A 57,671-nucleotide genomic window follows, 5' to 3' on the forward strand; every position below is an offset into this window, starting at 1 on the left:
CCACTTACAGGCGATTCATCTCCCACTTTACACTTCGTAGGAAGTGGAAGTCTTCTCGCCTAAAACGATAAAGAAGGGTACCTTCTGAATTGTATACTTTAACAATCAGAAGGTATCCTTTTTGTGGAACAAGAAAATTGGAGAAACAGAAATTGGGGACAGACGTTCTACTCCGATAAAGTCTAAGGGGTCACTTTACATGAAGTGAGTGTTTTTCCCCAGCTTTTCTAGATTATTTAGCAGTTGTTTTAATCGTAACGTCAATATTGCCGCGTGTGGCTTTTGAATAAGGGCATACTTGATGCGCTTCTTTTGTTAATGCTTCCGCTTCTTCCTGTGAAACACCTTTCACCACGACATCTAACTCCACCTGAATTTTGAAACCACCGTCACTTTCATCCTTTAACAAAGAAACAGCGCCTATTACTTCAGAATCAATGTCTTTCTTTTGTTTTTTTGCAGTCAAATTGAGCGCCCCATCATAGCACGCAGCATATCCAGCAGCAAATAATTGTTCAGGATTAGACCCTTTTTTAGAAGAGCCTGAACCAGGCATCACTAAGTCAAGATCAATGATGCCGTCGTCTGATTTGACATGTCCTTCTCTTCCGCCCTTTGCAGTTGCGTAAGAAGTAAATAATGGCTTCACGAAAACACCTCATCTTTTAGAAAGTTCATTCTCTTTATCTATTCTCTTTTATGTCTCTCCTTAAACATACATAATCCTATCTGTTTTTTTTTGGGGCTGATCACTTGCATACTTATCAAATTCGTCATAAAATTAAATATTATAAAATTTGAGAGCCAGTATGGAAAAGGAGTCTTCATCTATGGAAGAAAATTATCAGAACTACCGCCCATCTGCTGACTTGCTCATAAATGCCTTGGATATGACTGACTCAGGAGTTGCCATCATTGATCCTGAGGGAGAGGACAGACCCATTATTTATGTAAATGATGGATTTCTTAAAATGACAGGTTATCATAAAAAAGAAATTATCGGAAAAAACAGTCGACTATTGCACGGGATGGACACTCCTGCCCAAGCAATTTCAGAAATTGATCAAGCAATAGCAAATAAACAATCTATTTCTTTAGAAATCATTAATTACAAAAAAAACGGGGATAAGTTTTGGAGTGACCTCCGTTTAAACCCGGTATATGTAGAATCCGAAAACAGATATTATTATGTTGCCTTCCAAAGAGATATCACCGATCAAAAGTATAAAGATGAAAAATTAAAGGCAATTGACGTTGAGCTTCAGCTTCTGTCCACCCCTATCGTTCCTATCGTCGACCATGTTTTTGCACTTCCTATCGTAGGGATTGTAAATGAAGAGCGCCTACAGCACATTTTTGACGACGTAACAGAAGCAGTATATTCATCTAACATTGAAACGTTAATTCTCGATTTATCTGGTCTCCACAATTTAAGTGAAGAAATTATTAAAGGCTTATTTACTCTTCATGAGCTGTTAGAATTATTAGGATCAGAGCTGATTATAACTGGCATTTCAGAAGAATTGGCCGATAAAACAAAAATGATCGACCTCGACTTAAATGACTTTCAAACATTTGCAACCATAAAAGAAGCCATCACATATAAACAAAGCACCGAAAAAATTGAATAAAGTTGGAAAAAGCCCATACAATAAAAACAAGGTAGGAGCTGTATCAAAAGCAGGTATAAATTTACTTTAGGTGTCTTGCAGTTGAAAAACATGAAGACTCCTGCGGGAAAAGCAACAGCTGAAGATCCCGCAGTGAGCGGGTTTTGCTCATGAGGAAGCTGAAGCGTTGCCCGTGGAAAGCGGAATGTTTTTCAACTGAGTAACACCTTTTGATACAGCCCCTCAAAAAAAACACATTTATATTCAAAAAAATTTTAAAGACCTTGCATTCTTTTTGGGCACATGATATGATGAAATTGCTATTTTGTCACCTGCAAACATTCAATGTTAGCAGCGTTTAGCAAGATAAGTAATTATTACGTGCCAGCAAGGCACACAGGAGGATCACATGGAACAAGGAACAGTTAAATGGTTTAATGCAGAAAAAGGTTTTGGTTTTATTGAGCGCGAAGGAGCAGACGATGTATTTGTTCACTTCTCCGCTATCCAGGAAGAAGGATTCAAAACATTAGAAGAAGGCCAGCAGGTTAACTTTGAAATCGTTGAAGGCGACCGCGGTCCACAAGCTGCTAACGTAACTAAACAGTAATATCAGACACCAAAAAAATAAAACCCAAAGAACTCTCCAGTCGGAGAGTTCTTTTTAATATAAGCGGCCAATTTCCTAACTGGTTGGAGTTTGCTCATCCATGCTCCGTGTACTTATCCTTTCTTCATTTCATGTTCGCTTTGTTTATACGATTGAAGAGTTTTTAAAAACTCTTCGCCGTACGCTTCCATTTTCTTTGCCCCCACCCCTTTGATTTGCATCATCTCCTCTTCTTTCTGAGGAAGAAAAGCACACATGTCTAGCAATGTTTGATCAGAGAAAATTATATAGGGAGGCACCTGGTTCTTCTTTGCCGTTTCTCTTCTGACGCTTTTTAGCTCTTCAAATAAGGGATGTTCTCTCGTCACATCTTTCGCATGCATCCATTCTTTTCTCTTTACTTCTCTCTGACCTCGGAGTACTTCGGCAGATTTATGGGTAAGCTTCAACACCGGATATGCACCGTCCGGCAAATACAAATATTCATGAGCTAGCAGAAAATCTATAAACTGATATACCTCTTTTTGAGACTTTTCTTTCATTACTCCAAAAGTAGAAAGAGTATGCAGACCTAGCTTTCTTAGTTTTTCGCTAGAGGATCCGGTAAGTACTTGAGCAACTAATGTTTTTCCGTAACGTTCTCTCATTCTCTTTACACACGAAAGTACTTTCTGTGCTTCAATGGTCACATCCGTTTCTTGTCTATCATCTGTACAGGATAAACACATACCGCATGGCTCCGTACTATTCTCCCCAAAGTATGTCAGGATGTAGCGTTGCAGGCAGTCCTCTGTATGGCAATAATTGATCATCTGCCGAAGCTTGTTATATTCTTTTTCTTTGCGTATATGCTCAAGCTGTGATTGTTCAATCAAAAACTGATGGGTTTGAACGTCACCTGGAGAAAAAAGTAAGATACATTCACTTTTTGCTCCATCCCTTCCCGCTCTTCCCGCCTCTTGGTAATATGCTTCGATGTTTCTCGGCATTTGTGCGTGCAGGACAAATCTTACATTTGATTTATTGATGCCCATTCCGAATGCATTCGTTGCAATCATAATATCTGAATCATCGTGCACGAAACGCTCTTGCCCTGCCTCTTTCTCTTCTGTTTCCATTCCCCCATGATATTTTTCAACACGAAGGTTTTCATGTCTCATTTGCTCGTACAGACGTTCCACTTCTTTTCGTGTTGTTGCGTACACGATCCCAGATTGTCCTTTGTGTTTCTTTAAGTAATCAATCAAATATGTATCTTTATGCTGACCTTTTACTACTGAAAAACATAAATTGGTTCGTTTGAATCCTGTTTTTACTTGGTCTTCCCCTTTGATAGTTAATGCCGCACGGATATCATCCGCTACTTGAGGAGTAGCTGTAGCAGTGAGTGCCAACACGCCAACCTTTTCTCCGATAAAACGTAAAAAATCTGGGATATGTAGATAACTGGGACGAAAATCATGTCCCCATTGAGAAATACAATGCGCTTCATCAATCGCTATTAAAGATACCGGTACATCTCTCATTTGATAGCGAAAAAAGGTATTCTCCAGTCGTTCAGGTGCTAAGTATAATAAAGTATATTTACCGTCTTGCAGGTGCTTAAGACGCTGTTGGACTTCATTATTAGATAAGGAGCTGTTTATATAAGTCGCTTGGACTCCTGCTTCTCTTACTTCGTCAACTTGATCTTTCATTAGTGAAATCAACGGTGAAATGACGACGGTTACCCCATCCAGCAGCATCGAAGGAATTTGATAGCACAACGATTTCCCACCACCTGTGGGCATAATACCTAACACTCGTTTTCCCGCCAGTACCTTCTCTATCACTTCTTGCTGGCCTTTCCGAAAGCTAGGATATCCGAAGAGTTCATTTAAAAGTTTTTCTGCCTTTTCAATCAACATGTAGTCCCCCAAAAAACGCAGTACTAATCACTATTATACTCTCCTTCACGAACAACAGGAAGGTTATTCACTTAAAATATAAAAGCGCATATATCCTACTAGTTTCTTTAATTATGAAATGAAATCAGCTCCTTCCAACGTCTTTTTCTCTCTAGAAATAACTAAAACTAAGCAAATAAACCTCTGCCGACGTGTCCTGTCTGCTCAGAGGCTTATTCGCTATGGTGTTTTGATAGCAGAAGTGATGTCACATTCTTTCATTAACCATCAAATTCCACTCCACTATTTAAAATACTTTTTTCGTATTTTGATCCTCTTTTATGATTTCAACTGCTTCTCTGAAGCGTTGAGAATGAACTACTTCACGTTCTCTTAAAAACTTAAGACTATCATTAATCCATGGGTCATCAGACATATTTATGATCCACTGATAGGTGGCACGTGCTTTTTCTTCCGCAGCAATATCTTCATACAAATCCGCAATTGGGTCTCCTTTCGCCTGAACATATGCCGCTGTCCAAGGAGTTCTGTCCGTATTTTCATAAAAGAGACCATTATCATGATCAGTATAACGGCCACCCAAACCAGCCTCTCTCATTTGTTCTCCTGTTAAGTCTTTTGTCAATTTGTATATCATTGTTGCTATCATTTCCAGATGTGCAAATTCCTCTGTTCCAATATCTGTTAATAAGCCTACTACCTTATCTGGTATGGAATAGCGCTGATTCAAATACCGAAGAGCTGCTGACAGCTCCCCATCCGCACCGCCATATTGTTCGATTAGAAATTTTGCAAGCATTGGATTACATTCTTTCACTCGAACCGGATATTGAAGTTTTTTCTCATAAAACCACATTTGCTATGTGCCTCCTCCCCTATATTTGCCATGGCCAAGGTGAGTCGTTCCAGTTCCACGGAGTAGCGCTATAACTGTTACCATATTGCTGTAACGGCCCATAGTACTCTTCTACTCTGAGCTTTAGTTGATGACGGTAATGTGCGAACTCATTAAATTGTTGTATCGCTGCCTGATCATGCGGGTGGGTATCTAAATATAACGTTAATTCAACAAGCACAAAGTCAGTCGCCTGCAATTCTTCTAAAAGCGGATAAAACTCCTCTGGCAGTTGTTTTTGTGTCATTGGTCATCCCCCCGCTCATATGGATTGCTGTAAGGCGAAAATAGAGCCGGCCAAAGCGTTCCATGGTACAATGCTTCTCGCGGCGTGAATTGAGGAAGATGGTAAGGTTGAAATCCAAGGTATAAGTTTGGAGGCGTCTCGTAAGATTTGACTCGAATAGGAGGACAAGGATCAAACGGGCTAATGTAAGGGGTATAATACTTTCTTTGAGTAAATTCTTTCATGCTGATACCTGCCTTTTTCATATTCTCCTTTCTATGTGTATGTCATCATCCCGCCTTTAGAATTTAAGATTCAAATAAACATTTAAAAATCCACTCTCATATGTGTAAAGGGCTCAGTAGCCAGGAGTAGTATGAATTTTACCCTGTATTACTTTCTTTTCCACTTATCTCTTACTTGTTTGACAAGCGATGAACGCAGCAATACATCAAGAGCGATACTAAAAAACAGTCCATAAAGAATGACCCCCAAGATACTTAGACAGACTAGAATAAATTGGGCGATCATCGTATTTGGGTCAAAGTTTGTTTTGCCAAAAAACACCATAGATAAAAGGGCACTATATATTGCTTCCTGGTAACTGCCGATGTCCGGCTCGATGTAATATAAAGGTATAATGGTGATGAAAAGAAAGAAAAAAGATATGGTTACTACCACCACTAGATTCTGTTCTTTTAGGAAGCGAATAAAAGGCATGGTATAATACTTAGTAATCGTTTTTAAGCGTAGAAGATGAAGGATACGAGCCAAACGAGCAAATTGGAAGACTGCATCCAATGGGATGATAGCAACTAATAGAAAAGGGTTCATTTTGATGAATTGCCACTTATTCCCGCTTTTTATAAATCGATATAAAAAATCCATTGTGAATATAGCCCACGTTCCCCATATAAGATAATGATCCATTCCTGTGTCAAACCAAATCGTCCCGACAGATAACGCGGTTAGGAATACCATTATCATTTCATATGTAATATCAGTTTTTCTTCTATTTTTCCCCACGGCTCTGCACTTCTTTCCTAGAAATAATGCTACATGTTCCTATTTTAGCATGTAATCCCATGATGTTAGCCCTTTACAAATTCTTCGAACCCATGTATTATTTTTGTTGTCAAAACTTAAGATATTGCGGTTGTGGCGGAACTGGCAGACGCGCACGGTTCAGGTCCGTGTGGGCTTCATTGCCCTTGGAGGTTCGAATCCTCTCAGCCGCACCATCATGCTTATATAGAATAAGCTGGGCGGGAGACTTTTCTTTACACCCAGTTTTTTTATGTATTATTAACGCTCCAGATGAGTACACTGCCTTTTGTGTTACACATATATAACTCAGGAATGAAAAGAGTTATTGTTACTCTTCCTTCTCACATTGAAGGTTGCAAAGAAATTATAAAAAACCTCCGAACGCCCAGTTCGGAGGTTTTTCGTAATATATTATTTAATTATTCGACGCTGCTACTCGTTTGCGTTTTGGCAAGACATTACTAGCAACGTAATAATGGAAAAAGTATTCTCCGACTGCAATGATAAGAGCGGCAATGAATGAGGCCGTCGCAAGTGTTCCAACGTTTCCCGTCCAAATCATTCCCATTAAGAAAATGATTAGGAACGTTAAAACAAAGTCAGATGCTGTGGCTATCATATTTCTCTTTTTTGGTAAAATCGAAAGGTCTCCTGCAAAATAAGAAACAGCACCGAGAACAACAGTAATGAGAAAGACGGTTCCGAAAGATAGTAAATCAAACCCTACACTTAATATTAACCACAGGACGGCCAATGTCATAATACCTTTTATGGCTAATGCTTTTAGATGTGCCATTTTTGAACCTCCTCATTTTGTTGATATTTTATTCTTCACTTGGCTTCACCGGATGTTCTTCACGTAAGATATTATTCTTCAGATAGTTGTGAAAGAAATACTCTCCCACCGTAATAACACCTGCCGAAATAAAAGCAGCGCCGCCAAGAAATCTCGTTGCTTCCACCCAAATCCATCCTAACAAAAACAAAGCCACGAATAAGAACGCAAAATCTGCCATTGTGACAATTGAATTTTTTGTTTTGGGAAGGAGAGCAAGATCTCCAACAGCATAGGAGATGGCCCCTAAAATAATAGTTATTAAGAGTACTTGACCGAAATTCAATAAGCCAAAAATCCCGCTAAAAACAACCCAGAGTACTAGTAGAGTCATTATTCCTTTCATCGCAAGAGCCTTAAGGTGTTCCATACGGAAACCTCCTTTCTTGGAAGTAATTCTAGTGTTGAATTTCAGTTCCTCATCATTTCTAGTTCCCGGTTGTAGTTATTGCGATTCCCTGTGTGCTTTCTATCGTAAACCTCTTTTCACTTTCAATCTTATTACGCTCCTTTGGTGTTTCCCTATGCTAAAGATACTGTTTTATTCCAAAAAAAGGCCATATGTGATTCTGTTGTCAAAAGCCCCCAGAGTCAATACTCCTTGAAACTATTTTCAAAAAAGGTAACATACAAGGAACAGAACGTAATGAAACGAAGAAAATTTCCATCATTAACGAAAAAGGATTATTAGGACTTTCAAAGAATTCATTTGTTGGAGCAGGTATTGCAGCATAAATAAGCCACAAAAGAAAGAAACGCTGAAAAAAGAAGGAAAAGGAGCAAATACATGAATGAACAAATACTGGCAGACTGGCTCAAAAACTCCCAATATACTGTCATAATGAGTGGTGCCGGAATGTCAACAGAAAGCGGCTTGCCTGATTTTCGTTCGCAAAACGGCCTCTGGAAAGAGAAAGACCCTTCCCGTCTAGCTAGTATTGAAGCAATGAAATATCATCACGACGATTTTCTATCCTTTTATCGCTACCGTCTACAAGAGTTGGAAAAGGTAAAGCCAAACGCCGGACATAGGTTGTTAGCTGAATGGGAAAACCAAGGAATCATCAAAAGTGTCATTACGCAAAACGTAGATGGCCTCCATCAAAAAGCAGGAAGTAAAAATATTGCTGAATTACACGGCGCTATCCATAAAATAAAGTGTCATCAATGCAGCACGTTCCATGAAAAAGAGAGATTTTTTGAAGGGACCGCCCTATGCCCCAATTGCGGCGGTTTCTTGCGTCCGAATGTCATCCTGTTTGGTGAAATGCTTCCTCAACAGGCACTTCTCTTTTCAGAAAAGGAAGCCACTCATGCGGAACTATTCATTGTGCTAGGTTCTAGTCTATCGGTAACTCCTGCGGCTACTTTACCTTTATTGGCTAAACAAAATAATGCCAAGTTAGTGATTATCAATCGAACAGAAACAGAGCTCGATGGGATTGCCGATCTTCTCATTCACGAGAAAACAATAGGTGAGGTTCTGAGCGAGACTGCCATTTACCTTAATAATTAAATGAGATGGACAGTCACAGAGAGAGCCTGCATACAGTGTACCGTTGACCCGGCCCTTTCGTTAAATTATATTAACAGTAGTATGATCATCCTACTGAGGAGTGTTAGCGATGACTGAACCCCTTGACTCGTTAGATTATGCAAAAAATCTAGATAAAAAAGACACGCTTAGACATTTCCGGAGTGAGTTTTATATCCCGTCAAACACCATTTATTTAGATGGGAATTCACTAGGCCTATTATCGAAACGAGCTGAACATTCATTACAAGAAGTATTACATTCATGGAAGACACTTGGCATTGATGGCTGGACGCAGGGAGAGCACCCGTGGTACTATCTGTCGGAAACGTTAGGTGAGATGAGCGCCTCTCTCGTTGGCGCAGAACCCAATGAAGTCATTGTCACTGGTTCCACTACCACGAACCTGCACCAAATCCTATCTACCTTTTATCAACCTGAAGGCCATAAGAATAAAATATTAGCAGATGAACTAAACTTTCCTTCTGACATCTACGCACTAAAAAGTCAACTACAGCTACATGGCCTCCAACCTGAAACACATTTAGTGCAGGTAAAAAGCCGTGATGGTCATACGTTGCATGAAGATGATATTGTATCTGCCATGACAGAAGATATTGCATTCATTGTCCTTCCAAGCGTCTTATACAGAAGCGGTCAAATTCTTGATATGGAATACTTAACGAGAGAAGCGCACAAGCGCGATATTTTAATTGCTTTCGATTTATGCCACTCCATAGGAGCTGTTCCCCACTGCCTTAGCAAATGGAATGTTGATTTTGCATTTTGGTGCAATTATAAGCATTTAAATGGAGGGCCGGGCTCGGTTGCATCTTTATATGTAAATCAAAAACATTTCAATACTTCTCCTGGTCTTGCCGGTTGGTTCGGATCAGACAAGAACAAACAGTTTGATATGGAGCACACTATGTTTCCTGCTTCTGACGCAGGTGCTTATCAAATAGGAACCCCTCATCTGCTGAGCGCCGCTCCTTTATATGGCTCATTAAGTATGTTTAATGAGGCGGGGATCGAGAATATTCGAGCAAAGTCACTAAAAATGACCGAATATTTCATGGAACTTATCGACAAACAGTTACATTTTTATGATTTTCAAATAGCGAATCCTCAAGTGAATGAGAAACGAGGAGCTCACATCTATCTAGAACACCCTGAAGCCGCCCGTATCTGTAAAGCTTTAAAAGCAAACCATGTCATCCCAGATTTCAGGTCGCCCCATGGAATTCGATTAGCACCGGTTCCTTTATATAACACCTATGAAGAAATTTGGAAAACCGTCCAGTTATTGAAACGTATCATGGATGAAAAATTATACAAGAAGTTTTCTAACAAACGTGATGTTATCGCATGAGAAAAAAATGTCCCTACTCTGATAGGAGGAGAAGTCCTATGTCAAAGCCAATATCTGAGCTCTTAAAAGCTTTAGAAAGGGAAAAAGGGATTCATACGGATTTTAAAGAAAATATGACATATGGTGATTACTTAAATTTAGATGATATTTTATCCAGCCAACAACGTCTCTCCAATCATCATGATGAAATGCTTTTTATTATTATTCATCAAGTGAGTGAACTGTGGATGAAGCTTATCCTTCACGAACTAACAGCTTCTATTAAATCAATTGAGGATGGAGATCTACAGCCAGCTTTTAAAATGTTAGCCCGTGTAAGTAAAATACAATCACAAATCATTCAAGCATGGGATGTGTTATCAACATTAACTCCTGCTGAGTATTTAGAATTTCGAGATAAGCTCGGCCAAGCTTCCGGTTTTCAATCTTATCAATATCGATTAATTGAATTTGCTTTAGGTTACAAATCGAGTCATATCTTAAAAATATATAAAAATAATGAAGACGTATATCGCATGTTAAAAGCCGCTTACCAGGCGCCCAGTATTTATGATGTGTCGATCAAGGCTTTATCCCGTGCCGGCCTTTCGATAAACCCGCGTTTAATTAATAGGGATTACTCTAAAACATATAGTGGTGATCCATCGGTTGCACAGGCGTGGAAGGAAGTATATTTACAGGTCGACAAATATTGGGAGTTATATCAATTAGCAGAGAAACTAGTCGATATTGAAGATTGGCTGCAACAATGGCGCTTTCGTCATATGAAAACAGTTGAACGTATTATTGGTTTTAAGACAGGTACTGGTGGTTCCTCTGGAGTTAATTATTTAAGACAAGTCCTCGACCATCGATTTTTCCCAGAGTTATGGGACTTGCGCACGCAGTTGTGAACGCATAACGGGAAGAGAACATACGTAAGACTAGCGTCTGTTATGTTACCTTCCTTCGTTACATAAATGTTCGGAAATTAAAGAAACAGTGGGGTGATTTACACATGAATGAGTCTAGAGAACAATGGTCCTCCAAACTTGGTTTCATCTTAGCATCAGCTGGTGCAGCTGTGGGACTAGGAGCTATTTGGAAATTCCCGTACGTCACTGGAATGAGTGGCGGTGGTGCCTTTTTCCTGATCTTTATTCTATTCACTCTTTTAATTGGGTTGCCGTTACTCATTGCTGAATTTATCATTGGCAGAGGTTCTGGTGAAGAAGCCATTTCGGCTTACAAAAAACTTGCCCCTAACAGTTTATGGGTGTGGGTGGGCAGATTCGGAGTGATTGGCTGCTTCCTATTGCTTTCTTTTTATAGTGTAGTCGGAGGATGGGTATTAATATACAGTGGTATATCAGTCACGGGACAAGTTATAAGCCATAACGCTGACTATGAAACTATTTTTGAAACGATAACAGGTACGCCCCTTATTACGATAATTGGTTTGGCAGCTTTCACACTCATTAACATACTTGTTGTGTCTGCCGGTGTCCAAAATGGTATCGAGAAAGCAAACAAGTATATGATGCCGCTTTTATTTTTGTTTTTTCTAATCATCGTGATCCGTTCACTAACTCTCGAAGGAGCTATGGAAGGAGTCACATTTTTTCTTGCTCCTGATTTTTCTAAAATCACAGGGGAATCTTTATTATACGCTTTAGGACAATCGTTTTTTTCACTAGCTGTTGGTTTTTCATGCCTGGTCACTTACAGTTCCTACCTGAAGAAAAACGTCAATATCGTATCTTCGGCGGGATCTGTTGTGAGTATGAATATTTTTATCTCTTTGTTAGCAGGTCTGGCAATTTTTCCTGTTGTGTTTGCATTTGGCTATGAACCTACAGAAGGGCCGGGTTTGCTGTTTATGGTCTTACCATCGGTGTTTTCTGAAATCCCGCTCGGGGAAGTATTTCTTAGTCTATTCCTATTTCTGTTCTTGTTTGCCACATTAACTTCTTCCTTTAGCTTGTATGAAATCATTGTAGCCGCTTTTACAAAGAACAGTCAAAAGTCTCGGAAAACGGTAACCTGGATCGCTGGCATCGTTATCTTCGTTGCAGCTATTCCATCAGCATTATCTTCTAGTACTCTTTCAGAGTTCTCCATTTTTGGAAAAAGTGTTTTTGACGCCACAGATTTTCTCGTTAGTAATATTATGTTACCAGTTGGAAGCCTGCTTATCTCTCTTTTTATCGTACATAAGATGAACAGGGTTATTGTTAAAGAAGAATTTCAATTAACTCATTCCTCTCCAGCGACGTATAACGTGTGGAGACTACTGATGACCTGGTTCGTTCCACTAACTATAATAGTCGTCTTTCTGAATACGATTGGACTATTTTAAGGAGGTATTATGAAGAACTCTAGTTGGATCGACATATCTCAACCTCTGACAAACAGCATGGGGCACTGGCCACAAGATACCCCTTTTTCGTATCGATTGACTTATACAAAAGAACAAACAGGTTCCGTAAACATTGGGCGTATTACAACAAGCCTTCATACAGGTACACACGCTGACGCTCCTTTTCATTTTGACGATGATGGGGAGCGTATTCATGAGTTGGACATTAATGTGTATATCGGCGAAGCGCGTGTGATCGATGTATCGCAGTATAGTAGCATTGGAAAAAAAGAACTTGAGGAAATAGACGTAAGAGGAGTGCAAAGACTCCTTCTACGTACAACCACATCGACAAATCCAGAAGTTTTTCCTGATGAAATAACTTTTTTGCGAAAAGATTTAGGTCCATTTTTAAAAGAGAAAAATATTTTCCTTGTTGGCGTCGATGTTCCTTCAGTTGATCCATTAACGAGTAAAACGGTGGAAGCTCACCATTCTCTCCATAAAAATGGCGTCCATATTTTAGAAAACCTAGTACTATCAGATATAGAACCAGGGAACTATGAGTTAATTGCTTTGCCCCTTCCCATCCAACAAGCTGATGGGAGTCCTGTACGGGCTGTCATACGTCCTCTTCAAAAGAGTAATAGATAACAAATATGCAAAAACGGTTCTCTGTCAATTAAGATTTTTGATCGATTGAAGAAGAAAATATGATGGGTACAAGAGGTAAGAATGGCTCAAATTTAACCATAAAGCAGAGAAAAATGCGAGACTCCTGCGGAAAAACGGGCGTTCGAGACCCCGCAACGGTCTTTGTGATGAGGCTCGGGCGTTCGTCCGCGGAAAGCGAGTATTTTTCTCTGCGTCTTATGTATATCCTATTGTTAATGAAGAGCCTTTTGAAAAGGAGAAGGCATCGTGAAATCACACCAGGCCATAAGACATACGTTTTGTGACCTTAACATCTACGTGCTTGTCTTTATACCCGATAGCTCTGTGATAAAATGATCTTGTACTCTTTTCCTTTCCTTTAACCTTTTAGCTCGCAAGTTTAGGCTCTCAAAAGAGAGGGGAATGAGCGTATTTTTTTGGCTTCTTTAGAAGCCTTGTTAGAATGGAAAGCACTACCACATTTAGTATAGAGCCAAAAAACCTGCGGTCCTGACCGCAGGTTTTCTCTTATAAACTGTCTAACAGAATGAGTCATTTTGTTTAGGCACAGAGAGTCCAAATATAGGACGTAAAAACAACGCCAAAAATGTCCCTGCCATCGCAAGAATGCCCCAAATGTAACCATGGAGGCTAAAGGAGGCAATTCCTCCAAAATAGGCGCCAATGTTGCAGCCAAAAGCAAGTCTAGCTCCATAGCCCATTAAAAGACCACCGATTACTGAGGCCGCTGCGTTTCTTGCTGTGATTTTTCTCATTCGGAACAAGCCCCCAGCGGCAGACGCAAGGAATGCTCCTATAATGACCCCAATATTTAAAACACTTGTAGTATCAGCAAATATAGAAGCTTGTAATGCTTCTTGGTTCTCTTGCCAATATCCCCAGCTTGAAGCATCAATACCTATGAATTCAGCGGCTTTAGAACCCCAGAGTGCGAATGCTGAAGTAATTCCCCACGGAGTTCCACGCGTCATTAACGTGATGGCATTTAATAGAGCAAGTACTATACCTGCTGTGATTAATGGCCACGAGCCTCTAAATATTCTCTTCCAGCCTTTCTCTGTTGGAAGACTTGCCAGTTTAGGTGGGTTCTTTTTCTTTTCGACTCGCAGGGTATACAAAATAATAAGACCAAAAAATAAAATAGAAACAGCCCAAGCACCAAAATAACCTAACCCTGTTGATGTAGCTAATGAAATAGCGCCAAACGAAGGCATGTCGTTTGTCCAAAAGTCAAGATGATATGCGCCTACTGTTGCCCCGATTATAAAGAAAATCAAGGTAATAAACATGACAGCACGCCCTTCACCAATCGCGTAAAGTGTTCCGGACGCACAGCCATTACCGAGTTGCATACCGATACCGAATAAAAATGCGCCAACAACGAGACTAACCCCTACAGGTGAAACATATCCAGCGGCTTCTCCGCCAAAGAAAGTAAACCCAGTTGCAAGTATGGGAGCGAAAAGAGTAACAGCTACTGCAAGCATGATCATATGAGCGCGTAAAGCTTGTCCATTTCCAACCGCAGCAAAGCGGCGAAACGCCGAAGTAAACCCAAAACGAGCATGGAATAATGTGTAACCTAAAGCAACTCCGATGACGAGCAAAATAGGTTGAACAATCACCTGAGTCGCTATCAAATATATTAGTAAGACCACAGATATCAGAATACCTCCATAAATGAGAGGCAGTTGTGGTTTATTTAATTCTAATGCTTTCTTTTCTTCTGCAGGTTGTTCCAATGTAGATTGTACGTGTGCTTCCATCTATATTCACCTCAAACCTACCATCTTAGTTGGTTTTCTTGTTAGTGAATATATAATACTACCTATGCCTATTTTGGTCAATCTAATTTTTTGATGGATTTACGTGACTTCGATACAAATGGGTTATCCTTTTCCCAGAAACGCCACGGATAATCTTTTGCTTCTCCTGAATTATCAATACCTATTCGAGGCCCGCTAAGTATTTCATCAACTTTTTCTCCTTTGGCGATATAAAGCGGCTTCTCAAAAAGAGGCCTGCCATAATCCGACTTATTAATCCCGAGCGCTTTCGTTAATTTACCAGGTCCGCTAGTTAGTTCAGTCTTCTTTTTATTTCCTCGCCTTTCATACATTAAGTCGATACCTACCACTGGTTCTACTGCCCGAATTAAGACTGCTTGCGGAAGCCCTTCTTGTTCACAAACGACATTAACGAGTGCATGAGTATGCATCTCATAAATATATGCATATCCTGGTTTTCCAAACATAATTTCGGTTCGTTTCGTTCTTCTATACCCAAAACTATGAGCAGCTTGGTCATCAGGACCTTGATAGGCTTCCGTTTCAACAATTCTTCCTGCGGCTATTCCTTCCTCAGTCTCTTTTACCAAAATTTGGCCAAGCAGGCGTTTTGCCATGTCCAACGTACGCTTTTGAAAAAAGGATGGAGGTACAGGTCTCATTTTTATCACCACTCCTCTCTCCTATATTTTACATTGTTTTTTCTTTATTAATCACTTCACTGTAATTGAACCTAATCACTTCATCATATAATGAGTAGATGACATGAATTTAAAGGCAGGTTGATAATATGGCAATGAAGCCTCCTCTACTTGAGGCGGGAGATACTGTTGGAATTGTTACTCTAGGCAGTCCTATTAACCCTTCTGTAGCAAATGCAAGGATTGAAACACTACAGAGTATGGGGTTACATGTAGTATTAGGGGATTCCGTCTATGGTCATGACGGCTTCCTAGCTGGGTCTAACGAGGAGAGAGCTCGTGATTTCATGCGTATGATTATTGACGATGACATTGACATGATTCTTCCTTCACGTGGTGGCGTAGGTGTTGCAGGCATCTTGCCATATCTTGACTACCCAACAATCCAAGACAATCCTAAAGTTATAACTGGTTATAGTGATATCACAGTATTACTAAATGCGCTGTATCAATTCAGTAATCTTGTAACTTTCCAGAGCCTCATGCTGATCGACTTTCGTTTTTCTACTCCTGCTTTTAATTTTGATCAGTTTTTTAAGAATGTCTCTACCTTAGAAGCACCTCGTCTAATAGAAAATCCTCCCGGCATTCCCCTTGTTGGTCAAGTACCTGGAAATGTGACCGCTCCTATAGTTGGAGGTAATTTGACTTCCTTTATTGGCACTCTCGGCACTCCGTTCGAGATAGATACAAGGGGGAAAATTCTTCTTTTAGAGGAAACAAATGAGCCTGTCAATACGGTATATCGCTACTTAAATCAGTTGCACATGGCGGGAAAATTTGATGATTGTGCAGGTATTGTTATGGGAGAATGTAGTGGTTGTTCGATGGCTTACGGCGTCTCCTATGAAGAGCTCATTGATGATTTCTTAGTCCCCCTTGGAAAACCTTTAATAACAGGTCTTTCTACAGCCCATGGACTTTTCAAAACAACGGTACCTATTGGATCTCAAGTCCAATTGAATGCTTCCGAAGCACAGCTGGTTATTCTCGAACCAACAGTTATGTATTAATATAGGAATCTTATCCTATCCGACCTTTCTCTAAACTTTTTTTAAGAAGTTTATGATTCCTTGAAATTGGTTAAGATGCTAGTGAGAGAAAGGAGGAATGCAAATTTATGAAAATTCAAATTCCATCTATTATTTTGGCATTCTTTGTATCTATGACGCTAGCAGGGTGTGGAGCTGGCGATGAGGAAAAAGAAACTGCAGACCCACCACAAGAAGAAAATGTAGCAGACATACCTGACGATAGTGAAGTTGATGAATCAGATCAAGAGAACATACAAGAAGGTGAGAGTCCAGACACCGTCGACAATGACAATACGTCAGGTGAGGAAAATTCAAATGGAGACAACATGGTAACAGTCTCTATGATGAATGGAGATGAAGAAGAAATTGGCATGGCTGAAGTTTCCGAAACGGAGGAAGGAGTCACCATCCAATTAGAAGCTTCCAATTTACCAGAAGATAGTGAGCACGGTTTTCACATTCATGAGACAGGTGCGTGTGAAGCTCCTGATTTCAAATCTGCCGGAGGTCATTTTAATCCAGAAGACACCGAGCATGGGACAGAAAGTGACGGAGGACCTCATGCTGGAGACTTACCAAACATCACCACTGATGAGAACGGGGAAGTGTCAGAAGAAATCGTAAATGATAAGGTTACTTTAATGGAAGGGGAGGACAACTCCCTACTGAAGGAAGATGGTACAGCCTTAGTCATCCATGCGGGAGCTGATGATCATCAATCCCAGCCTTCTGGTGACGCAGGTGACCGTATCGCTTGCGGGGTTATTGAAAAGTAATTATTTACGAGTCAGCGGGGATATTCCGCTGACTTTTTTATTAGCTAAGTATCATTGGAGAAATGTCCATCTTCAGGCGCCATCGGCTCGAGGTCGCTTCAACCCACCCTTCCGCGGCAAATCCGCCTCAGCCCCACACGACGTGGGTCAGTTCGACGTTGTCACAGGACGTGACGTTCTTAGTCGAACATCTTCTCCAGCGCTTGTCGCCGATAAGCGGGCGCCTTACGCTTTTCTTTATAAATCGTCAAAAAAGACATCAATCGGCTCCCCGGTTTTGGGATTGGATAGAACATAAACATTCACTTGACGCTCTTCATCATTTTTTTCAATGGACATGGTGTAATTGAATTGCTCTCTACTATCAGTTATAGAATGTTTGCCTACATAGGAAAATCCAACAAGATGATAGTCCGGGAATTCCTCCTTCGTTTGCTTTGCCGCTAACTCTCCCCACTCTGCTTGTTCAGACTTCGCATCTCCATCATATGTTGGAACTCCAAGTGAGATCCATAAGAGGAACAATATCCTCACTACAGAACGGGTCCGCTTCACAAATATCTCTCCTTCCTGCTTTTCGTTTATCTTTTTACATGACGAGATCATTTATTCATTCGTATAAGAAGCATTAGGTAGAAAATACTAATAGACAAAAAGGAGAGCGGGACTGAGATAGTACAGGAATTATTGCTCATCACTGGCCGTATTATAACTATATTACCCCTGTTTTTGTTCATTACCATACTAATGGGGAAACGGGCGATAGGAGAGCTCCCTGTTTTTGATGTGTTAACCGTCATTACACTAGGGTCTGTGGTCGGTGCAGACATAGCAGATCCAAACGTCGAACATCTTCACACAGTATACGCTATTATTCTCATTGGTGTTTTTACGCGGCTTGTAGCAAAAGTAAAATTAAACAATCGAAACATAGGAAAATGGATTACATTCGACCCCACTGTTGTCATCCAGGATGGACGGATTATTTATAAAAACGTAAAGCAGATTCACTTTACTATCGATAATATCCTCTCTATGCTGCGTGAAAAAGACATTTTTGATATAAGCGACGTCCAAACCGCTGTGATCGAGGGAAACGGAACGCTTAGTGTACTTAAAAAACCTCAAAAAAGCACGGTTACTTTAGAAGACTTGAATATCCATCAGTCCGTTGCCGCTATTTCTTTCCCTGTCATTGTGGAAGGCCATGTTTACCAAAGCGTTTTACACGAATTAGGGACAGACGGCGCTTGGCTTCATGAAGAATTGAAAAAGCAAGGCGTATCTTCAGTTGATGAAGTGTTTCTAGGAACGTTAGATATTCAAAAGAATCTGCAAGTTTCTTTAAAAGAAGATTCTTCTATTCAAATACCTCCTTTATACAATTAATTTTAGTGAACCATTCAGAGTGTTCGTGAATAGGCTATCCATACAAAATACTTCCTTAAAAGAAATGGTTGTGATTCGTATGGAACGTTACCGCCTGCCTGTTCCCATCCAAACCTATTCCATGAAAGCGTCTAAAATCTCTATTTATTACCCTCAAGTTTTGCTTCCGAACCCCATCTTCCAACATTCTATAAACGCTGCTATTCTTCATAAGGTCTTTGCCATGTTTGCAGGAGTAGATGAACTGGGATACTACGAGCCTGGAGTTACTGAGTTGATCGGAAATTATGAAATGAAGAACAATCAAAGAGGGATTATCAGCTTTACCTTTACACTTTTTGCAAATATGCCTTCATTAGCACATCCTGTGGATATGATGGATTCGTTGACTGCCGATGTCCAGACAGGGAAAATTTACCCACTACAAGATCTATTTGTACCTGCCAGCAATTATAAAGACAAGATTAATGCGTGTATAAAAAAACAAATCAAAGAGAGGAATATACCACTTTTAGGCGAATTTCCAGGGATTTCTGATGATCAAACATACTATTTAGCAGATAAAACACTAATTATTTATTTTGATGAATATGAAATTACACCTGGTTACGTTGGGTTCCCTATGTTTCCTATCCCTTCATATATTCTAGAAGATGATATAGCAAGTGAGAGTCCGCTTCAAATCCTTATGTCTAACTAGACTTTTTGGAAAAAACAGTTGAACATGCTATAATAACGGAAAATTAACATTAACGTGATCATACTGGAGGATTTATGCTGACATTTGAAGAAAAACTACAGATTATGGAGTCCTTTCCTGAATTAGAAAAAAAGGAAGTGTCTATGGGGCGTGTCAATTTCCATTATAACGACACTGTTACGGATAAAAAGAATGTTGTTTATCATTTACATCCAAATGGAAATGGTTTCGTTTACGCAGAGAGAATTGGCGGTTATGACACGGATTCAAAAGGGATGGTAAACATACGCAACTTCACCGAAGAAGAACTTCATCAAATCGTACGTGCGTCTATTGCATCCTTATCTACCTCAGAAGAGGAGGATGATCCATTTTACGAGGAATGGGTTAATCATGATGATCAGCTGCTTGTTCTCATGGAGGAAGATGACGCGTGGAATATATATGCGGGAATTGATCTTGACGGAACATTTAACTCATATCCCGAAGCTGCTAATTATCTCAATCAGGAAGGATTTAAGCGTTCTTAAAAGAGGCCAGGTGTTGAATTTTATTCTCCACCTGGCTTTTCTTCTCTCTTTTATTTAAATTGAGTTACAATTTCTTCTGGTACTTCATCTTCTGTTAATACACCATAAAATTCTTCTCGACTGTCCGTAATGAAACGACAAAAATAGGTTCCATCCCCATGTTCACTGTAATTATTTAAAATATTCTCCACCGCTTGACTGTCTTTTACTTCTATAATCGGATTGTTATCCGTACTTCTCATAAACACTTGATCAGGAAAATACTGTTGGTGGGCAGCGTCAGGAACATTTACCACTTCAAGGGATTGAATGTCTTTCGGCGTAACTCTAGCTTTTTCTAAATATCCATGCGCTTGTAACCAGCTTTCGAACTCGTCAAATGTCTTTTTCCACATCATAACGGGACGTTCCTGACGGTAGGCATACGGCTGACTTTTTGCATTTTCGATATTTTCTTCTGTATTCAGGATAATATGTCCCCAATTCTTTCCATTCTCTAACATGTCATCAATGGTTAATCGTGAAATTTCATATTTTAATAATTGTCTTATCTCTTCAATTTCTTTTGGGTTAGAGATGGTAACATTATCCCGCGTAGGGACATGAGGGGCAATCACAATTGATTCCATTGGTTTATCTAATTCCGATAATTGAAACCTGCTTCGTTTATACGTCTCCGACTCCATAACTGCTGCCAAACTATCTATCTTCTCATTATTAGAAACAGAATATTCCCGTACGAGCTGTTCACCATTGTCCAATTTATATGACACGATATAACGTCTGCTTTGTCTTGGTTTCGTCTGCTGTTTTTTATCTATCATTTCATCGTGAAATGCTCTTACATTCTGAATATAGCGTTGATCATTGGCGTAGATCTCTTTATTTTCGTCTTCGTTCATCAGTTGTTGCAGGTTTTCGCCAAAATAAACTCCTTCAATTTCATTTTTACTAGGAATCGCTTTTTCATAACCCATCACATCCGTATTTATTCCAATACCTACAATAACGATAATTCCTGCGTATATAGCAAACCCTTTGAGAAGTTTCCCACTCCATATTCTCCACGTCTTTTGAATAATCATCTCTGCCACAAAAAATCCAATCAAAGCGCCAGCAATATAACCAAATCCGATCCACCCGTAAGTATTAAACCTTTGAAAATATACAGCCCCCACAAGCATGGAGCAAAAAGTCACTCCGTACTTAAAGATGGGCTTGAGCGGTTGAAACGCAATCGCTTGCCCTGCTGTTTCAAGTGGTCGAATTTTATATAAAAAATAAGCAGCCACTCCAAATACGATGGTAAGAAGAAAGTAAATGATTAATTCAGTAATAGGAAGAGACATATTGTTATAATCTAACTCCGTCAGCTTCATAACAGGTGACCAGCTGGTGATATTCTCACTACTGTAGTAGGAGGCGGGAAATCCATGCAAATATCTTGATAATGATGCCGTGATGAGAAAGAAAAGAGCAGGAGGTAAAACTAATAAAATAAAAGTAAGTACTCCTTGCGCTGTCGACATGCCTGTCACCATACCCACCATTACAGAAAAAACATAGAGAAACATCGTCATGATACTAATAGCGAAAACCCAGCCCCATATATCTCCTGAAGAAATAGATTCAAAGAATGAATGCGTATTCGTAATCACTGCCGCACTTAAAGCAGACAACCACACCGGTGGCAGAAGTAGCATAAGTCCGGTAAAAATGTGATTCAAATACAAGTCTTTTCTTCGAATTGGCAAACTATGTATGATATCACTCGATGACTTCGTCTGAATGTAACGAAAGATCACAATACCCGCTAGTACGGGGAGAAAAAGGATGAAAAACAGTTGTGAAGCAAAACCAATTTGAAACAGATTGTCCACCGGCTCGTGCATCACCTCTTCATTTGACGTCATCAACAGCATTTGAAGAGGTAAAGCAAACAGCAGGCCTACCAAATATACAATACCTATCCAACCATGTTGTTTTACATTTTGTTTTTGGATTCCTTTGTTAAAGAAGAATGTTTTCAATTTCATAACCAACCTCTCCCATTTCATAAATAAACATTTCTTCGAGAGTTAGCGGAAGTATATCAAAAACGAATGGCTTTTCTGACCGAACAATACGTTTAATATTACTTTCCTCCCCTTTGACAATAAGAACAGAGACACTCCCTCTCTTCTCCTGATGTACGACTTCTAATTGGTCTACTATATGTTTCTCCTGGAGTTCTGACTTGAATGCTACTTGAATTTTATGTGTGTCTGCTTTTAAGTCATCCAACTCTTTTTCCACGATGAGCTCCCCTTGGTGCATAATTCCAATGTGATCACAGATGTCCTCTATTTCTCTTAAATTATGAGAAGAAATAATGACTGTCATTTCACGATCGGCCACATCCTGAAAAAGAACATTTTTAATTTTTTGGCGCATAACGGGATCCAGCCCATCGATCGGTTCATCTAGAATGAGGACAGAAGGCATACAAGACAAAGCGAGCCAAAATGCTACTTGCCGCTGCATTCCCTTAGATAATTTATGGATTTTTCGATCAGTATCAATTTGAAACACTCGCTTTAACGTGTTGAAACGAGACGCATCCCATTCCGAATAAATGTTTTGGTAATATTCCGCCATTTGAGCAATCGTATTTTGAGGAAAAAAGTAAAGTGTATCTGGTATGTAACATACTTTTTTCTTAATAAAAACATTTTCAAAGACGGGCACATCTTCTATGGATATTGTGCCGGTTTCCGGTCTGTAAATACCGGCCATCATTTTGAGAAGTGTCGTTTTACCTGCTCCATTTGAGCCTAAGAGACCGTATATCGACCCTCTTTTTACAGTTATATTTATATTTCGAACTGCTGTTTCATTATGGAATTTTTTTGTGACGCTCTTTGCCTCAATCACTTTTCTCCTCTCCTTTCTCTATTTCATCGAACCATTGTGCAATCTGCTCTTTCGTCACTCCCAAATAAACAGCTTCTCTCAGTAAATGCTGAAATTGAGTTTTTAACTCATTCACTTTCTTATCGGCATGTAGTTCTATCGGTGCCACAAAATACCCCTTTCTGTTAGCGGAGTATAAATATCCCTCTCGCTCAAGCTCCCGGTATGCCTTCTGAATCGTATTAGGATTTATGGTCAATTCTTTTGAAAGCATACGAACAGATGGAAGTTTTTCATCAACAGTTAGTACCTCAGCAAGAATTAATTCTTTGATTTTTTCCATAAGTTGTTCATATATTGGTTTTCTATTGCGTGGATCTAACTCAAACAAATGTCCCCCTCCTTTCTATTTAAGGGGTTCAATTATATGTATCTGTATCATTTGTATTAATACAGACATTATAGATTTTTAAATTTAACTTGTAAATATGTTTTTAAATAATTTGCGTGAGTGATTTGATTTTAGATCTCAACATTTCCTTGTGACAGCTTCTCAAAGAATAAAAGCTCAGTCGACTGAACTTGCACAGGACTTGCTGGTTTTTGCGAATAAAAAAACAGCACTCGTTTATGATGAGTGCTGTCTGTCACTATAAGGGGGGTTTTCCCTCGTATGATAAGTTTTCAAAGATAGAATGTAATACGTAATATAACCTACGACACCGAATAATAAAATTTGTACAAATAAAAGAGGGACAATAAATAGAATGGAATAAAAAGAACTGACCCACAATACCACAATAGCTGTTATTTTTGTCTTAAGCGGGATCCCTTTTCCAGAACGATAGTTTTTTATATAAGGTCCGAGCCATTTTGCTTTTAATAATTTATCATATAACGACGGAGAAGAGCGGGTATAGCAAAAAGCTGCTAATAACAAAAAGGGTGTCGTCGGAAGCAAAGGCAAAATAATTCCAATAACACCAAGTATCACGGAGATCGTCCCTGATGCAACAAGTATATATCTTTTTACAACGTTCATCACCCTTCTCTTCCTTTCCTCCCTCATTGTGTTGTGAACATTAGAGGTTCGTTAAAAATGCATTTCATATATATATTATATTAACATAAAAAGAGCCAAAACTGAGCGGAAGCTTCTTGTTTTGACTCTATTCTTATTATGGAGAGACTGCTTGAGGGTGATTCTCGTACACCATCTCTAAATTAGCCGCTTCTGCGTTTGACGCGACTTGTTCGGGATTTTTACACCCTGGAATCACACAACTCACCGCAGGGTGTTTTAAACACCAGGCAAGCGCCCATTGTGCCATTGGAATATGTTCTGGGACTTCATTTTTCTGTATTTCAGCAGCTAACGCCAGCTTTCGCTCCGTTTCTTCTCGATCGCGAACACTTCTTATATCATTTTCCTGGAAGGTAGTACCTGGCTTGTACTTTCCGCTTAAGAATCCACTAGCCAAAGGAACTCGAGCCATCACACCAAGTTTATGCTCTTCACAGATAGGGAACACTTCCTCCTCCGGCGTACGATCTAGACGGTTGTATACGACTTGTAACGTACTAGCATTAAATGAAGGAGTCTTTTCCGTTTGAAACGTGTTGTTATTTTTCGCAATCGACGTACCAAGATGTCGAATTTTACCAGCTTCAACTTGCTTATCGAGCATTGTCCAGAGATCATCATTATCAAAATATTCGTCCCCTCCAGAATGGAATTGGTAAAGATCAATATAATCAGTTTGGAGAGCACGCAAGGAATCATCTAACTGTTTCAATACTTCCTCTGGCTTGTAATGATGGGTCCGATCATAAAACCCATGAAATTGGTGGCCAAATTTTGTGGCCAATACCCAGTTCTCCCGATCATTTTTGATGGCTTCCCCTATAAACTTTTCCGACAAGTGATCCCCATAGCATTCCGCTGTATCGATAAAGTTTATGCCTGTTTCTCTAGCTTTATCAAAAATGGCGTCAACTTCCTTTTGAGTATAGTCTCTTCCCCATTCACCACCAAATTGCCACGTTCCAAGTCCGATAACTGAAACAGTCATTTCTGTTTTTCCGAGAGTCCGGTACTTCATAATAACGCTCCTTTCACCAACAACTTTCTTAGTATTGACCATGTTTGTATGTTAAATTGAGAGCATATAACTATATGATATTAAAAGGTAAATGCTCCTGTCTATTAATAACTTCTTATCCGTTACATCAATAGAAGGCGGTGTCAAAGGGTCTAAAAAACGCCCCTTTGACAGCCCATCTTTCTGTTCACGCGCTTTAGATCCAATTCTTTCATACTAGCGTTCTTAAGGTTATTTTTCCAATTACAATCTCCCGCATATTTTAATGATCTCTTTATAACTCGTTTTGTCTTCAGCATCAAAGCTCGTATTTTTAAACGCTATGCGCCCTTCTTTATCTACCAAAAAACAAGATCGTATGGCAATTTCATCTTTTTCATTAAATACGCGATAATCTTTGACAACTTTTTTATGCCAGTCAGCAAGGAGTGGATATGGTAATGTACCCAGACTTGCTTCGAAGACATTTTGAGAAAAAATATGATCGCAACTAATTCCTAATACTTCCGTATCCTGTTCTTCCAGCTTACTATATTCCTCTTTCCAAGAGGACAGCTCCTTAATTCAGACGGGTGTGAAATTCAACGGATAAAACATAATCAATACATTTTTATTTCCTCGGAAATCAGATAATGTAATGTCCTGTTTATTCGTAGATGGTAATGTAAAATCTGGCGCCATTTCGCCTATTTCTAAACTCAATTTAATTTGCTCCTTTCCTTGCTTTTCTATGTATGTTCCCTCGTTTCGGTAAAAAGTAATCATCCATTCACATAACATCCATTCATTTTGCTAATACTGTAAAAGCCCACTGAACAATGAAGGAGGGGAAATTGGTGGATATTAAGCGCGCTCAAGAAATAGCTGAGTCCCCTGTCATGGCACATGTGACGTATGATGGGACTCCTATATATATTCAACACGTGGATGAGCACAGCCATACCGCTAGAATTTATGCATTAGAGGACCCAGATACCGAGTTAAGCGTGCCACTCGACCAATTAATGGAGTGACAGGATAGTCTCAATCATTAAAAGGTCCCGTTTCAACTATTAGTTTGCTTAAAGCAGAAAATGAATCGCATGCACAAACAGTAAAACCCCGGACAATAAAATTTCTGTCCGGGGTTTTCAACACTATGCAGCTGATTGTTTCGTCGTTCCTCGTAACAACTTTGCTTGAATTAAACGTTTACGTACTGAAATACCAATCCAACTAGCTAAAAATGCCTTAATCAGGCCGACGATAATAAATGGATACACCCCTCCAGCTAGAGCTGCACTCCAAGTTAGATCGGCTACATATTTTAATTGAATCGTTCCAATCGTAAGAGTAATAATCATTCCAATAATATTTGCGATAAACGCCATTGCTATGTTAAACGAGGTTTTCTCAAGTATAAAACCAATCACAAAAGCTGCGATAAAGAAGCTGATGATATATCCTCCAGTCGGGCCAATAATTACACCAAGCCCTCCTTTTGCTTCAGCAAATACCGGAAGACCAACTGCACCAAGTAGCATATAACATATCATCGAAATTGCACCATACTTGCTCCCAAGAATCGTCGCCGTTAACCCCACAGCTAATGTTTGCCCAGTTATCGGAACTAAAGGAATAGGAATAACTAATTGGGATAATACAGCCGTTATTGCAGCAAACATTCCGCAGATTATTATCATTCTAAGTCTGTTTTCATTATGTACCACGTTCTCCACCTCTTTGTTAACCTATTTAATATAAAAGTTAACACAAACAGATAATGGATACAAGCTAACTTTACACCATTCAGACAAAGAAAAAGAGATACTACATTGTAAATATTCAAACACCGAACGAATGACATATCCGCTCGGTGTTTTCGTAACCTATTTATATTGTTTTTCTCTCATCGAGACTCTCTACATTATCAGTAGCGGTTTCTTCATATTCAATCGTGAAACCAGTGAAGCCATAGATGATAGCAAATATTGGACTGAGGAGACATAAAAATGCGAATGGTGCATAAGCAAAAGCACTCACACCTAACGTCGCAAACATAAATGCTCCGCAAGTGTTCCAGGGTATTAAAGGTGATGTCATCGTCCCTGCGTCTTCAACTGTACGGGAGAGATTTTTCATTTTTAAACCTCTCTTCTTAAATTCCTCCGCGTACATCCGAGCAGGTATGATAATACCTAAATATTGGTCACAACCAATTATATTTGTGGCTATTGACGTAGTAACGGTAGTAGAAATAAGGCTGCCGGTCGATTTAACAAACTTCATTAACGCATCTACAATAGCTTGGAAGAATCCGGCGGTTTCCAAAATGCCGCCAAAACTCATTGCAATGAGGATTAATGAAATCGTCCACAACATTGCATCTACGCCTCCATTATTCAGAAGGCTGTCTAGTACTTCCATACCCGTATCTGCTTCAAATCCATAATGCATGGCCATTATAGCATCTGACACCGGGACACCTTGCACGAGCACTGCACTAATTGCCCCCAAAATTGCTCCGATGGCAAGAGCCGGCATAGCAGGAACTCTTTTTACCATCATAGCTATTACTATAGCTGGAACAATTAACAACCATGGACTAAGGGTAAAAATGTCAGAGAGACTATTTTGAATAGCCGCTACTTGCTCAATATTCGAACTGGAACTTGAAAAAGAAAGTCCTAGAATAAAATAAAGAATTAATGAAATAATTAAGGCTGGAATTGTCGTAAACATCATATGCTTAATATGCTCAAACAATTCTGAGCCGGCTACACCTGGTGCCAAGTTTGTTGTCTCTGACAGCGGTGAGATTTTGTCACCAAAATAAACACCCGACACTACTGCACCAGCAACCATGGCCAAATTCACACCAAGTCCTTCTCCAACACCCATTAAAGCAATGCCAATCGTACCTGCAGCTGTCCAGGCATTACCAGAAGCTATCGCGACGATACACGAAATTAAGCAGGCCGCGAAAAGAAAATAAGTCGGAGATAATATTTCTAATCCATAATAAATCATTGTCGGAACAATTCCACCTGCGAGCCAAGTACCAATAATCATGCCAATAATAACTAAAATCATGACAGCTTGTAAGGATAAGGTAATCCCTTTAATCATACCTTTTTCTAAGCCTTGCCAAGTATGCCCCAGCCTTAATGCTACGATCACAGCCACCACCGCACTTAAAAACAATGGAATATGCGGATCAGCTTCTAAAAATCCAATGCCCACCACTAAAGCAGCTACCATAAATAAAATGGGTATCATTGCAATCATCAGTGTCGGTTTCTTAGCTTCTTTCGTTGCTGCTGACATGTATGTCTCCCTCCAATAACATCTAGTCGTCTTTAACTAAGGACCGTAAATATATCGGACAAATCCTCAACTTCCTATGGATTAACTACGTTACATTTCATTTTTCCATTCCATTAATGTAGCATTAAATCGTGACTCTTCATCTTCAGGAAGATAATTTTTTAATACTCTCAGAAATGTAAAACCGTTATTAAGTTGAAATGTCATCACCGGGTCATATATTTCTCTTGCTTCCACTCGTTTCGCATATTCCTCTGGAGTAAGCAAATCTTCATATTTGTGATAATTGGGAATACGTCCCCCAATGATAACGCTTTCCAAACCGAGATCACGACATAAATCTTGTCTCGCTTTGTATAATTTTCTTCCAATCTTCAAGTTTCTGTACTCTGAATGCACCACGACTTCTATACCGTACAGATGATCAGCTTCAGGTGTATGATTGCGAATATATCCTTCATCACATATTTCATCAAAAACATGATCTCTGTCCCAGTCTTTTCTTGCCACAATAAGACTGCCGGATGCACCAACTATCTTATTATTATATTCGACGCACATCTGTCCTGCCGGAAAAATATCCATTTGACTTTCATAATGTTCTGTTTTAAAGGCAATGTCTTCGCCAAAACCTTCCATTGCAATGTCTCTAATTGCCGGAATATCCTCTTTCTTAGCCGGCCGGACTATAATCTGTGTCTCGTCTTTTGTCGCTTCATGATTCATTATTCTCCCTCCCTCACATGGTTCTTTCTTCACTTTTTATAATTGCAAGTATTGTGCCAATTATAAATTTTAAAGGATATTTCATTCCTAATTCGATAATTGCCTGCCAAGAGTAGGTTTCACTCTTTATTCTCATTTGGCTTCCTCGTGCTGTTAGGAAATTTCACTCTATAAACTCATCAAAGTTATGCAGGTGGACATACGCTATGCATATCAGTATACCCACATAACCTCCTCGTTTTTTCTGTTTTTATTGTTATAATAGGAAGGTTTCACTAATAATTGCCTAGTACCATATTATGTCTATGAAAAAATGAATACTAACTCAAGTAAAGCTAGGATAATGAGTTGACCGGCTAGCTGATTTTTTATAGGACTGATAAGTCTGGTTTGGAGTAGCGTCCAGCTTATCAGTCCCTTTGTTTTTAGTCATTTTTCCATTCCATTAATGAGGCATTTGTTCTAGACTCTGTATCTTCAGGAATATAGTTTTTTAATATACGCAGAAAAGTAAAGCCGTTGTTCAACTGAAAGGTCATAACAGGGTCATAAATTTCTCTTGCGATTACTTTTTCTGCGTATTCTTCCGGCGTATATTGATCTTCGTATTTATAATAGAAAGGTATTCTTCCACCAATAATAATGCTTTTTAACCCAAGCTTTTTACATAGCTTCTTGCGTTCTTCATATAATTTTTTTCCTAGTTTCAAATCTCTGTAGTCCGGATGAACCACCACTTCAATTCCGTAAAGATGCTCGCCTTGAGGGTTATGATTTCGTATATAACCTTCATCACAAATTTCTTCAAAATGATGCTCTCTCTCCCAATCGGATTTCGACACAATCAGACTGCCAGATGCTCCTACAATTTTCCCGTCGTATTCAATACATCGCTGTCCTTCTGGGAATAGCTTGAGCTGACTTTCGTAATGTTCTTTTTTAAATGCCACTCCTTCACCAAAGCTTTGAACAGCCAATTCCCAAATCTCCGGGATATCTGTTTTTTCCACTGGGCGAATTATAATGTTTTGTTCTTCTGGCTTTTTTATTTCTTTTTGCATACAAGCTCTCCTTTAAACCTTACACTGTTCACTGTTCACTTGGGGGCTTTTCGAGCATTGCAGCAAAATCGGGGGCTGCCGCAATACTTTTGTAAAGAACGGTGAAACAGCGCGTGGTTATTTTCAAATCACACTTTACCTAATATTTAAGAGCGTGGGTACATGTCTGCAGATGAACGAATAGAAATAAACTTTTCTTCCATGAACTCGTGCAATCCTGATGTTCCGCCTTCTCTTCCAATTCCACTTTCCTTTACGCCACCAAATGGAGCATGAGGAACAATAGGAGCAGCATCATTGATACCAACCATTCCATATTCCAGTTGGTACATCATTCTCATACTTCTTCCTAAATCTTCAGTAAAACAGTAGCCCATCAATCCATACTGAGTATTGTTCGCCCGTTCTACGACTTCTTCTTCTGTCTTAAAAGAGAAAATAGGAGCTACGGGTCCAAACGTTTCTTCCTTTGCTATACTCATGTCGTCTGTAGTATTAGCTAACACGGTCGGAGCATAAAAATAACCTTTATCTCCTTTCCGTTTTCCTCCGGCTACAATTGAAGCGCCTGAAGAAGCGGCTTTTGCGACTTGATCTTCCACTTTTGAAAGTGCCGCTTCATTCACCAATGGTCCCATATCTGTATCTTCTTCCATTCCATCGCCAACTTTTATATCCGCTACAGATTTTGCTAACCGTTGACTAAACTCATCCAAAATTGATTCTTGTACATATACACGGTTCGTACTGATACATGTCTGACCAGAATTCTTAAACTTAGTAGCGACCACTGCAGATACAGCATCGTCTAGATTCGCATCTTCAAATACAATAAATGGAGCGTGACCACCAAGTTCCATAGAGACCTTTTGTACATGTTCAGCAGCATTTCTCATAAGGAGCTTGCCAACATTGGTTGAACCCGTAAAAGTTATTTTTTTAACAATGGGATTGCTTGTCATTTCTTTCCCTATAGCTTCTGCATCTCCGATCACCAGATTAGCGACTCCTGCTGGTAAACCTGCACGCTCAAAACAACGGAATATTTCGATTGCACAATGGGGAGTAGAGGGCGCTGGTTTTAACACTCCCGTACACCCAGCAGCAAGGGCAGGTCCTAGTTTCCGAGTAATCATAGAAACCGGAAAATTCCATGGAGTAATTGCGCCAATTACACCTACAGGTTGGCGTATTACCATTAAATGTTTCTTTGTATCCAGAGGAGGGAGTACTTCACCGTATACTCGCTTTGCTTCTTCTCCATACCACTCTAAATAAGCAGCACCTGAGATGACTTCACGCCGAGCATCAGAAATTGGCTTTCCCATCTCTTTTGTTATCATTTCAGCAATAGAGTCTACAGCTTTTCTCATTTCCTCTGCTACTTTTATAAGCAGATTTCCTCGCTCCTGCCCAGAAATTGCGCGCCACTCTTTAAAAGCTTCATGTGCCGCTTGAATTGCTTCCTCTGCTTCCTTCTGCCCGCCTACATACACCTCGCCTACTAATTCTTCTGTAGCTGGATTTCTTACTTCTTCTTTTTTATTCGTCTCCCGCCATTTACCGTTGATGTACATTTTCTTTACCTCCTGTGCTGACTGAAAACTTTTCAAAAGGTTGATGAGCCGGCATCCCGTCGCAAACGTATATGTCATTCGTTGTTAAGTTCATTACGATCCCAAATACTGTTTCCATTCGCCGATGGACAGGAGCCTGCTCATTGACATAGTGGTTGATAGAATTCGGAGCGTTAAATGTATCACGCAGCCATTCTCTGAATGTTTCATCGGTGATTTTTGTTTGATTGGTTATAGCTTGTTGAATAAGCTGTTCTGCTCTCCGCTTACGGATTTCAGAATCAGAATAACGTAGATTGTTTCCTTCCCCTACCTTCATTTGAATCTCTTGAGAACAAATGTGATTAGTATGAACCCCATGGGAAGCCTCTTCATTGGTAATGGCGATACCGAACGGAGAAACTTCTACATGAAAGGCAAGACCACGATGTTTTCCTTCACTGTATCCAATCATAAAGTTTGCCGCAGATGCCATCTGACCTTCCTGAATTTTCCCCATCGCTTCATGGAGAGAGGAAGAATCAAGTATTGAACGAAGCCCTAAATGAATCGGGACTCCATCTGTTTTTTTCGTTGAATGAAGGGCGTTCAAACCAACTCCAAGAGCATTCTCATTACAGCCAATTTTTCCTATAATTCCGCCTTCCGTTATCATAAGAATATTCGGCCTATCTTCTCTTTCAATGTTTAACATAAGAAGACTGTCTTTCTGCGTACCTTTCCAATCCCAGTTCTGTCCGATAATCGTATCTTCCGTGAGCGGGCTGCATGTGCTAAAACTAGTACACCCATCACTAAAACTCGTGTGTGCGTTACCCGTCAGTGCAATTTCACTTCGAGCATTCAAGGCTAAAATGTCCTCAAATACAAGGCCTGCTCCGTCAGCTACTCCTTGCATTTCTTCTAATAAACTCTCATCAAAGGACTCTATTGCCCGAATATGAATTTTTGCTCTCTCTTTTACTGTGTTCCAATCAATCCCCTGATAATCATAAAAGAGTCGTTCATACGTAGAGAGGCTGACATGAATTTCATCTTTTCCCTGCTCCCCATGCTGCCGGCCGATTTCTGATGCAGAACCTCGCAAATTTAATTTTTTCATACATTCCATCCTTTATATTAGGTAATCACTAAAATACTGAGCGCTCTACTTGTTCACTGCAGAGCGCAAAGTATTCATTCATACTAACTATGCTTTAAAATTCGTCAAAGCATCATCTATGATAGAAATCATTTTTTCAATTTCTGGTTTTGTAATGACTAACGGTGGTGCTAGTGCAATGATTGCTTTTCCATCTGCTGTGCCAAGTGCACGTAAAATAAGATTTCTTTTAAAGCAATCTTCTACAAATTGAAGTCCTACTTTTTTATCAGCATCGAAGCGCTTTCCACTGGCACTATCTTCAAAGATTTCAAAAGCTCCTATCAACCCTTTATTTCTAGGCAAACCAAAAATCGTATGCTTATCTTCCAAATAAGCCAGCCCTTCATTCATGACTTTTTCCATCTCTTGAACATGGCTCACAATATTCTCTTCTTCCATTATTTCCATATTTCTTATGCCCACTGCACAAGCCATTGGGTGCCCACTGTACGTAAATCCGTGAGCCATAACACCTTCCGATGAGTTGATCACTTCTTTAATCTTGTCATGAACCATAACTGCACCAAGCTGTGCGTAACCACTTGTGATCCCTTTAGCTAATGACATCAAGTCAGGTATCACATCGTAATGTTCAACGGCGAATTTAGCACCTGTGCGGCCAAATCCATTGATAACTTCATCCGCAATAAAAAGAATGTCAAATTCATCGCATAGATCTCTTAAGGCTTGTAAATATCCTTCTGGAGGCATATACACACCGCCAGAACCTTGAATTGGCTCGATAATGATACCAGCGATTGAATCGGCACCTTCTGTTTCAATGATATGACGGGCAGATTCTTTAAAATCTGGATGATTACGATCACCTTTCTCGCATTCTGTTAAGTGAGCGGTAGCATGAAGCATATCTGGTATGTGAGTACCGGCAAATCTGTGAAAGCCAGCTAATGTTGTTGCCGTACCTGCAGCAATAGTCACGCCGTGATATCCATTTTTAAAGGAAATGAATTTCGATTTCTTTGGTTGATTTTTTAACTGCCAATAAAAACGGGCTAATTTAAATGCCGTGTCATTCGATTCTGACCCTCCGGAAGTGTAAAAAGCTGTGTTTAATCCTTCCGGCGCCCAATCAGCTAACTTCTTGGCAAGTCGAATCGCTGGTTCATTGGAGTATCCTGCGAAAGAAGAGCTGAAAGCAATCTTATCCATCTGAGCTTTAGCAGCTTCCCCCAACCCTTTCTGTCCATGACCTAAATTCACATTCCATAGCATAGAGATCCCATCAATGTATGATTCACCGTCTGTATTTTTAACGTTAATTCCGTCTCCACTCTCAAAGACCATTTTCGGAAGTTGGCCTGGTACACTTGTTGGGTGCATGTAGTGTTGGACATCCAGCTGTTCTAATTGTTCTGTTAATTTACTTTTTACAGGTGTGCTTGACATCTATAAAACCTCCGTTACTTTTTTATTGTTCACGCTTTCATAAATGCAATTACTATGCCAACTTCAAGATTCTCTTTTTTCTTTCTCTTTGTATCACAGACATGACGAGGTTTCATGAGGAATTAAAAATATCAAGATCACCTACTAAATAAAATTGCTCCCTTAAAAACTTTAATTTCACACTATCAATTTATGAAAATATGCATAGACTAATTATTCCTGCATAGATTATGCGATGTCTTATTTGTCATCACCCAAAACCCCTATATTTCTCGCATTTATTGCTAATTTATTCATTAGACACTAGCACTCTCTTTTTTCTCCCCTTCTTTTTTATGCTTATATGAATAACTCATTTTAGTGTTTACTCTTTTATTGCTCGACTAACGATGACGAGAAATAGAAATTGCTGCGTCTGTCTTTTAAGGGAGTGACAGAACCTGCCATTCTATTCCTTTTTATTTTCTGAAAGTCGACTTCTCCGTGTTGAACAACCAGAGAGTGTTGATTGTTTTCTATAACAACTCCTTTATCAGGAAAACTTATATCAATGGGTGAATATATCCCCGCTCCTGAGTAGTAACTGTCAGTTCTTGGCACCTGAGAAAGGTACCCGGATAACCCCGTAATCACTACAAACGTTTCACTTTCGATGGCTCTGGACTGGGCACAATATTTCATTCGCCAATATTCCTGCTCATCTTTCGCCGCAAAAGGGCTAAATATCAGTACTGCTCCTTGCTCCACCGCTTGAAGGGTAAGTTCAGGAAAGAGTAAGTCATAACCCGTTAATATAGCAATTTTCCCCTTGTCTGTATCCATAACATTCAGCTTATTCCCTGGTTTTACTCCAAACCATTTACGTTCTTCCAGAGGGACATGTATTTTATATTGCTGGTCGATTTTTCCATTACGGTGAAACAGGAAACTCACACTGTACAATTCATCTTTACATTTTATAAACTGTGACCCGGTGATAATATTGATACTGTATTGTACAGAGAGTTGTGAAAATAATTGCAACACATCATCTGTAAATTCGGTTAATTTACGCGCTTGCTTGCTTGGAATTGTTTCTCCTACATAACTAAGCAGTTCATTTGTAATATAATCGGGTAAGACAGCAAAGTCTGAACGTCTTTTCGAGCACAGATTTATAAAGTACTCGCAACGTTTTGCAAATTCATCAAATGAGCCGATTGTAGTTAAAGGATATTGTATCGTTGAGACCTGAACAAGTTTTGCATTGTCGTAAAGCTCATCTTTATTTGGAATATAATCTGGATTGGTCCACTCCAGGATGGTTGCGTATTTTAAGGAGGCATCGTCTTCCTTTAAATAATTAGCCTGCACACCTCTAATTTCAAATCCATTCATTAACTGAAAAATAAGCACCGGATCATAAATGTTTTGATCTCTGACTTGCTCTACATACTCTTCTGCTGTAAGTCGTTTAGCATATTTGTGGTAATTAGGAATTCGGCCGCCAAATATAATGCTTTTCAAATTCAACCGTTTACATAGTTTACGGCGCTCTTCATATAACCGACGTCCTATTTTTAAATGTCTGTATTCGGGGTGGACTACTACATCAATCCCATATAAGTGCTTCCCATATGGATCATGATTGGTTATATAGCCTCCACCGCATATCTCTTCAATAGAATGATTATCACCGTACTCTTCATAATTCACGATTAGGCTAGAACTGGACCCTATGATTTGACCGTTAAATTCCACACATATTTGCCCCGCAGGAAAAATTCGTATGTGACTTTCATAATGTTTTCTCTCAAAGGCAATGTCGGGATTATCAAATCCAAGACGCGCAATTCGCACCACTTCATCGATATCCTTCTCCTCCATTGGTCGTAGCGTAATTTGATTTTCATATGATGAGACATCCAGGCTCTCCATTTCATTTCTACTCCTTTCTCTACTTATCAGAGAGGTTTCCACCACACTCTAAAATCATTTTATCTAGCGAAGCGATCCTGTAATTGTTTATATACTTTCACAACCCCTACACCTGTTGAATTCTGACTATGAAATGGAATAGGTTTTAATTTGGGAATACGCAGTGGGTGGTCTGGATCGCCTTCCTTTAGAATATCCTCTGCTATTGTTTTTCCAAGCATAGTAGCCATAGCAGCCCCATGTCCTCCATAACCAAATGCAAAGTGTGTTCCGTCCTTCAATTGCCCCACGTAAGGTAACATGCTCTTTGTAAATCCCACTTTTCCTCCCCAGCGGTATTCTATCCGGGTTCCTTTTAATTGCGGAAATACTCGCAGCATACCTTCCCATAAGTTATCAAATAAACGGTTTTCATCCCGTTTACTAGAAGCCCTTCCAGAGCCTCCAAAAGCCAATCGATTGTCAGCAGTTCGTCGAAAATAAAATAAAAGATTTTTAGTATCAAAAACGGCACGGTCATTTTTTATCAAGTCACTTACTACCTCTGCAGGCATACTTTCGGTTGCTATCATGATGCTCTCCACAGGTACAACAGAATGCTTGATTTTTTTATTAATATCTCCCGAATAAGCATTGGTCGCAATGACAAGTTGGTCTGCAGTAATTTTACCTTTTTCCGTCCTGACAACTTTTTTATTATGCGCATTTTTAGTAATGCTTTTTGCCTTAGAGTTCTCATAAATGGTGGCACCTTGCTGTTCAGCAGCTTCCGCTAAGCCTAATGTATAGTTATAAGGGTGGTAGTGGGCACTCTGTTTATCAACACACCCTCCTTTATAAAACCTAGTATTCATTTCTTTGTTCATGTTATGTTCATCGATGATCTCTAAATCATAGTAGTCTAATTTTTTTGCCATGAATTCCTGTTCTCTTTTCATGCTTTCAAGATGTGACGGCTTATAAGCCGCTGCTAAATGTCCATTTCGTTTAAAATCACACTCTATTCTATGTGTATTTATAATGTTTTCAATGAGATCAATAGCGTTTATAGAAAGCTGCCACATTTCCTTAGCTTTCTCCAAACCTTTTTTCTTCGCCCAATATTCCATTGAACCTAAGTATCCCGTTAAAACTTCCCCTCCATTTCGGCCGCTAGCACCCGCGCCGACTTTCCCTTGTTCCAATACTACTGTTTTACAACCTTTTTTCTGCAGATGGTAGGCGGCTGATAAGCCTGTAAACCCTCCACCAATTATTGCTACGTCGTAACTTTCGTCTCCTTGTAACTCTGAACGTCGAACATGTTTATTTGCTGTTCCTTCCCACATCGATAGCAAATCCATATCTTTCACCTTCCCATCTGATCCTATTTGTATATCATTTCTGTTTTACATAAAGCTAGAAGTTTCATTGTTTTTTGATGTGAACTTCATTAGGATAACGATCGAAATCAAAACCAAAGCCATTAGCAACAGCGATATGGCCGAACCCAGCTGCCAATTCATCTCTACAAGAAAAGCATCTTTGATGACATTCCCAATCATCAATAAACGACCACCAGTCAATAAATCAGTAACAACAAATACACTAACCGCCGGTACAAATGTCATAACAATTCCTGAAAGAACCCCTGGAAACGTCAAAGGTAGAGTCACTCGAAAAAATGTACGGACAGGGTTCGCTCCCAAATCTTCAGCTGCTTCTAAGTAAGACTGATTCAGTTGCTCAATAGATGCATAAATTGGCAAAATCATAAACGGTAAAAACCCGTAAACTAGTCCAATTATTACGGCAAAAGGTGTGTATAACATAGTGATTGGTTCGGAAATGATGCCTAGTTTTATAAGGAGGTTATTGATCGCTCCTTGGTTATTCATTAGAATAATCCACGAGTATAACCGTATAAGGAGGTTTGTCCAAAACGGGATCATGACCAATAATAATAATAGATTTTTCCATTTCCCGGCATGAGCGATAAAGTAAGCAAAAGGATATCCAATCAAGACGCAAGATAACGTCGCAAGCCCCGCCCACCATAGAGACTGCCAGATAGCTTGAGCATATAAAGAGCTGAAAGCCAATGTATAAGCTTCTGTACTAAATTCATATAAAATGCCGCCAAATCCAGTATTTGTTGTAAAACTTATTATGGCGATCATCGCTACGGGAACGACTAAAAAGGCTAATAACCATATGATGGTAGGTGATAACATTAAATAAGCCGCTTTTATGTTTCGCACCATAATCTATACCTCTCCCCCTTTTCTATCTGCTCGCATCATTCGCCATCCAACAATGGAGACGAAGAAGATAATTAGCAAAATTAGGATAGTAGATAACGCATTAATCTCTGGTGATACTCCTCGTCTTACCATAGAGTAGACGAGCACTGGAAGAGTATTCGATCCTGGTCCAGTCGTAAAGAACGCAACCACGAATTCATCGAGTGATATTGTAAACGCCATGAGAGCTCCTGCTAATATGCCAGGAAACAAAAGTGGAAAAGTTACTTTCCAAAAGGTATGCCACTCATTAGCGCCTAAATCTTTCGCTGCCTCTTCAAGAGCATTGTCCATCCCAGCCAGCCTTGCCAGAAGGACGAGAATCACAAAAGAAGTTGCAAACACTACATGCCCTGGCACGATCGTTAGAAGTCCTAATTGAATATTCATAGCCCCGTACAAGCTCAGTAGTGCAACTGCCAAGACAATTTCAGGTATAACAACCGGTATATAAAAAATAAAACTAATTGCCTTTCTGCCAGGAAAAATATACCGATGAAGCACAAGTGCTCCAAGCACTCCTAACACGGTCGATATAATGGTAGTTATCACGGCTACAATTAAACTATTTACTGTGGCTTCAATAATCTGGCTATTGTTAAACAACTTTACATACCATTCAAAAGTAAAACCTGTCCATACCGTACCTAATTTGGAATCATTAAAAGAAAACGCCATCAACACAACTAACGGTATATAAAAGAACATGAATACTAACACGGAGTAGATTAATAATATTTTTCTCGTTCTTGGTCTCATAGACACCCCCGCCTTTGCGCTAACACAGTCAAAATTCTTAGCTTTCCGCCACTGAAGGTGACGAAAAGCTAGCCGATTTTTACTCTACTTTTATCTCCTTGTAAATTTGGTTCATTTTCCCTAATTGCTCTTGGTTCATATACTCAAAAAACGATGAACTTTCTGGTATTTCCGGATATGAAGCTGGATTATTTGACTCTTCCTCACTCATTAACTCTTGAGCCGCTTTGTTTGGATTACTACTAGGTATAGCGTCAGTCAATTTTTTACTCACCTCTGGACGCAACATGTAATTAATAAACACCTCTGCCGTATACTTATTTTTGGAAGAGACAGGGACTACAAAATTATCCATCCAGAGCATGCCCCCATCTTCTGGTAGTAAATAGCTTATTTTGTCATTTTCCGCTATTGCTGTTCCTGCTTGATCAGAGTATGTTTGTGCTAACCATACTTCCTCGCTAACCAGTTTATCAGCAGGTGTGTTATCAAAAGCTAGTATATTCTCATTCACTTCTGATATTTTCTGTTTTGCTTCCATAAGTTCCTCATCAGACGGATCATTCATGTCGTATCCTAGCATTTGTAACGCCATGGATACTCCTTCTCGTGGAGTTTCTTGAATAGTAACGCGACCTTCATATGCAGGATCCCATAATGCTTCCCAACTTCTAGGCTCGTCCACATATTCCGTGTTATAAGCAATTCCTATACTCCCGTAAAGATAAGGAACAGAATAAGTGTTGTCTGGATCGAAAGAAGGGTTTCTAAATTCCTCTGAAATATTTTTAAAATTCGGGAGGTTATCCATGTTTAGCTCCTGAAGCAGTCCTTCTTCCGCCATCTGTTCAACAAAATAATCAGTCGGCACCACAACGTCATAATCCACTGTGTCACTATTCAACTTTGTTATTAATTCCTGATTAGATGTGTAGGTATCATAAATAACCTTTACGCCAAATTCTTCTTCAAAATCTTCCAAAATTTCCGGGTCAATATTTTCACCCCAGTTGAAAAAATACAGTTCTTCAGCTAACTCTTGATTACTATCTTCTGCGGATGATGATTCTGACTTATCTCCACAGGCTGTGAGCAGGAGAGTGACAATACAAAGGAAAAGCAAGCTTTTATAAGGAGCAGCCATAAACGGACCTCCCTTTCCATTCGCAGTTAATATGCTTTCTTAATCCACCTTAGATTCCTGGAAGTAACGGTTCATCATCTGGGTCTTATCTGGGTCTAAAGGTTTTCCCCAATCTGCTTTTTCAATTTGTTCAGAGGGGATGTTCATTCCAGGGCTTTCCTTCAATTCGTCGTCCAGCAATTCTACGGCTGCTTCATTCGGATTTCCGTATGGGTACGCTTCAGAAAGCTTTTTGCTTACTTCCGGACGTAATAAATAATCGATAAAAACTTCCGCTGTATATTTATTTTGTGCATTAGCGGGAATAACCATATTATCTGTCCACCGAATTCCTCCTTCTTCCGGAAGCACAAACTCTATATTCTTGTTTTCTTTCCAGGCTACTGCTGCGGCTCCCGAATAAGCATATCCAATCCATGCTTCGCCACTTGCAAATTCGGGCTCTGGGGTTGACTTAAAAGCGAGCAGATTTGGAACTAATTCTTTTAATTTTTCACCAGCCTCTTGAAGTTGTTCTTCCGTTGGATCATTCGGATCATATCCTAAAGACTGCAATAACATGTTAAAGTTTTCTTTAGGTTCTTCCATCGTTATGACTTGTCCTTTGTATTCAGGATTCCATAGGTCTTCCCAGCTTGTCGGAGCTTCATCTATCTTCTCGGAGTTAAAAGCAATTCCATCATAACCGTACATATATGGGACGGAGTATTTTTCATCCGGATCAAACGGAAGCCCTTTCCATTCATCTGCAATATTTTCGTAATTAGGAATATTACTAAAGTCAATTTCTTGTAGCATCCCTTCTTCTTTCAATTGATTCACGAAAAAATCTGAAGGAACTACTAAGTCATAAGCCACTGTGCCTGCCTGCAGCTTAGCAAGCATTTCCTGGTTAGAGCTAAAGGTAGAATAAACGATTTCCACACCAAATTCTTCTTCAAAATTGTCGAGAATTTCCTGGGGCATATATTCGCTCCAATTAAAAATTAACAACTCATCAGACAATTCTTCACTAGCCGCCGCATTTTCTGGACTCTCATTTTCATCGACATTTGTTTGCTCGCTATTCCCCCCACTCGAACAAGCCGTCAAACCAATAATAAGTATGGAACAAAGCAAAATTAACCTATTGAATTTCATTGTCATTTTATTTCCCCCTTTTCATTACATAAGCTAAGCTTCTATTTTCTCTTTCTCGTGAACAGGAAATATTACCGCATTTTCTGGGTTCCAGTAAATATACAAGTTGTCTCCTTCTTGAAGGTGCAGTGTTTTATCATATGGACTATGTGCTGTGATTTTTTGACCGTCCGAGAAGGAAGCAACAATTTTAGTCACAGAACCAATATATATTTTGTCTTGGATTTTCACCTTTAAATAGTCTTGTGACTTATTACCCGGCTCTTGCGTGATGTGAATTCGTTCCGGGCGGATCGAAAGGTATATGTCTTCACCACTTTCAATGTTCGAATGATTATGAATACTCACTTTCTGTTCTCCGATGGACATATATAAGTTGCTACCTTCACCACCTTTCACAGTACCTTCAAAGAAATTTGTCTCCCCTATAAAATCAGCGACAAATTTTGTTTTTGGTCGTTCATATATTTCATCTGGCAAACCCATTTGTTCTATCTGCCCCTGATTCATTACAACGATCCGATCAGACATGGTCAATGCCTCTTCCTGATCATGAGTAACATAGATAAAAGTCATACCCAGCTCTTGCTGTAATTGCTTTAATTCAAGTTGCATTTGTTTTCTAAGTTTTAAGTCTAATGCTCCTAATGGTTCGTCAAGTAAGAGCACACGTGGATTATTAACAATTGCTCGAGCAATAGCTACACGTTGTTGTTGCCCTCCACTCAATTTTTTAGGTTTTCTATCGCTAAAAGCTCGGAGTTGGACAAGATCCAGGGCCCGATGCACCTGCTCATCAATCTCACTTTTTGGTATTTTTTTCATTTTCAAACCGAAAGCTACGTTTTCCGCTACTGTCATGTGTGGAAAAAGAGAGTAGCTTTGAAAAACTGTATTCACTTCTCTGTTATAAGGTTCTATTTTTTCGACTTGCTTTCCATCGATCCAAATGTTTCCTTCATCAGGTTTCTCAAATCCTGCAATCATTCTTAACGTTGTTGTTTTTCCACATCCAGAAGGTCCCAGTAAAGTTAAAAATTCTCCCTCCTTAATATCAAGATTAATCTTATGAACTGCATAATTTTCACCAAATTTCTTTGAGACCTCTTCTAGATATACCATGTTATCTGACACTGTTCACCCTCCTGTCACAAAGTAATGAATTCTAGCACCTCTAGTTGTAAATTGACTACGCTTACATATACTTGCAAGTTCTGTACCATTATTGAAATTTTATTAAAAATCTAATAATTACTTTAAAAAGGACTTTTTTAGTTTAAAAAAACAAACGCAACCATTCCTATACCATCTTTTTTAGTACGTCTCGCATAATTTTATGCACATTTGCATAAAATGTTACTTTCCCCCTATGACAATGCTATTCGTTGGTATTAACAGTGATTACTATATTTAAATGTAAAAAAGTGGTACCCATTTTAGAATAATATTTACTTTTTAGCAGTTTGAAAGTTTAGGGCTATGTTTACAGGTAAAAATCCCTCACTAGGAAGACAGATTATTCATCTACCTAGGAGGGATATTTTTAGTCGGACAATTCAAAACTTGAAATTAAATTTCGGTTGTTTCCTCTCTCTTTTTCTCGTGGCCGTGGTTAAATATCCAATATGGTTCCAGCACTTTTTTCACGTGATTCAGCGTTTGAATAACCTTAGGGTCAAGCTCTCGTTCCGGCACAAGGTGAGGGTCTTCCCATTCTGAATCCACATTCATAAGCCCCTCTATTACTCCTAATGTAGCTACAGGTAAGTAATGTAAGCTGTAACCTCCTTCTTGCAATATAGCTAATTTCCCGTTTGAATACTCTTCCGCTAACTCCCGAATTTTCCTTCCCATGTAACGAAATCCTGAGCGTAAGACCATCATTCTTGCAAGTGGGTCTAACGCATTGGCATCTTGCCCAGCAGACACTAAAATCAAGTCTGGCTGGTATTGCCGGATGACCGGTTCAATAACTTCTTCAAAAGTTAACATGTAGCCCTCATCACCCGTCAGCGGCGGCAATGGAATATTGATGTTGTATCCTTTTCCTTTTCCCTCTCCTATGTTTTCTAACTGCCCTGTATCTAGTGGAAAGTAAGCTTCTTCGTGTATCGATATAACAAGTATGTCATCGTTCTCATAAAAAATTTCTTCTGTTCCATTCCCGTGATGAACATCCCAATCCAAGATAAGTACCTTTTTAGCTCCGTACGTTTCCCGAGCATAACTAGCTGCTACTGATGCGTTATTATAAAGACAAAACCCCATAGCCTGATTGCTTTCCGCATGATGACCCGGCGGTCGAATAAGAGCATATGCCTGGTCGATATCTCCCTCTCCTAAACAGACGTCAACTGCTTTCATGGCACCTCCAGCGGATAACCTGGCAATTTTTTCAGAGACGGGAATGGCATATGCTTCGGGTCCAATTTCTCGCACACCTTTTTCACAACAATCAACCACATGTTGGATATGCTCTTTTGTATGCACTCTTAGCAAATCTTTATCTTCTGCTTCATAAGGCACATAAGAAGTCATTTTTGAAGCCATACCTGTTTTTTCAAGCATCTCTTTTATTACAACTGCACGTTTAGGATTTTCAAATTCAGGTGTGGCCCCCATCGTGTCACCATTTGAAAATGTGTAAATAAGATCACCGACATCATGTTCTAAATATCGTTTATCCCAAATAAACCCTGTTTTTATCATAACCTTTCCCCTCTCTTCACTACATTTAATTAGATAAATTTAGTTCAGCGCCAAGTCCTCTTAAAAAGCCATAAAATCTATACTTTTTGACGTTATATAGATGAGGCTGGGACAAAAGTATTTAAATGAAAGATAAATCCGAACAACTTATGTTGTCGCTTTGTCAAAATACTTCGCTTTCCGCGGGCACGGCTTCAGCTTCCTCGGAAAGCGAAAACGGCTTTCCTGCGGGATCTTCAGCTCGTGCTGTTCCCGCTGGAGTCTACGTATTTTGACTACGCTGATACACTGCGTTTATGAAACGGGTGACTCCTTCAACATGTGATCGTTCGTCTTTAGAGTTGACTATTCTAGTTTTGTCCCAGCCTTATAAACCGTTACATCATAATTCCCAACACTAAATATCCTAAGGCAGCGATACCACCACTTAAAAGTACATAAGGCATTTGTGTAATAACATGAGTCATTGTATCGATACCTGCTCCTGTGGCAGAAAGTACAGTAGCATCCCCGTACGGACAGGCATGACTACCAAATGCTCCCGCAGATATAACAGCACCTAATGAGAGCCACATATTGGCATCTAGGGCTCCCGCTAATGGGATGATAATTGGCAATGTCACTGCGTATACTCCCCAGAAAGAACCAGTGGCGAACGCAACAAGCCCCATAGAAACAAAAGCCACAACGGGTAACATACTTGCACTCATTAACGGTTCCACTGTTTCAATAACAAATGCGGTTAAACCTAATTGCTCATTGGCATCGACCAATATGAATGAAGCCACTACAATTCCGAGTGGGTATATCATCGGTCGAAATCCTTCTAATAAACTATCAAACAGTTCACTCACTTTCATCAAGCGCTGTACCATCAACATAACTAATGTGACGGCTACGGCGACCATTACCCCTTGAAGTAAATCAATTTCCGCATACCACGTATATCCTATGAGAACAATAATTGGAATGAGAAAGTTATATATTTTTGGTTTCGTTTTACCTGAAGAACCATCTCCTTGCTCAATAGAAGCTGCTACTTCATCATTTCCGAGCGAGGTATTACCCGATCCTTCCGGAACACAGATTCCAAGTTCCTCTGCTCTTATTTCTGCTTTTTTCATCGGACCAAGCTTCGGAATCACGCCTAAGATCGCTAGTAAGACAACAATTAATGCTACCCATCCATAGAATATGAAAGGAATAACTTGTAAAAAAGCTGCTCCCCCCATGCCCGCTGCTGCTACTTCGTTACTTTCAAACAACCCTGAAACATATACCGCCCATGTGGATAATGGAACGAGAACACAAACAGGAGCAGCTGTAGAATCTACTACATACGCAAGAAACTCTCTCGATGTTTTAAACTTATCAGTTATTTTTTGCATGGAGGTACTAACCGTCAATACATTTAAATAATCATCAATGAAAATCACGATGCCCATTAACCAAGTAATGAAAAGGGCTCCCTTTTTTGATTTGATTTTTGACGACACAAAATTCCCGAATGCTAGTGCTCCTCCTGATTTTACGAGCAATGAAATAAGCCCTCCAAATAGCAAAATAACAAGAATGAGCCATCCGATGGTAGGGTCCCCCATCACTCCTAAAGATGAATTGACAAAAGCAGGGAAAAAGCTTTGTTGCTCTAAAAGTATAAACCCTATCAAAGATCCAAAGATTAATGATTCTAACGTTCGTCTTGTAATGAGTGCAAACACTAGGACACTTAAAGCTGGTATAAGACTAATCCACCCTGCATGTTCCATCATAATCCCCCCCTTAATTTTTCATTGTATGCGTTTACAATGTTGCAATTTTCATTCCATTCTATAATTTTCCGAATTAAGGCTATATTGACGGTTTTAAGAAAGGTAACTTATTATTTATTCCATGCGGTTTCGTATAATCTATTACTTATTGCATAAATCCTGATTTTTTATGTGAAAACCATATTATTCCTAGGTTTCTTCTCTAATATTTTCTATGTTCAGATAATATTTATGCTTTATTGCATATATTATGCTATGATAGAAACACAACTCACTGTGAGGGAGGGATTTTCGTGTCTACATTAATTAAAGATAAACTTCATCCTCTCTTCACTATTTCTATCTCACCCGAAGAAGAAAATTGGAGAGAACGTTTAAAGGAAGAACCCAGCCCATTCCTATTTATAGAAAAAAACAATAAGATTCAGTCTTATATTTATTTGCGCGACACCAATTGGGAGCATATTGATGACATCACGATTGAGGATTTATTAAACCATTCTCACTCCTTGCAAAACGTCGGTGTGATTAATAAAACTCAAACTGTCATCCCCCCTTCTTTCATTTTTCGAATTCTCGGTGAACCTCTTGCATTAGTGAAAGACGATGAGGGAGCATACTGTGGTTACATCCGACGCGAAGACCTTTTAGTAGAATTATTGAGGCTCGAAGATGACAATACGAACTTGCTAAAAGTTATGCTATCCTCCATTCCAATGGGGTTATTTATTACTGATAATGAAGGGATTATTGTAAACTCCAACGAAGCAGGGATGAGGATGATCAAATCATCTCTTCAAAATGTAGAGGGCAGTCCGGCTGCTGAGTGGTTTAACGGGGACCATATCGAGAAGGTTTTAGCCACTCACAAAAAAATATTAAACCAGATTCAAATCGAAGGGGAAGCCGGCGTACTCGTCGATTATATTCCAATTATGGACTCAAAAGACAACCTCGACGGCATCATGATAGTTGTTCAAGATCTTCCCAAAGTAGAAGAAATGGCCATGGAAATTGAATACGTCAAAAATTTGAATGCTGATTTAAATGCTATTCTCTCTTCCATGTATGATGAGATTATCGTCGTAAATGACAAAGGGGAAATACTCCGCTACAATGATAACTTCATTGCCGGTGTAAAAAATGATAATGTAAAAAATCTCGTCGGCCATAATTTATTTGAACTTGAAGATCATGGCTTTTTTAATCCATCGATCATGAGATTAGTGTTAGAACGACGGGAAAAGGTCTCTATTGTCCAAGAAACAGAACACGGAAAAAACATCCTTGCGGTTGGCAACCCAGTTTTTGATGAAAATGACAATATACACCGGATCGTTATTGCCTTGCGTGATATTACAGAAACAACTAAATTAAAATCTGAATTAAATGAAACAAGAAAATTAACGAAAAGATATAAGGAAGAACTAGAAAGCTTGCGAAACCTTGAACATTCCTCTAAGGAAATTGTTTATTGCAGCCCCGCCATGGAACAAGTCATGGCTAAAGTAAAAAAGCTGGCTGAATTTCACTCCACCGTATTAATTCTCGGCGAGTCAGGAGTTGGAAAAGAATTAATCGCCCAATCTATTCATAAGCATGGGCTGCGTGCAGACAAACCATTCCTCTCTATAAATTGCGGTGCTATTCCAGAAAATTTATTGGAGAGTGAATTGTTCGGATATACGAAAGGTGCTTTTACGGGAGCGGATACACAAGGTAAGAAAGGTTATTTTCAACAAGCTGATGGAGGAGTCCTTGTTTTAGACGAAATCGGGGAAATTTCCCAGCAATTACAAATTAAATTACTCCGGGTATTACAGGAAGGAGAAGTTCTCCCAGTAGGAAGTTCTGTACCTGCGCCTGTTGACGTTCAAATCATTGCGTCAACAAACAAAGACTTAGAAAAAATGGTTCGGGAAGGTACATTCCGAGAAGACCTATATTATCGCATCAATGTCATACCAATTGTTGTTCCTCCATTGCGAGACCGATCAGAAGATATACCACTGCTTGCTTATCATTTCCTGCAGCAGCTAAACGTGAAATACGGGAAAGAGTATTATTTTTCCCCAGATGCACTTAACTTATTGGAGGTATATTCATGGCCTGGTAACATAAGAGAGTTACAAAACATTATAGAGCGCCTCGTGGTAACAGCTGAGGATCAAGTTATTTCTGCTGAATTCGTACGACCGCTGCTTAAACTTGGAGATAGCGGAAAACATAAACCTATTATCACTGACATCATTCCTTTTCAAGAAGCACAGGAATCAACGGAAGAACAATTAATATTATTGGCTATGGAAAAATACAAAACTACTACAAAAGCAGCCCAGGCTTTAAAAATCAGTCAATCGGCTGTAAGCAGGAAGTATAATAAAATATTGAAGAAACAGAATCAACTTCACGTTAATGAATCCTAGTATAGTTACTTGTCATTACAAGGGGCTGTGTGCCGGGGGAATCCTTACCACTTGGAACCAGTATTAATCTGCGGCATATTCGAACATAAAGAGCTGCCCTAGGTGAGAACAAACCTGCCAGCATCGAAAAAGGCTGTCACAAGATCATTTTTATGACCTTTTAGACAGCCTTTCTTCTTCTTAATTCTTTACTTTTTTTCTGTACAGCTCGTATATTTCCTGAAATGTCTCAGGATCTGTTTCGTAAAGTCTTTCTTTCAATGCTTTATCGAATAATTTGCGATACCCTTCTCTCTTCACATGTTCTATCAATTGCTCTACTTCTGGATGGTAGTGATAAGGCAATTGATCTAACGTCTCTTCCGGATATTGCAGCATTTCATCTGTGTACGTGTGCATGCGGTCGATGCTAAGCGTATAACCGTATAAATTCACTTCTTCGATAATAGCCGTCCGTCCTCTATGCTTCATCATGCGATGAGAAAATACATCACTTGTCCCGTTTCCTTCATTATAATAATTCACATTAACCACTAGGTCAGGTTTCACCTGAACTAGGTCACCTTTTTTGAATTTCATGATGATCGCCTCACTTCCGTTACCTATTTTCCATCATTTTTTGTTATTTAAACATCTTATCCAAAAACTCGACAAAGTTGTCGGCGTTTTGTCTACATAATTTCATCTTTCATGGCATCTTTTACCCTCTGCCTATGAATTAAAACTTCCGCTTTACCGATATTTAAATTCAATGAATTAAAAATAAAACCTAACGAAAGTGAGAAAGACAGTCTTGGTTGAGCGGGAAGAAGAAGTGATTATCGAACGCTTCTTGACATTTAGAGTTTTTCGTCCGTCGTTTACTAACGGTTCCTTTTTTTATCGTTTATTCGATGATAAAAATAAGTGCGGATGACTTGTTCTGCTGTGTAGATTAAGAGTTCATCTGTTCTGTTCATGGACTGTTGCAAGGATAATGGTTGATTAATAATACTGTGGACACTGACTACACCAAATGGATACAGTTTTTCGATCCCTTCTCCTACAGAACCCGCCAAAATAACTGTTGGTACTCCTTGTTTATTCGCTTCTTGAGCTGCCCCCATCGGCGTTTTACCTGCAGCAGTCTGAACATCGACTTGACCTTCCCCCGTAACGAGTAAATCAGCTCCCTCCAATGCTTCAGACAGTTTAGTGTATTTGATGACCACATCAATTCCCCGTCTCATCTCTGCGTCAAAAAAAGCTTTAAAAGCCCCTCCAATACCTCCAGCGGCACCTGCACCTGGAAGATCATGAAGACGCACACCTGTTGTTTTTTCAATATTGTCTGCCCAGTGAGCCAAATTAGCGTCTAACTCTTGTACTTGTCTGAGGCTTGCTCCCTTTTGAGGACCAAATACGTAAGAAGCTCCTTCCGTACCAATTAGAGGGCTCTCGACATCCGATGCTATAAGAAATGTACAATTCCTAATTCTTTTATCAAGAGAGGTAGCGTCAATAGTATTCAGATCCGCTAAGCAAGCTCCTCCGAAACCAATGTCTTTTCCTTCTCTGTCCAACAGGCGTGCCCCAAGTGCCTGAAGCATACCGGCTCCTCCGTCATTCGTAGCGGATCCTCCTAACGCCAAGATAAAGGAGGTATACCCTTGATCTAAAGCATGTTTTATTAATTCACCCGTCCCGTATGTCGTTGCTTTCATAGGATCTAGCTTGTCTTGAGGAACTAAATATAAACCGGATGCTTCCGCCATTTCAATAACACAAGTTTTTCGATCACCTAATATTCCGTAGGACGCGCTGACACTCTCCCCTAAAGGACCAGTCACTTCAATGCTTTTTTTCTCTCCTCCAGTAGCGGTGATCATAGTATCCATCGTTCCTTCGCCGCCATCCGCAAGAGGGAGAAGTAGCGTATTGGCATCGGGAAACACCTTCTTTATGCCAGTTTCAATGGAAACAGAAACCTCTTTTGCACTTAAACTTCCTTTAAATGAATCTGGTGCTACGATAATTTTCATAAGAACCCCCTTATGTAAAACGCAGTTTACAGCAAGTATATCAGATGATTTTTATACTTCTTACTTTTAAAACAGCCCAGCTAAAACTTTCTATTCATTAAAAAAGCTGTCCTTAGAATACTCCAAGGACAGCTTTTCAAAATTAAAAGTTAGACAGTACTTTCCGCTATTTCATAATCCACCTCAAAGCCCATGTCTTTTAACATTTGGTGATCTTTCGTCCCTTCTTGTCCGCCCGTTGTAAGATAATCACCAATGAAAATGGAGTTCGCTGCATAAAGACCCATTGGCTGTAAAGAACGTAAATTTACTTCTCTTCCTCCTGAAATTCTTATTTCTTTTGTTGGATTAATATATCGAAACAAAGCTAACACTTTCAAACAGTAAGAAGGAGTCAATTCATCCGTTCCTTCGAGAAGAGTCCCATCAATAGCATGCAGGAAATTTACCGGAATGGAGTCTGCATCAAGCTCTCTGAGTGACTTTGCCATTTGAACAACATCTTTCTTGGTTTCTTTCATTCCTACAATTATCCCAGAGCATGGTGAAATTCCGGCAGATTTCGCTTTCTTTACTGTATGAACACGATCCTCATACGAATGACTGGTCGTTATGTTATCATGGTGGTTTTCAGATGTGTTTATATTGTGATTATACCGGTCTACCCCCGCTTTTTTTAGTTCCTTTGCCTGTTCAGGTGATAAAATGCCTAAACAAGCACAAATTTTCATATCAAACTTTTCTTTAATCTCTTTCACTGCAGTGGTAACTGTTTGCAACTCACGATTCGTTGGTCCTCTACCGCTAGCCACAATACAGTACGTGCCCGACTTCAGACGGTGCGCTCGTTCAGCCCCCATAACAATAGAGTCCTTATCCATCATTCGGTATTTCTCAATAGGAGCCGTAGAGTCGCGCGACTGTGAACAGTAACCGCAATTTTCTGAGCATGCCCCTGATTTTGTATTTATTATCATATTTAATTTCACTTTATTGCCGTAATAGTATTTTCTTATTTGGTAAGCCCCATTTAACAATTGTAGCAATTCTTCATCTGGACTGTTTAATATCGTTAATGCTTCGTTATCCGATAATTGGTAACCTTCAATAACTTTTTGTGCTAAGTGATCCCAATAACTCATCATTTTCTCCTCCTTATTAAGCTGCATCTTGCTTTCGACTCATTATCCCTTTGATAGCCGGTATACTGTGGAGGCGATAAGCAAACAATCCCGCTAACACTGTGATTACAACGTCTTTAGGCAATGGAACCAGCATCCATAACCAAACTAGCGTATATGTAAGATTCTCCGGAGCCTCGAACCAAAACTGGTAAGCAATATACATCCAATTTGTTCCAAGAATGTAGTTAACTAACATTCCTGCTAGTGCTGCAAGAACATAATTCCATCTGCTCCTTTTGTATTCGATTATTTTACCTGCTACAAAAGCAACTAAAATGAAAGACCATATGAACCCGAATGTAGGCGAAATAAGTGCCGACATACCTCCCTTAAACTGAGCAAATAATGGGACGCCAGCTAACCCTACTACCATGTATACGAACATAGAAAATGCTCCCAGCCTGCTTCCTAGAATAAGCCCTGCTAAAATAGCAAAGAAGGTTTGCAGAGTGATGGGAACACCCCCTATTACCATAAAGGGGATGAGTGATGTTATATTCGCCCCTATGGCTGTAAGGGCAACAAATAAAGCTCCTAATGCAAGGTGGAGCGGTGACCATTTTCTGCGATTCATTTTAACACCTCCTTTTATTATTGTTTTATCGTTAACTTATTTTAAAAATATGTTAACATATTTTGTACAAATGAGCAATTTACTTATAGAGAGTACCATTTCTATATTTTTTAAGGCTCAACTTCAACAGCACCTTCCTGCAAAAACATGTTCTCGCAGGAAGGTGCTGTTTTACAACATACGTTACATCCAGAAGCCGTTATGACTGTTTTCTTTCCTTAGTTTTGTCTCACACCCTATCCTTCGTGACCATTCCTAACTTCTTTACAAATGAGGGTCTGGCAGATCATCTGAATGCCGCATGACAGCTGGAAGAGTATCATGAATATATGGTGGTGCAGGAGGTAGTTTCGGTCTCTCACCAAAAGCTGGTGAATTCTCAGCATAGGTAAATGTTCCACAGCCATCCATACTTGGACCATGTGCCCATCTACCGGCTGCACTTTCATTGCCTGCTGATGTATTAAAAAAAGTATAAGATACCTCCTGTTTCTCTAATTCAGGCGGAAAAGTACTTGGTACTACGATATTCTCTTTTGCCTCCAATTCTTTAATAGCGGCATACCATTGATTCTGATGCATTCTATCTCTTGCAATAAGCCAAGACAGCATATCTTTGACACCAGGATCATCAGTTAATTCATATAAACGTACAGCTTGTAATCTTCCCTGTGATTCTGCATTTAAATTAGCACGAAAGTCGGCGAGTAAATTCCCGCTCGCTATGATGTAATCTGCCGTCCAACGGTTACCGACACTATCAGACGGCATAGCACCCAAACCAGACACAATTTGATGTTGTGGGTTAGTCCCTCCTAATATAGCGGCAACCACAGGATTTTTAGCTGCTTCCTCTAAATCTGCATCCGGAGCTCCATCCAACAATCTTGCTATCATCGTAGCCAGCATTTCAATGTGTGCTAACTCCTCCGTCCCTGTATCCATTAACAAGTCTCGATATTTGCCATCTCCTCTCGTATTCCAACCTTGAAATAAATACTGCATGGCAACAGAGATCTCTCCAAATTGTCCTCCCAAAATTTCTTGGAGCTTTTTTGCGTAGACGGGATCCGGACGCTCAGGCTTTGCATGGTATTGAAGTTCTTTCATATGGTAGAACAAGTGACACACGCCCTTTTTATAAAAGTATTAGGTTTTAACCTAATCCATTTGTATTCAGGGGAGCGTTTCCTTGTGAAAAAAGACCGTCAAAACGGTTGTTGCCGTTCAGACAGTCTTTTTAGCGTTTGTTTTATAATTATTCCTTTATTCCTTCCAGCCACTCTGAGTAGCATTCATCGCACAATACCTCTTCTCGCTCTTCCTTCTCCCGAAAAAAGGACACATGATGGATACGTTGCTCAGTAATGGCATCATCGCAATAAAAGCAAGTATTTCTCATTTTTCACACATCCTTGTATCAGACTTAACACCATTATTTTGACCATTTATACCAGGAGGATACTACTAGCCACCTTTATTGTTCCTCATCCCTGCAAAATATAAAAATACCCAAGTTAATACAACAGGACAACGAGGGATAAAGCGCGACAACTTGGAAAAAATAATTATGCAAAGTCTAAATACACCTGCTTATGCAGAGGAGATAGAATATGAATTTACAATTAATTGAAATATACGTACCAGAGGAGGAATTTCCCCTTTTAGATAGCAGTTTGGAAAAGTTTGAGTTCATTACTCGTTGGGTTTCTCAAGAATCGACTGGCTATAAATTGGTAAGAGTTCTTGTGAGTAAAGAAAACTCGGAAGACATTTTAAATTACTTAGAAAAAACTTCACAACAATACGATGAATGGAAAGCACTATTATTTTCACTTCAAACGTCCATACCTAATATAAAAGAGGATGAAAGTCAAAAGAACTCAGAGAAAGAGAAAGATGAGAGAGAGCTTATCCGGGCAAGCCGACATGAATTATATTCGGTTGTCCACTCATCAAGCGAGACTTCGAAGAGTTTCTCTTGGTTTTTGGTTTTCTCTGCCTTGGTAGCAGCTGCTGGAATTTTTAAAAATAGTCCAGCTATCGTTATAGGGGCTATGATGATTGCCCCTTTAATAGGCCCATTTACTGCACTGGCTTTTGCCTCTGTACTCGGAGATTATAAACTATTACGAAAATCAATTACTTCTTCTTTTTATGGTCTCATACTTCCCATCAGCATCGCAGTGTTTTTAGGAATAATTTTTGAGCTTCCATTAGAAAGCCAAGAGTATTCATCACGGATGAATATCGAATTCATTGATATTATTGCAGCGTTAGCCTCCGGGGCAGCAGGAGCAATTTCTTTCTTGAAACGAGTCTCAGAAGCATTCGTTGGTGTCATGGTGTCAGTCGCTCTTCTTCCACCGGCTGTCGTTTTCGGTATGACTGTAGGGGCAGCCCAGTGGGAAGAAGCAGTCACACCCATTTTGCTATTACTGGTTAATATTTCATCCATTGTCCTCTCCGCCATCATCGTCTTTTGGTTAAGCGGTATCCAGCCAGTCAAATGGGGCGAAATACAAGAGGCCTACACTTCCCGAAAATACGCTCTACTTTTTGTCAGTATTATTATACTCGTCTTATGTATCGCCATTTACTTTATTAATTTTTAAAGAGCTCTTCCTCTATTTTCTTCTTCTTAAATCATGTTCCCTTCCATACATTGTTAATTAAGTAATCACGATATAAAGGAAGAGGGATAACATGATTCATATTCAAGGATTTTCCTCTCCAGGAAACAACATGTGGATACCGGGTAGCATAGAACATACCATTTACCATGCTATGAGTACTTCACCTGATCATTTCTCATTTCCAACAGAGACAGATTTAAAATTTACGGTGGAGTGCCGAAAAAGAATCTTAACAAACGCAAATGCAATGAATCGAAGCCACGCTCAGTTCGAAGTGTTTGCACGGTCCCGATGTAATCCTCGCTATTGGTTACGAACGAGAACTGGAGGGTTTCAACTAAGATCCGGCGTCAGCCCGGCTGCTGCTATTGAAGACATTCAAGTAAATAGCAGTCAATATGCATTCGAGTGCGCAACCGCTATGATGATTATACTTTACCAATCCGTTCTTCACATGATTGGCCCCCAGATGTTTGACCGCTTATACACAGATCTATATCTATACAGTTGGGAGGCAGACCCAGACTTGGGGTTATCTGCTGATCATACGGCATCCATCATTCCTGGGGACGTAGTGTATTTTCATAACCCTGACTTCTACCCTAAAACCTCTCCATGGCGTGGGGAAAATGCCATTGCAATGGGGAACAGTATTTTTTTCGGTCATGGTATTGGAATGAGGAAAGCGGAAGAAATTGTTCATATCTTAAACCAGCATAGACGCAGAGGTTCAATGAGATCAGCTTATTTAATGAGCACCGCCACACGGTTGGATTTTGTACGAATTGCTTCCTCTATCAATGGTCTCTCTCGGTCTGCCGTTTCGAAAATTCCTTCTCCTATTGTTCATCATAATCAATCATCGATTTCGTATGATATGTATAAACGGAAAAAACTCCCGTGAAGAATATAGGTCCGGGAGAAAAACAGGTTTATTATGTTAAATACCGGGAATTATATTGACAATTGCAAGTAATTGCTTAGCTGGCGACAAATTTTGGTAGGGGACATGAAAAACACCCCACCTCTTATGTCTAAACCGTACGGAGGATAGGCTAAGAGAAAAAGGATCTTGCCCCTTAAACCGCCCATTTTCTATGTAAAAAGAGGCTGTTACGATAAACAGCCTCCATAAGTTAACGGATATTGAATTAGCGCTCAAGTGCTCTTTCTAGAAACACTGCAAAATGAGCACGTGTAGTTTCTCGTCTTGGTTCAAATTCATTGTTGGAATTACCAGTAGTGATTCCACTTCCAGCTAAAGCATGGATATGTTTAGCATAGGGATGATCCTCACTAACGTCTATAAATTCTTTATCATATGTAACGCCATTCAACTCAAATGCTCGATAGAAAATCACTGCCATATGTTGTCGTGTAAGCGGATCTTCCGGCATAAAGTTATCATCTTTATCCCCTGTAATAATTCCAGCTTCGTTCACAGCTTGAATTGCTTCCACGTGTTCTGTGTCACCGTTGACGTCATGAAAGTCTTTGCTGCTTCCATCGTGAGATAAATCCAAAGCGTTCGTTAAGTATGCAGCTGCTTCTGCTCTTGTGATACTAGTGGATGGCTTAAATGTGCTATCACCGTAACCGCTCATGATTTTTTGATCTGCTAATTCTGAAATACTATTATAAGCCCAATAATCATCTTCTACGTCATGATATTCACCTTCAGGCAGCGGCTCTAGCTCCTGGGACTTTACAGCTTCTTGCGCTTTATCCTCGTTTGCAATGACTCGTTTTGCACCAACATAGCGATCGCCCCAATAGTAAGGATCATCTAACTGAGAAATAATTACCCCTTTTGAAGTTGAGGAATGAATAAACTGACCGTTTCCTATGTATATCCCATTATGTTGAATGCCCGAACCGTGAGAGAAAAAGACAAGGTCTCCTTTACGAAGATCAGATTTTGAAACAGATTTTCCGACTCCATATTGTTCTGCTGCTGTCCGAGGCAGCTCTTCTCCAGCTTTCTTAAAAGTGTATTGAATAAAACCAGAGCAATCAAAGCCGCCAGGTGTTGTTCCTCCCCATTGATAAGGAGTCCCCATGTGTTTTTTTGCTTCAGCGATGATCTCATCTACTTTTCCGGCAGCTTCCGACACCCCTGGCTGGATGCTGAAAGATGCAAGCAGCATAAAAAGGCCTAACACGCCCACTAAGCTTCTTTTGACCAAAATGGCCACCCCTTCCCCCAATATTCTCTCTATGTATATTTGTGTGAATGTTCGTACTCTATGTAGAAATCTAGTAAACAGTGTAACATGCTAAGTATCTTATTATGTTACAGGAATATAACAAGTATAATACAAATGATGACATATTCATGTATTTTCATGCATAATAACCAATTTTTGTAACATAATCTTCCTTCCTCCTATCTTTCTACCAGTTATTCGACATTCACTCTGACACTATGTTATTTAACCACTGTTAATTTTTGATGAAGATACAGAAATGTAACAAATATATTAAATGAGTGGATCTATTTTCTTCCTAGTAAATGCACTGCTCCCTCCTTTTCATTTTTTCAATAATTAAATATTTTAAAGGAATAGGAATGCTTTTATCAGTAGAGGGCGTACCGAGGTGGTGGTCGTTATGTTTACTTACATTCTGACGGGGGAAAACTATGCATAACACGACCTAAATCGATAGGTGGGGTTACAATTAGTATTTCTTTACCAAATACAACCACCCGAGTGGAGGAGAATACAAAAGAGGATATCAATCAACAAATCCAAAGCGAAATTCAAGAAAGTATTCAATATTACCAAGAAGCTAGTCCTGCCTCTATACTGGGACGGATAAACGAATTAGACAGAGAATGGGATACAGAAAGAGTACTAGAGGCAAATGCCTCCAGTTTAGTAGTGATCGGTAGTGTATTGAGTTTATTCGTTAATAGAAAATGGAG

At 39.5% G+C, this 57,671-nt stretch carries 56 protein-coding genes and 1 tRNA gene (1 of these 57 running past the window's edge); 18 read left to right on the top strand and 39 right to left on the bottom strand.

All coding sequences use genetic code 11. The annotated features are described in order from the left end of the window. Positions 1-232 precede the first annotated feature (232 nt). On the bottom strand, positions 233-649 hold the full coding sequence (locus BM095_RS11410; RefSeq protein WP_091661818.1) for an organic hydroperoxide resistance protein: 417 nt from the start codon (positions 647-649) through the stop codon (positions 233-235). Positions 650-830: 181 nt separating this feature from the next. Between BM095_RS11410 and BM095_RS11415 the strand changes: the two genes are divergently transcribed. Further along, positions 831-1,631, top strand: coding sequence for a PAS domain-containing protein (locus BM095_RS11415; RefSeq protein ID WP_177194792.1), 801 nt, complete (start codon positions 831-833; stop codon positions 1,629-1,631). A gap of 388 nt (positions 1,632-2,019) precedes the next feature. Next, a complete protein-coding gene (locus BM095_RS11420) occupies positions 2,020-2,220 on the top strand; it encodes a cold-shock protein (RefSeq protein WP_091586007.1) in 201 nt (66 codons plus the stop codon). A 113-nt stretch (positions 2,221-2,333) separates the two neighbouring features. On the opposite strand, the gene recQ is transcribed toward BM095_RS11420, so the two are convergent. From recQ to BM095_RS11445, 5 genes are all read right to left on the bottom strand, one after another. After that, positions 2,334-4,127 carry a DNA helicase RecQ gene (recQ, locus tag BM095_RS11425; RefSeq protein WP_091661821.1) on the bottom strand — a complete coding sequence of 598 codons (1,794 nt, stop codon included), beginning with the start codon at positions 4,125-4,127 and terminating at the stop codon, positions 2,334-2,336. 286 nt (positions 4,128-4,413) lie between these two features. Next, positions 4,414-4,983: a manganese catalase family protein gene (locus tag BM095_RS11430; protein ID WP_091661823.1), complete on the bottom strand. Its 570-nt coding sequence runs from the start codon at positions 4,981-4,983 to the stop codon at positions 4,414-4,416. Between the two features lie 19 nt (positions 4,984-5,002). Further along, positions 5,003-5,269, bottom strand: coding sequence for a spore coat protein CotJB (locus BM095_RS11435; protein WP_091661826.1), 267 nt, complete (start codon positions 5,267-5,269; stop codon positions 5,003-5,005). Beyond that, complete coding sequence (locus BM095_RS11440; RefSeq protein ID WP_245757886.1) at positions 5,266-5,514, bottom strand: spore coat associated protein CotJA; 249 nt, start codon at positions 5,512-5,514, stop codon at positions 5,266-5,268. Before BM095_RS11440 ends, BM095_RS11435 begins: the two co-directional genes overlap by 4 nt. Before the next feature lie 127 nt (positions 5,515-5,641). Beyond that, a complete protein-coding gene (locus BM095_RS11445; RefSeq protein ID WP_245757887.1) occupies positions 5,642-6,274 on the bottom strand; it encodes a hypothetical protein in 633 nt (210 codons plus the stop codon). A gap of 126 nt (positions 6,275-6,400) precedes the next feature. Here BM095_RS11445 and BM095_RS11450 point away from each other — a divergent pair. Further along, positions 6,401-6,489, top strand: a tRNA-Leu gene (locus BM095_RS11450). A gap of 221 nt (positions 6,490-6,710) precedes the next feature. Here the strand turns inward: BM095_RS11450 and BM095_RS11455 are convergent. After that, positions 6,711-7,091 carry a DUF2512 family protein gene (locus BM095_RS11455; protein ID WP_091661829.1) on the bottom strand — a complete coding sequence of 127 codons (381 nt, stop codon included), beginning with the start codon at positions 7,089-7,091 and terminating at the stop codon, positions 6,711-6,713. A 28-nt stretch (positions 7,092-7,119) separates the two neighbouring features. Next, positions 7,120-7,500 carry a DUF2512 family protein gene (locus tag BM095_RS11460; RefSeq protein WP_091661831.1) on the bottom strand — a complete coding sequence of 127 codons (381 nt, stop codon included), beginning with the start codon at positions 7,498-7,500 and terminating at the stop codon, positions 7,120-7,122. A 417-nt stretch (positions 7,501-7,917) separates the two neighbouring features. Between BM095_RS11460 and BM095_RS11465 the strand changes: the two genes are divergently transcribed. The 5 genes from BM095_RS11465 to kynB all read left to right on the top strand — a co-directional run bounded on the left by BM095_RS11465 (position 7,918) and on the right by kynB (position 13,028). Next, positions 7,918-8,646: an NAD-dependent protein deacylase gene (locus BM095_RS11465; protein ID WP_245757888.1), complete on the top strand. Its 729-nt coding sequence runs from the start codon at positions 7,918-7,920 to the stop codon at positions 8,644-8,646. Between the two features lie 109 nt (positions 8,647-8,755). After that, a complete protein-coding gene (kynU, locus tag BM095_RS11470) occupies positions 8,756-10,036 on the top strand; it encodes a kynureninase (protein WP_091661834.1) in 1,281 nt (426 codons plus the stop codon). 38 nt (positions 10,037-10,074) lie between these two features. Beyond that, positions 10,075-10,929: a tryptophan 2,3-dioxygenase gene (kynA, locus tag BM095_RS11475; RefSeq protein WP_091661836.1), complete on the top strand. Its 855-nt coding sequence runs from the start codon at positions 10,075-10,077 to the stop codon at positions 10,927-10,929. A 104-nt stretch (positions 10,930-11,033) separates the two neighbouring features. Then, positions 11,034-12,374, top strand: coding sequence for a sodium-dependent transporter (locus BM095_RS11480; protein ID WP_091661839.1), 1,341 nt, complete (start codon positions 11,034-11,036; stop codon positions 12,372-12,374). Between the two features lie 9 nt (positions 12,375-12,383). After that, positions 12,384-13,028 carry an arylformamidase gene (gene kynB, locus BM095_RS11485; RefSeq protein WP_091661841.1) on the top strand — a complete coding sequence of 215 codons (645 nt, stop codon included), beginning with the start codon at positions 12,384-12,386 and terminating at the stop codon, positions 13,026-13,028. A gap of 539 nt (positions 13,029-13,567) precedes the next feature. On the opposite strand, the gene BM095_RS11495 is transcribed toward kynB, so the two are convergent. Together BM095_RS11495 and BM095_RS11500 are read right to left on the bottom strand one after the other, a co-directional pair. After that, positions 13,568-14,815 (bottom strand): YeeE/YedE family protein, encoded by a 1,248-nt coding sequence (locus BM095_RS11495; RefSeq protein ID WP_091661847.1) that lies wholly within the window; start codon positions 14,813-14,815, stop codon positions 13,568-13,570. Between the two features lie 77 nt (positions 14,816-14,892). Beyond that, a complete protein-coding gene (locus tag BM095_RS11500; RefSeq protein WP_091662482.1) occupies positions 14,893-15,498 on the bottom strand; it encodes a DNA-3-methyladenine glycosylase in 606 nt (201 codons plus the stop codon). 128 nt (positions 15,499-15,626) lie between these two features. Here BM095_RS11500 and BM095_RS11505 point away from each other — a divergent pair, with 128 nt between their 5' ends. Continuing rightward, entirely contained in the window at positions 15,627-16,550 is a 924-nt protein-coding gene (locus BM095_RS11505) for a S66 peptidase family protein (protein WP_091661850.1), read from the top strand. Positions 16,551-16,657: 107 nt separating this feature from the next. Further along, positions 16,658-17,347, top strand: a complete 690-nt coding sequence (locus tag BM095_RS11510; RefSeq protein ID WP_177194793.1) for a superoxide dismutase family protein — start codon at positions 16,658-16,660, stop codon at positions 17,345-17,347. A 237-nt stretch (positions 17,348-17,584) separates the two neighbouring features. On the opposite strand, the gene BM095_RS11515 is transcribed toward BM095_RS11510, so the two are convergent. Continuing rightward, positions 17,585-17,902 carry a DUF3889 domain-containing protein gene (locus BM095_RS11515; protein ID WP_091661853.1) on the bottom strand — a complete coding sequence of 106 codons (318 nt, stop codon included), beginning with the start codon at positions 17,900-17,902 and terminating at the stop codon, positions 17,585-17,587. A 132-nt stretch (positions 17,903-18,034) separates the two neighbouring features. On the opposite strand from BM095_RS11515, the gene BM095_RS11520 reads away from it, so the two are divergent. The 3 genes from BM095_RS11520 to BM095_RS11530 all read left to right on the top strand — a co-directional run bounded on the left by BM095_RS11520 (position 18,035) and on the right by BM095_RS11530 (position 19,966). Then, positions 18,035-18,736, top strand: a complete 702-nt coding sequence (locus tag BM095_RS11520) for a DUF421 domain-containing protein (protein WP_245757889.1) — start codon at positions 18,035-18,037, stop codon at positions 18,734-18,736. Between the two features lie 79 nt (positions 18,737-18,815). Next, entirely contained in the window at positions 18,816-19,436 is a 621-nt protein-coding gene (locus BM095_RS11525; protein WP_177194794.1) for an RsiV family protein, read from the top strand. A gap of 74 nt (positions 19,437-19,510) precedes the next feature. Next, a complete protein-coding gene (locus tag BM095_RS11530; RefSeq protein ID WP_091661858.1) occupies positions 19,511-19,966 on the top strand; it encodes a hypothetical protein in 456 nt (151 codons plus the stop codon). 50 nt (positions 19,967-20,016) lie between these two features. Here BM095_RS11530 and BM095_RS11535 read toward each other — a convergent pair whose 3' ends face one another. The 6 genes from BM095_RS11535 to BM095_RS11560 form a co-directional block, all read right to left on the bottom strand. After that, entirely contained in the window at positions 20,017-22,002 is a 1,986-nt protein-coding gene (locus BM095_RS11535; RefSeq protein ID WP_091661861.1) for an ABC-2 family transporter permease, read from the bottom strand. After that, entirely contained in the window at positions 21,977-22,879 is a 903-nt protein-coding gene (locus BM095_RS11540; RefSeq protein WP_091661864.1) for an ABC transporter ATP-binding protein, read from the bottom strand. Before BM095_RS11540 ends, BM095_RS11535 begins: the two co-directional genes overlap by 26 nt. Next, complete coding sequence (locus tag BM095_RS11545) at positions 22,872-23,249, bottom strand: GntR family transcriptional regulator (RefSeq protein ID WP_091661867.1); 378 nt, start codon at positions 23,247-23,249, stop codon at positions 22,872-22,874. The genes BM095_RS11540 and BM095_RS11545 overlap by 8 nt, the downstream gene beginning before the upstream one ends. Before the next feature lie 237 nt (positions 23,250-23,486). Beyond that, the gene (locus tag BM095_RS11550) at positions 23,487-23,900 is read right to left on the bottom strand and encodes a YbaN family protein (RefSeq protein WP_091661870.1); all 414 of its coding nucleotides are present in this window, start codon (positions 23,898-23,900) and stop codon (positions 23,487-23,489) included. A 136-nt stretch (positions 23,901-24,036) separates the two neighbouring features. Continuing rightward, positions 24,037-24,960 (bottom strand): aldo/keto reductase, encoded by a 924-nt coding sequence (locus BM095_RS11555; protein WP_091661873.1) that lies wholly within the window; start codon positions 24,958-24,960, stop codon positions 24,037-24,039. Between the two features lie 243 nt (positions 24,961-25,203). Next, positions 25,204-25,740, bottom strand: a complete 537-nt coding sequence (locus tag BM095_RS11560) for a redoxin domain-containing protein (protein ID WP_322787612.1) — start codon at positions 25,738-25,740, stop codon at positions 25,204-25,206. 38 nt (positions 25,741-25,778) lie between these two features. Here BM095_RS11560 and BM095_RS11570 point away from each other — a divergent pair, with 38 nt between their 5' ends. Continuing rightward, on the top strand, positions 25,779-25,973 hold the full coding sequence (locus BM095_RS11570) for an H-type small acid-soluble spore protein (RefSeq protein ID WP_407639163.1): 195 nt from the start codon (positions 25,779-25,781) through the stop codon (positions 25,971-25,973). A gap of 123 nt (positions 25,974-26,096) precedes the next feature. On the opposite strand, the gene BM095_RS11575 is transcribed toward BM095_RS11570, so the two are convergent. The 16 genes from BM095_RS11575 to BM095_RS11650 form a co-directional block, all read right to left on the bottom strand. Beyond that, positions 26,097-26,642: a biotin transporter BioY gene (locus BM095_RS11575; RefSeq protein WP_091662491.1), complete on the bottom strand. Its 546-nt coding sequence runs from the start codon at positions 26,640-26,642 to the stop codon at positions 26,097-26,099. A 190-nt stretch (positions 26,643-26,832) separates the two neighbouring features. After that, entirely contained in the window at positions 26,833-28,266 is a 1,434-nt protein-coding gene (nhaC, locus tag BM095_RS11580; RefSeq protein WP_091661883.1) for a Na+/H+ antiporter NhaC, read from the bottom strand. Positions 28,267-28,356: 90 nt separating this feature from the next. Next, positions 28,357-28,992 (bottom strand): GNAT family N-acetyltransferase, encoded by a 636-nt coding sequence (locus BM095_RS11585; RefSeq protein WP_091661885.1) that lies wholly within the window; start codon positions 28,990-28,992, stop codon positions 28,357-28,359. Positions 28,993-29,417: 425 nt separating this feature from the next. After that, positions 29,418-30,053, bottom strand: coding sequence for a GNAT family N-acetyltransferase (locus BM095_RS11590; RefSeq protein WP_245757890.1), 636 nt, complete (start codon positions 30,051-30,053; stop codon positions 29,418-29,420). 146 nt (positions 30,054-30,199) lie between these two features. Beyond that, positions 30,200-31,630 carry an NAD-dependent succinate-semialdehyde dehydrogenase gene (locus tag BM095_RS11595; protein ID WP_091661888.1) on the bottom strand — a complete coding sequence of 477 codons (1,431 nt, stop codon included), beginning with the start codon at positions 31,628-31,630 and terminating at the stop codon, positions 30,200-30,202. Then, entirely contained in the window at positions 31,614-32,732 is a 1,119-nt protein-coding gene (locus BM095_RS11600) for a C45 family autoproteolytic acyltransferase/hydolase (RefSeq protein ID WP_091661890.1), read from the bottom strand. Before BM095_RS11600 ends, BM095_RS11595 begins: the two co-directional genes overlap by 17 nt. Positions 32,733-32,819: 87 nt before the next feature. Then, positions 32,820-34,181 carry an aminotransferase family protein gene (locus tag BM095_RS11605; RefSeq protein WP_091661893.1) on the bottom strand — a complete coding sequence of 454 codons (1,362 nt, stop codon included), beginning with the start codon at positions 34,179-34,181 and terminating at the stop codon, positions 32,820-32,822. 372 nt (positions 34,182-34,553) lie between these two features. After that, positions 34,554-36,098: a GNAT family N-acetyltransferase gene (locus tag BM095_RS11610; protein ID WP_091661896.1), complete on the bottom strand. Its 1,545-nt coding sequence runs from the start codon at positions 36,096-36,098 to the stop codon at positions 34,554-34,556. 59 nt (positions 36,099-36,157) lie between these two features. Next, the gene (locus BM095_RS11615) at positions 36,158-37,441 is read right to left on the bottom strand and encodes an NAD(P)/FAD-dependent oxidoreductase (protein WP_091661899.1); all 1,284 of its coding nucleotides are present in this window, start codon (positions 37,439-37,441) and stop codon (positions 36,158-36,160) included. A gap of 45 nt (positions 37,442-37,486) precedes the next feature. Then, complete coding sequence (locus BM095_RS11620) at positions 37,487-38,341, bottom strand: ABC transporter permease (RefSeq protein ID WP_091661903.1); 855 nt, start codon at positions 38,339-38,341, stop codon at positions 37,487-37,489. Between the two features lie 3 nt (positions 38,342-38,344). Further along, positions 38,345-39,139 (bottom strand): ABC transporter permease, encoded by a 795-nt coding sequence (locus tag BM095_RS11625; RefSeq protein WP_091661907.1) that lies wholly within the window; start codon positions 39,137-39,139, stop codon positions 38,345-38,347. A 79-nt stretch (positions 39,140-39,218) separates the two neighbouring features. Continuing rightward, positions 39,219-40,283: an ABC transporter substrate-binding protein gene (locus BM095_RS11630; RefSeq protein ID WP_091661910.1), complete on the bottom strand. Its 1,065-nt coding sequence runs from the start codon at positions 40,281-40,283 to the stop codon at positions 39,219-39,221. Between the two features lie 39 nt (positions 40,284-40,322). Further along, positions 40,323-41,429 carry an ABC transporter substrate-binding protein gene (locus BM095_RS11635; protein ID WP_245757891.1) on the bottom strand — a complete coding sequence of 369 codons (1,107 nt, stop codon included), beginning with the start codon at positions 41,427-41,429 and terminating at the stop codon, positions 40,323-40,325. 27 nt (positions 41,430-41,456) lie between these two features. After that, positions 41,457-42,545: an ABC transporter ATP-binding protein gene (locus BM095_RS11640; protein WP_407639173.1), complete on the bottom strand. Its 1,089-nt coding sequence runs from the start codon at positions 42,543-42,545 to the stop codon at positions 41,457-41,459. A gap of 447 nt (positions 42,546-42,992) precedes the next feature. Continuing rightward, entirely contained in the window at positions 42,993-44,132 is a 1,140-nt protein-coding gene (locus tag BM095_RS11645) for a class II histone deacetylase (RefSeq protein ID WP_091661917.1), read from the bottom strand. Between the two features lie 377 nt (positions 44,133-44,509). Next, positions 44,510-45,904: a Na+/H+ antiporter NhaC family protein gene (locus BM095_RS11650; RefSeq protein ID WP_218151631.1), complete on the bottom strand. Its 1,395-nt coding sequence runs from the start codon at positions 45,902-45,904 to the stop codon at positions 44,510-44,512. Positions 45,905-46,197: 293 nt separating this feature from the next. Between BM095_RS11650 and BM095_RS11655 the strand changes: the two genes are divergently transcribed. After that, a complete protein-coding gene (locus BM095_RS11655) occupies positions 46,198-48,330 on the top strand; it encodes a sigma 54-interacting transcriptional regulator (protein WP_091661925.1) in 2,133 nt (710 codons plus the stop codon). Between the two features lie 180 nt (positions 48,331-48,510). Here BM095_RS11655 and BM095_RS11660 read toward each other — a convergent pair whose 3' ends face one another. The 5 genes from BM095_RS11660 to BM095_RS11680 form a co-directional block, all read right to left on the bottom strand. After that, the gene (locus BM095_RS11660; protein ID WP_091661929.1) at positions 48,511-48,909 is read right to left on the bottom strand and encodes a hypothetical protein; all 399 of its coding nucleotides are present in this window, start codon (positions 48,907-48,909) and stop codon (positions 48,511-48,513) included. 284 nt (positions 48,910-49,193) lie between these two features. Further along, positions 49,194-50,351, bottom strand: coding sequence for a glycerate kinase (locus tag BM095_RS11665; RefSeq protein WP_091661932.1), 1,158 nt, complete (start codon positions 50,349-50,351; stop codon positions 49,194-49,196). Between the two features lie 149 nt (positions 50,352-50,500). Next, positions 50,501-51,493, bottom strand: coding sequence for a biotin synthase BioB (gene bioB, locus BM095_RS11670; RefSeq protein ID WP_091661934.1), 993 nt, complete (start codon positions 51,491-51,493; stop codon positions 50,501-50,503). Positions 51,494-51,509: 16 nt separating this feature from the next. Further along, positions 51,510-52,109 carry a biotin transporter BioY gene (locus tag BM095_RS11675; RefSeq protein WP_091661937.1) on the bottom strand — a complete coding sequence of 200 codons (600 nt, stop codon included), beginning with the start codon at positions 52,107-52,109 and terminating at the stop codon, positions 51,510-51,512. A gap of 264 nt (positions 52,110-52,373) precedes the next feature. Then, a complete protein-coding gene (locus BM095_RS11680; protein WP_091661940.1) occupies positions 52,374-53,231 on the bottom strand; it encodes a manganese catalase family protein in 858 nt (285 codons plus the stop codon). Positions 53,232-53,722: 491 nt separating this feature from the next. Between BM095_RS11680 and BM095_RS11685 the strand changes: the two genes are divergently transcribed. Both BM095_RS11685 and BM095_RS11690 read left to right on the top strand, forming a co-directional pair. Further along, positions 53,723-54,724, top strand: coding sequence for a TIGR00341 family protein (locus BM095_RS11685; protein ID WP_091661943.1), 1,002 nt, complete (start codon positions 53,723-53,725; stop codon positions 54,722-54,724). A gap of 91 nt (positions 54,725-54,815) precedes the next feature. Beyond that, a complete protein-coding gene (locus BM095_RS11690; RefSeq protein ID WP_245757892.1) occupies positions 54,816-55,649 on the top strand; it encodes a protein-glutamine gamma-glutamyltransferase in 834 nt (277 codons plus the stop codon). A 247-nt stretch (positions 55,650-55,896) separates the two neighbouring features. Here BM095_RS11690 and BM095_RS11695 read toward each other — a convergent pair whose 3' ends face one another. Beyond that, entirely contained in the window at positions 55,897-56,931 is a 1,035-nt protein-coding gene (locus BM095_RS11695) for a C40 family peptidase (protein WP_143083224.1), read from the bottom strand. Positions 56,932-57,456: 525 nt separating this feature from the next. On the opposite strand from BM095_RS11695, the gene BM095_RS11700 reads away from it, so the two are divergent. Continuing rightward, positions 57,457-57,671, top strand: partial view of a YgaP family membrane protein gene (locus BM095_RS11700; protein WP_218151632.1) — the 5' portion only. Its footprint extends 178 nt past the window's final position; only the first 215 of its 393 coding nucleotides appear in the window; its start codon is at positions 57,457-57,459; its stop codon lies off the right edge, out of view.

It is taken from the genome of Alteribacillus iranensis (assembly GCF_900113025.1).
Classification (GTDB): Bacteria; Bacillota; Bacilli; order Bacillales; family Marinococcaceae; genus Alteribacillus_A; species Alteribacillus_A iranensis.

What these genes read in the sequence shown, in the direction of transcription:
- BM095_RS11415 (WP_177194792.1), top strand. Translation starts at nt 831, where the DNA reads ATGGAAGAAAATTATCAGAACTACCGCCCATCTGCTGACTTGCTCATA.
- BM095_RS11420 (WP_091586007.1), top strand. Translation starts at nt 2,020, where the DNA reads ATGGAACAAGGAACAGTTAAATGGTTTAATGCAGAAAAAGGTTTTGGT.
- recQ (WP_091661821.1), bottom strand. Translation starts at nt 4,127, where the DNA reads ATGTTGATTGAAAAGGCAGAAAAACTTTTAAATGAACTCTTCGGATAT.
- BM095_RS11430 (WP_091661823.1), bottom strand. Translation starts at nt 4,983, where the DNA reads ATGTGGTTTTATGAGAAAAAACTTCAATATCCGGTTCGAGTGAAAGAA.
- BM095_RS11435 (WP_091661826.1), bottom strand. Translation starts at nt 5,269, where the DNA reads ATGACACAAAAACAACTGCCAGAGGAGTTTTATCCGCTTTTAGAAGAA.
- BM095_RS11440 (WP_245757886.1), bottom strand. Translation starts at nt 5,514, where the DNA reads ATGAAAAAGGCAGGTATCAGCATGAAAGAATTTACTCAAAGAAAGTAT.
- BM095_RS11455 (WP_091661829.1), bottom strand. Translation starts at nt 7,091, where the DNA reads ATGGCACATCTAAAAGCATTAGCCATAAAAGGTATTATGACATTGGCC.
- BM095_RS11460 (WP_091661831.1), bottom strand. Translation starts at nt 7,500, where the DNA reads ATGGAACACCTTAAGGCTCTTGCGATGAAAGGAATAATGACTCTACTA.
- BM095_RS11465 (WP_245757888.1), top strand. Translation starts at nt 7,918, where the DNA reads ATGAATGAACAAATACTGGCAGACTGGCTCAAAAACTCCCAATATACT.
- kynU (WP_091661834.1), top strand. Translation starts at nt 8,756, where the DNA reads ATGACTGAACCCCTTGACTCGTTAGATTATGCAAAAAATCTAGATAAA.
- kynA (WP_091661836.1), top strand. Translation starts at nt 10,075, where the DNA reads ATGTCAAAGCCAATATCTGAGCTCTTAAAAGCTTTAGAAAGGGAAAAA.
- BM095_RS11480 (WP_091661839.1), top strand. Translation starts at nt 11,034, where the DNA reads ATGAATGAGTCTAGAGAACAATGGTCCTCCAAACTTGGTTTCATCTTA.
- kynB (WP_091661841.1), top strand. Translation starts at nt 12,384, where the DNA reads ATGAAGAACTCTAGTTGGATCGACATATCTCAACCTCTGACAAACAGC.
- BM095_RS11495 (WP_091661847.1), bottom strand. Translation starts at nt 14,815, where the DNA reads ATGGAAGCACACGTACAATCTACATTGGAACAACCTGCAGAAGAAAAG.
- BM095_RS11500 (WP_091662482.1), bottom strand. Translation starts at nt 15,498, where the DNA reads ATGAGACCTGTACCTCCATCCTTTTTTCAAAAGCGTACGTTGGACATG.
- BM095_RS11505 (WP_091661850.1), top strand. Translation starts at nt 15,627, where the DNA reads ATGGCAATGAAGCCTCCTCTACTTGAGGCGGGAGATACTGTTGGAATT.
- BM095_RS11510 (WP_177194793.1), top strand. Translation starts at nt 16,658, where the DNA reads ATGAAAATTCAAATTCCATCTATTATTTTGGCATTCTTTGTATCTATG.
- BM095_RS11525 (WP_177194794.1), top strand. Translation starts at nt 18,816, where the DNA reads ATGGAACGTTACCGCCTGCCTGTTCCCATCCAAACCTATTCCATGAAA.
- BM095_RS11530 (WP_091661858.1), top strand. Translation starts at nt 19,511, where the DNA reads ATGCTGACATTTGAAGAAAAACTACAGATTATGGAGTCCTTTCCTGAA.
- BM095_RS11535 (WP_091661861.1), bottom strand. Translation starts at nt 22,002, where the DNA reads ATGAAATTGAAAACATTCTTCTTTAACAAAGGAATCCAAAAACAAAAT.
- BM095_RS11550 (WP_091661870.1), bottom strand. Translation starts at nt 23,900, where the DNA reads ATGAACGTTGTAAAAAGATATATACTTGTTGCATCAGGGACGATCTCC.
- BM095_RS11555 (WP_091661873.1), bottom strand. Translation starts at nt 24,960, where the DNA reads ATGAAGTACCGGACTCTCGGAAAAACAGAAATGACTGTTTCAGTTATC.
- BM095_RS11570 (WP_407639163.1), top strand. Translation starts at nt 25,779, where the DNA reads ATGAAGGAGGGGAAATTGGTGGATATTAAGCGCGCTCAAGAAATAGCT.
- BM095_RS11575 (WP_091662491.1), bottom strand. Translation starts at nt 26,642, where the DNA reads ATGATAATAATCTGCGGAATGTTTGCTGCAATAACGGCTGTATTATCC.
- nhaC (WP_091661883.1), bottom strand. Translation starts at nt 28,266, where the DNA reads ATGTCAGCAGCAACGAAAGAAGCTAAGAAACCGACACTGATGATTGCA.
- BM095_RS11585 (WP_091661885.1), bottom strand. Translation starts at nt 28,992, where the DNA reads ATGAATCATGAAGCGACAAAAGACGAGACACAGATTATAGTCCGGCCG.
- BM095_RS11590 (WP_245757890.1), bottom strand. Translation starts at nt 30,053, where the DNA reads ATGCAAAAAGAAATAAAAAAGCCAGAAGAACAAAACATTATAATTCGC.
- BM095_RS11595 (WP_091661888.1), bottom strand. Translation starts at nt 31,630, where the DNA reads ATGTACATCAACGGTAAATGGCGGGAGACGAATAAAAAAGAAGAAGTA.
- BM095_RS11600 (WP_091661890.1), bottom strand. Translation starts at nt 32,732, where the DNA reads ATGAAAAAATTAAATTTGCGAGGTTCTGCATCAGAAATCGGCCGGCAG.
- BM095_RS11605 (WP_091661893.1), bottom strand. Translation starts at nt 34,181, where the DNA reads ATGTCAAGCACACCTGTAAAAAGTAAATTAACAGAACAATTAGAACAG.
- BM095_RS11610 (WP_091661896.1), bottom strand. Translation starts at nt 36,098, where the DNA reads ATGGAGAGCCTGGATGTCTCATCATATGAAAATCAAATTACGCTACGA.
- BM095_RS11615 (WP_091661899.1), bottom strand. Translation starts at nt 37,441, where the DNA reads ATGGATTTGCTATCGATGTGGGAAGGAACAGCAAATAAACATGTTCGA.
- BM095_RS11620 (WP_091661903.1), bottom strand. Translation starts at nt 38,341, where the DNA reads ATGGTGCGAAACATAAAAGCGGCTTATTTAATGTTATCACCTACCATC.
- BM095_RS11625 (WP_091661907.1), bottom strand. Translation starts at nt 39,139, where the DNA reads ATGAGACCAAGAACGAGAAAAATATTATTAATCTACTCCGTGTTAGTA.
- BM095_RS11630 (WP_091661910.1), bottom strand. Translation starts at nt 40,283, where the DNA reads ATGGCTGCTCCTTATAAAAGCTTGCTTTTCCTTTGTATTGTCACTCTC.
- BM095_RS11635 (WP_245757891.1), bottom strand. Translation starts at nt 41,429, where the DNA reads ATGACAATGAAATTCAATAGGTTAATTTTGCTTTGTTCCATACTTATT.
- BM095_RS11640 (WP_407639173.1), bottom strand. Translation starts at nt 42,545, where the DNA reads ATGGTATATCTAGAAGAGGTCTCAAAGAAATTTGGTGAAAATTATGCA.
- BM095_RS11645 (WP_091661917.1), bottom strand. Translation starts at nt 44,132, where the DNA reads ATGATAAAAACAGGGTTTATTTGGGATAAACGATATTTAGAACATGAT.
- BM095_RS11650 (WP_218151631.1), bottom strand. Translation starts at nt 45,904, where the DNA reads ATGATGGAACATGCAGGGTGGATTAGTCTTATACCAGCTTTAAGTGTC.
- BM095_RS11660 (WP_091661929.1), bottom strand. Translation starts at nt 48,909, where the DNA reads ATGAAATTCAAAAAAGGTGACCTAGTTCAGGTGAAACCTGACCTAGTG.
- BM095_RS11665 (WP_091661932.1), bottom strand. Translation starts at nt 50,351, where the DNA reads ATGAAAATTATCGTAGCACCAGATTCATTTAAAGGAAGTTTAAGTGCA.
- bioB (WP_091661934.1), bottom strand. Translation starts at nt 51,493, where the DNA reads ATGAGTTATTGGGATCACTTAGCACAAAAAGTTATTGAAGGTTACCAA.
- BM095_RS11675 (WP_091661937.1), bottom strand. Translation starts at nt 52,109, where the DNA reads ATGAATCGCAGAAAATGGTCACCGCTCCACCTTGCATTAGGAGCTTTA.
- BM095_RS11685 (WP_091661943.1), top strand. Translation starts at nt 53,723, where the DNA reads ATGAATTTACAATTAATTGAAATATACGTACCAGAGGAGGAATTTCCC.
- BM095_RS11690 (WP_245757892.1), top strand. Translation starts at nt 54,816, where the DNA reads ATGATTCATATTCAAGGATTTTCCTCTCCAGGAAACAACATGTGGATA.